Origin of the sequence: Janthinobacterium rivuli (assembly GCF_009208735.1) — a bacterium.
In the GTDB taxonomy this organism is placed as follows: domain Bacteria; phylum Pseudomonadota; class Gammaproteobacteria; order Burkholderiales; family Burkholderiaceae_D; genus Janthinobacterium.
Window position 1 is genome coordinate 1 of sequence record NZ_WFLJ01000031.1, and the last position, 45,467, is coordinate 45,467.

Annotated in this window: 44 protein-coding genes and 1 pseudogene; 30 read left to right on the top strand and 15 right to left on the bottom strand. The window is 62.4% G+C overall.

The features are described from left to right. The 7 genes and pseudogenes from GCN78_RS28015 to GCN78_RS28045 form a co-directional block, all read right to left on the bottom strand. On the bottom strand, nucleotides 1-1,840 hold a 1,840-nt coding region (locus tag GCN78_RS28015), incomplete at its 3' end, for a phospholipase effector Tle1 domain-containing protein (RefSeq protein WP_226939860.1). After that, on the bottom strand, nucleotides 1,788-2,336 hold the full coding sequence (locus GCN78_RS28020; RefSeq protein WP_152254627.1) for a DUF3304 domain-containing protein: 549 nt from the start codon (nucleotides 2,334-2,336) through the stop codon (nucleotides 1,788-1,790). The genes GCN78_RS28015 and GCN78_RS28020, both read right to left, overlap by 53 nt. Before the next feature lie 51 nt (nucleotides 2,337-2,387). Then, nucleotides 2,388-2,936 carry a DUF3304 domain-containing protein gene (locus GCN78_RS28025; protein WP_152254628.1) on the bottom strand — a complete coding sequence of 183 codons (549 nt, stop codon included), beginning with the start codon at nucleotides 2,934-2,936 and terminating at the stop codon, nucleotides 2,388-2,390. A gap of 51 nt (nucleotides 2,937-2,987) precedes the next feature. Then, nucleotides 2,988-3,440 carry a DUF3304 domain-containing protein gene (locus tag GCN78_RS28030; protein ID WP_152254629.1) on the bottom strand — a complete coding sequence of 151 codons (453 nt, stop codon included), beginning with the start codon at nucleotides 3,438-3,440 and terminating at the stop codon, nucleotides 2,988-2,990. A 148-nt stretch (nucleotides 3,441-3,588) separates the two neighbouring features. After that, nucleotides 3,589-4,044 (bottom strand): DUF3304 domain-containing protein, encoded by a 456-nt coding sequence (locus tag GCN78_RS28035; RefSeq protein ID WP_152254630.1) that lies wholly within the window; start codon nucleotides 4,042-4,044, stop codon nucleotides 3,589-3,591. A gap of 40 nt (nucleotides 4,045-4,084) precedes the next feature. Then, the gene (locus GCN78_RS28040; protein ID WP_152254631.1) at nucleotides 4,085-5,014 is read right to left on the bottom strand and encodes a DUF4123 domain-containing protein; all 930 of its coding nucleotides are present in this window, start codon (nucleotides 5,012-5,014) and stop codon (nucleotides 4,085-4,087) included. A 109-nt stretch (nucleotides 5,015-5,123) separates the two neighbouring features. After that, nucleotides 5,124-6,059: pseudogene (locus GCN78_RS28045) on the bottom strand (type VI secretion system Vgr family protein); the annotation flags it as partial. Between the two features lie 294 nt (nucleotides 6,060-6,353). Between GCN78_RS28045 and tal the strand changes: the two are divergent. Then, complete coding sequence (gene tal / locus GCN78_RS28050) at nucleotides 6,354-7,289, top strand: transaldolase (protein ID WP_152254633.1); 936 nt, start codon at nucleotides 6,354-6,356, stop codon at nucleotides 7,287-7,289. 75 nt (nucleotides 7,290-7,364) lie between these two features. On the opposite strand, the gene GCN78_RS28055 is transcribed toward tal, so the two are convergent. Next, nucleotides 7,365-8,213: a hypothetical protein gene (locus GCN78_RS28055; protein WP_152254634.1), complete on the bottom strand. Its 849-nt coding sequence runs from the start codon at nucleotides 8,211-8,213 to the stop codon at nucleotides 7,365-7,367. A gap of 203 nt (nucleotides 8,214-8,416) precedes the next feature. Between GCN78_RS28055 and GCN78_RS28060 the strand changes: the two genes are divergently transcribed. Further along, nucleotides 8,417-9,490, top strand: a complete 1,074-nt coding sequence (locus GCN78_RS28060; RefSeq protein ID WP_152254635.1) for a patatin-like phospholipase family protein — start codon at nucleotides 8,417-8,419, stop codon at nucleotides 9,488-9,490. A gap of 122 nt (nucleotides 9,491-9,612) precedes the next feature. Continuing rightward, nucleotides 9,613-11,367 (top strand): methyl-accepting chemotaxis protein, encoded by a 1,755-nt coding sequence (locus GCN78_RS28065; RefSeq protein ID WP_152254636.1) that lies wholly within the window; start codon nucleotides 9,613-9,615, stop codon nucleotides 11,365-11,367. Nucleotides 11,368-11,434: 67 nt separating this feature from the next. Here GCN78_RS28065 and GCN78_RS28070 read toward each other — a convergent pair whose 3' ends face one another. Beyond that, entirely contained in the window at nucleotides 11,435-12,403 is a 969-nt protein-coding gene (locus GCN78_RS28070) for an IS1595 family transposase (protein WP_152254637.1), read from the bottom strand. 191 nt (nucleotides 12,404-12,594) lie between these two features. Here GCN78_RS28070 and GCN78_RS28075 point away from each other — a divergent pair, with 191 nt between their 5' ends. Continuing rightward, nucleotides 12,595-13,770, top strand: a complete 1,176-nt coding sequence (locus tag GCN78_RS28075; RefSeq protein ID WP_152254638.1) for a tetratricopeptide repeat protein — start codon at nucleotides 12,595-12,597, stop codon at nucleotides 13,768-13,770. On the opposite strand, the gene hemW is transcribed toward GCN78_RS28075, so the two are convergent. The 3 genes from hemW to rph form a co-directional block, all read right to left on the bottom strand. After that, nucleotides 13,767-15,053, bottom strand: a complete 1,287-nt coding sequence (gene hemW, locus GCN78_RS28080; protein WP_152254639.1) for a radical SAM family heme chaperone HemW — start codon at nucleotides 15,051-15,053, stop codon at nucleotides 13,767-13,769. The genes GCN78_RS28075 and hemW overlap by 4 nt on opposite strands. Next, on the bottom strand, nucleotides 15,050-15,634 hold the full coding sequence (gene rdgB / locus GCN78_RS28085) for an RdgB/HAM1 family non-canonical purine NTP pyrophosphatase (RefSeq protein ID WP_034787064.1): 585 nt from the start codon (nucleotides 15,632-15,634) through the stop codon (nucleotides 15,050-15,052). The genes hemW and rdgB overlap by 4 nt, the downstream gene beginning before the upstream one ends. Before the next feature lie 138 nt (nucleotides 15,635-15,772). Beyond that, nucleotides 15,773-16,501 carry a ribonuclease PH gene (gene rph / locus GCN78_RS28090; protein ID WP_070259333.1) on the bottom strand — a complete coding sequence of 243 codons (729 nt, stop codon included), beginning with the start codon at nucleotides 16,499-16,501 and terminating at the stop codon, nucleotides 15,773-15,775. Between the two features lie 302 nt (nucleotides 16,502-16,803). On the opposite strand from rph, the gene GCN78_RS28095 reads away from it, so the two are divergent. The 5 genes from GCN78_RS28095 (at nucleotide 16,804) to GCN78_RS28115 (ending at nucleotide 21,431) form a co-directional block, all read left to right on the top strand. After that, nucleotides 16,804-17,694, top strand: coding sequence for a YicC/YloC family endoribonuclease (locus GCN78_RS28095; RefSeq protein WP_092795637.1), 891 nt, complete (start codon nucleotides 16,804-16,806; stop codon nucleotides 17,692-17,694). A 3-nt stretch (nucleotides 17,695-17,697) separates the two neighbouring features. Continuing rightward, the gene (locus GCN78_RS28100) at nucleotides 17,698-18,027 is read left to right on the top strand and encodes a hypothetical protein (protein ID WP_152254640.1); all 330 of its coding nucleotides are present in this window, start codon (nucleotides 17,698-17,700) and stop codon (nucleotides 18,025-18,027) included. A 137-nt stretch (nucleotides 18,028-18,164) separates the two neighbouring features. Next, entirely contained in the window at nucleotides 18,165-18,803 is a 639-nt protein-coding gene (gene gmk / locus GCN78_RS28105) for a guanylate kinase (protein WP_010400722.1), read from the top strand. Nucleotides 18,804-18,862: 59 nt separating this feature from the next. Next, complete coding sequence (gene rpoZ / locus GCN78_RS28110; protein ID WP_010400723.1) at nucleotides 18,863-19,066, top strand: DNA-directed RNA polymerase subunit omega; 204 nt, start codon at nucleotides 18,863-18,865, stop codon at nucleotides 19,064-19,066. An 82-nt stretch (nucleotides 19,067-19,148) separates the two neighbouring features. After that, nucleotides 19,149-21,431: a RelA/SpoT family protein gene (locus GCN78_RS28115; RefSeq protein WP_152254641.1), complete on the top strand. Its 2,283-nt coding sequence runs from the start codon at nucleotides 19,149-19,151 to the stop codon at nucleotides 21,429-21,431. An 87-nt stretch (nucleotides 21,432-21,518) separates the two neighbouring features. Here the strand turns inward: GCN78_RS28115 and GCN78_RS28120 are convergent, their stop codons facing one another. Both GCN78_RS28120 and greB read right to left on the bottom strand, forming a co-directional pair. Then, nucleotides 21,519-22,160, bottom strand: coding sequence for a transposase (locus tag GCN78_RS28120; RefSeq protein WP_152254642.1), 642 nt, complete (start codon nucleotides 22,158-22,160; stop codon nucleotides 21,519-21,521). 70 nt (nucleotides 22,161-22,230) lie between these two features. Then, the gene (greB, locus tag GCN78_RS28125; RefSeq protein ID WP_152254643.1) at nucleotides 22,231-22,797 is read right to left on the bottom strand and encodes a transcription elongation factor GreB; all 567 of its coding nucleotides are present in this window, start codon (nucleotides 22,795-22,797) and stop codon (nucleotides 22,231-22,233) included. Between the two features lie 115 nt (nucleotides 22,798-22,912). Here greB and GCN78_RS28130 point away from each other — a divergent pair, with 115 nt between their 5' ends. From GCN78_RS28130 to GCN78_RS28185, 12 genes are all read left to right on the top strand, one after another. Beyond that, nucleotides 22,913-23,500, top strand: coding sequence for a hypothetical protein (locus GCN78_RS28130; protein ID WP_152254644.1), 588 nt, complete (start codon nucleotides 22,913-22,915; stop codon nucleotides 23,498-23,500). 17 nt (nucleotides 23,501-23,517) lie between these two features. Beyond that, nucleotides 23,518-25,026 (top strand): sensor histidine kinase, encoded by a 1,509-nt coding sequence (locus GCN78_RS28135; protein WP_226939861.1) that lies wholly within the window; start codon nucleotides 23,518-23,520, stop codon nucleotides 25,024-25,026. 23 nt (nucleotides 25,027-25,049) lie between these two features. Beyond that, nucleotides 25,050-25,697 carry a response regulator gene (locus GCN78_RS28140; protein ID WP_034753998.1) on the top strand — a complete coding sequence of 216 codons (648 nt, stop codon included), beginning with the start codon at nucleotides 25,050-25,052 and terminating at the stop codon, nucleotides 25,695-25,697. Nucleotides 25,698-25,891: 194 nt separating this feature from the next. Then, the gene (locus tag GCN78_RS28145) at nucleotides 25,892-27,472 is read left to right on the top strand and encodes a GGDEF domain-containing protein (RefSeq protein ID WP_152254655.1); all 1,581 of its coding nucleotides are present in this window, start codon (nucleotides 25,892-25,894) and stop codon (nucleotides 27,470-27,472) included. Between the two features lie 340 nt (nucleotides 27,473-27,812). Continuing rightward, nucleotides 27,813-29,306 carry a flagellin N-terminal helical domain-containing protein gene (locus GCN78_RS28150; RefSeq protein ID WP_152254645.1) on the top strand — a complete coding sequence of 498 codons (1,494 nt, stop codon included), beginning with the start codon at nucleotides 27,813-27,815 and terminating at the stop codon, nucleotides 29,304-29,306. Nucleotides 29,307-29,390: 84 nt separating this feature from the next. Continuing rightward, complete coding sequence (locus GCN78_RS28155; RefSeq protein WP_152254646.1) at nucleotides 29,391-29,762, top strand: flagellar protein FlaG; 372 nt, start codon at nucleotides 29,391-29,393, stop codon at nucleotides 29,760-29,762. 230 nt (nucleotides 29,763-29,992) lie between these two features. Further along, nucleotides 29,993-32,674: a flagellar filament capping protein FliD gene (gene fliD / locus GCN78_RS28160; protein ID WP_226939862.1), complete on the top strand. Its 2,682-nt coding sequence runs from the start codon at nucleotides 29,993-29,995 to the stop codon at nucleotides 32,672-32,674. 22 nt (nucleotides 32,675-32,696) lie between these two features. Further along, entirely contained in the window at nucleotides 32,697-33,143 is a 447-nt protein-coding gene (gene fliS, locus GCN78_RS28165) for a flagellar export chaperone FliS (RefSeq protein ID WP_152254647.1), read from the top strand. A 3-nt stretch (nucleotides 33,144-33,146) separates the two neighbouring features. After that, entirely contained in the window at nucleotides 33,147-33,473 is a 327-nt protein-coding gene (locus GCN78_RS28170) for a flagellar protein FliT (RefSeq protein WP_152254648.1), read from the top strand. Nucleotides 33,474-33,490: 17 nt separating this feature from the next. Then, nucleotides 33,491-34,678, top strand: a complete 1,188-nt coding sequence (fliK, locus tag GCN78_RS28175) for a flagellar hook-length control protein FliK (RefSeq protein WP_152254649.1) — start codon at nucleotides 33,491-33,493, stop codon at nucleotides 34,676-34,678. Next, nucleotides 34,671-34,997 carry an EscU/YscU/HrcU family type III secretion system export apparatus switch protein gene (locus GCN78_RS28180; protein ID WP_152254657.1) on the top strand — a complete coding sequence of 109 codons (327 nt, stop codon included), beginning with the start codon at nucleotides 34,671-34,673 and terminating at the stop codon, nucleotides 34,995-34,997. The genes fliK and GCN78_RS28180 overlap by 8 nt, the downstream gene beginning before the upstream one ends. A 10-nt stretch (nucleotides 34,998-35,007) precedes the next feature. Beyond that, entirely contained in the window at nucleotides 35,008-35,769 is a 762-nt protein-coding gene (locus GCN78_RS28185; RefSeq protein ID WP_152254650.1) for a flagellar brake protein, read from the top strand. 94 nt (nucleotides 35,770-35,863) lie between these two features. On the opposite strand, the gene fliE is transcribed toward GCN78_RS28185, so the two are convergent. Next, entirely contained in the window at nucleotides 35,864-36,166 is a 303-nt protein-coding gene (fliE, locus tag GCN78_RS28190; protein ID WP_230539976.1) for a flagellar hook-basal body complex protein FliE, read from the bottom strand. Between the two features lie 337 nt (nucleotides 36,167-36,503). Between fliE and fliF the strand changes: the two genes are divergently transcribed. From fliF to fliN, 9 genes are all read left to right on the top strand, one after another. Next, nucleotides 36,504-38,219 carry a flagellar basal-body MS-ring/collar protein FliF gene (gene fliF / locus GCN78_RS28195; RefSeq protein ID WP_058049019.1) on the top strand — a complete coding sequence of 572 codons (1,716 nt, stop codon included), beginning with the start codon at nucleotides 36,504-36,506 and terminating at the stop codon, nucleotides 38,217-38,219. Next, nucleotides 38,212-39,210, top strand: coding sequence for a flagellar motor switch protein FliG (fliG, locus tag GCN78_RS28200; RefSeq protein ID WP_034787109.1), 999 nt, complete (start codon nucleotides 38,212-38,214; stop codon nucleotides 39,208-39,210). Before fliF ends, fliG begins: the two co-directional genes overlap by 8 nt. A gap of 43 nt (nucleotides 39,211-39,253) precedes the next feature. Next, a complete protein-coding gene (locus GCN78_RS28205) occupies nucleotides 39,254-39,955 on the top strand; it encodes a flagellar assembly protein FliH (protein ID WP_152254658.1) in 702 nt (233 codons plus the stop codon). A gap of 89 nt (nucleotides 39,956-40,044) precedes the next feature. Next, entirely contained in the window at nucleotides 40,045-41,361 is a 1,317-nt protein-coding gene (gene fliI, locus GCN78_RS28210; RefSeq protein ID WP_226939863.1) for a flagellar protein export ATPase FliI, read from the top strand. Between the two features lie 32 nt (nucleotides 41,362-41,393). Beyond that, the gene (fliJ, locus tag GCN78_RS28215) at nucleotides 41,394-41,834 is read left to right on the top strand and encodes a flagellar export protein FliJ (RefSeq protein ID WP_152254651.1); all 441 of its coding nucleotides are present in this window, start codon (nucleotides 41,394-41,396) and stop codon (nucleotides 41,832-41,834) included. Between the two features lie 19 nt (nucleotides 41,835-41,853). Beyond that, nucleotides 41,854-43,152: a flagellar hook-length control protein FliK gene (locus GCN78_RS29940; RefSeq protein WP_264372702.1), complete on the top strand. Its 1,299-nt coding sequence runs from the start codon at nucleotides 41,854-41,856 to the stop codon at nucleotides 43,150-43,152. Between the two features lie 186 nt (nucleotides 43,153-43,338). After that, nucleotides 43,339-43,851 carry a flagellar basal body-associated protein FliL gene (gene fliL, locus GCN78_RS28225; protein WP_152254652.1) on the top strand — a complete coding sequence of 171 codons (513 nt, stop codon included), beginning with the start codon at nucleotides 43,339-43,341 and terminating at the stop codon, nucleotides 43,849-43,851. A gap of 6 nt (nucleotides 43,852-43,857) precedes the next feature. Beyond that, nucleotides 43,858-44,844, top strand: coding sequence for a flagellar motor switch protein FliM (fliM, locus tag GCN78_RS28230; RefSeq protein WP_101482396.1), 987 nt, complete (start codon nucleotides 43,858-43,860; stop codon nucleotides 44,842-44,844). A gap of 48 nt (nucleotides 44,845-44,892) precedes the next feature. After that, entirely contained in the window at nucleotides 44,893-45,327 is a 435-nt protein-coding gene (gene fliN / locus GCN78_RS28235; protein WP_034754038.1) for a flagellar motor switch protein FliN, read from the top strand. The last annotated feature ends 140 nt before the right edge of the window (nucleotides 45,328-45,467 follow it).

Genomic DNA, 45,467 nt, shown 5'->3' on the forward strand with positions numbered 1-45,467 from the left:
GCGCGGCTTCCGTCTTCCGGCTGAGCTCATACGCGCGTTTATAAAAACCATCTTCAGGCGGTTTATTGGCGAACGAGGCGATCCTGGCCCGCTTGTCGTATTCCGTCACTTCGCCCGCCATATAAAAACCGGCCAGGGAATCGTGTACATAGTCGTCAAAAAAACGCATCACTTCGGGTGGCAGCGGTTTGGGGTGATCGAATATGTCGAGCGCCCAAGCCTCCCACTCATCCAGCGGTATATGATTTTGCGCGCGATAGTATTGCCAGTGGTTGATGCGCGCAATATCCCGGGCGCTGAATGGTTGCCCCTCATCGCCATGACGGAAGGCTTTGCGTGCGCGCAGCGCTTCCAGATCGCCTGCCAGCAAGCGGTTGTAGGACCCCAGATCCTCCCGCTCCTGCGCGTTGGCCGCCTTGAAGCTGGTCGTGGCTTCCAGTGTCTTGACGCGCACGGCGCGCCAGCGGTAATACAGCTCCATATGCTTGCTCAGCAAGGCGCCTTGCTTGTTAAGCTCGGCGGTATATGCTTCCCATGCCTTGGCAAGCTCTTGACTGACCTGGAAATCATCCTGATCGCGAAGTTCCAGTTCGCTGAACGGTATCAAGGGCACGCCCTTTAGACGCGCTTCCTTGAACATATGCGCCAGCGGGATTTGCGACAGCAAGGCCGCTTGTCCGCCACGCCCCTTTCCCTGCTCGCCCGGACCATAGCCGCCTCCGACGTCGGAGTGCACGCCAGGAAAATACACTTCCTCGATTTTCCCTGTCAGGCGCGTGACGGGAAAATTCATGCGCTGCTCATGCGTGGCAATGCAATGCAGGCCGGCCTGGACACAGGGCGGCAATGGCTTGAGCAATTCATTGGCCCAGGCCCAATGGCCATCGAACATCGCGCCGGGCGCGATCGTGGTTTTCGCGACAGACGCCGAACTGCCCACGGTTGCCACCGTGTCGAAGACGCCAAGAAAATCGATGCTGACGGGGATGCCGGCAAAGTTCTGCACCTCACCTTCGCGTGGCGTGAGCAAATCGGCAAACAGCTGGCAAAACGCCACCGCCTCCGCGGCGCCCCGCGAAAAACCGAATACGGACAGGGTCAGCGATGGAATATGCGGTTTCGGCTGTGCCGCGATCGCGGCTTTTAACTTTTCGACATGCTCAGCGAACCAGTCCGAGTGAGTCATGAAACGCTCCCTGCCGGTTAAGGGATGCGGCACCTTTTTGTGGCCGACGGCATTATCATAAGTACGGGCAAGTTCGCCAGCCTTATCTGTTTCATATAATGGCGTGTCACCCCCATATATTACTCGATGAATTGCATTTAAAACCTGCAACAATCCCCAGATAATGCGCGGCTGTCCCCCTTTAGCAAAAGCCTTCCCCTCGTCCGATTCAGTCAATTCGCTTATTTCCTTAAATGGCGTCCCAACACCAGGAATATAATATGAGAAATATCCATTTTTTGTTTTATCACCAGGGTATGCCGAAAATAAACGCGCCACATTACTATGACTGGCTTCATTGGCGTCTATCACAACATTATTTATAGGGGTAGGCTTCTTCGTTCTCAGATCAAGCACGCCTGTCCTAATCCCATTCCTATCGCGCTCCAGGTTATTATTGGTGCCATCAAAGAAAAGTCCAACCCTCACTGGAATACTGCACGGTGCGCCATCTTTATTAGCACATGCCTCCTTGGCAATTTCGGATTGTTCTTTCGTCGACGGTTTTAGAAAGAAATCGACTGGAAACGGCGCGGAATGGGGGGTTTCACTGATCATGATATCAAGGAATATTGGCAGGTTTTCCGGAGTGAAGAATAGGATGAGTTTTTGCACGCCCTCCGGCATTTGACACGACAACTCTCACCTCGTCATCGGGGAAGAAATGCATATAGATATCCCCTGGTTCATCGTATTTTTCCACTTCTATCATTTTTTCTTTAATAATATGTTTTAGTCCATCCGGCATATCCCACCGCACCATGACCATCATTCCCGGATACCACACTCGAGGAATGGATGTGCAGCAAATATTGGCAAGCCCCGCCCCCCATCTGGCCATATTCCCTCCTCCGGCCCCATCCACCGACGCGGAGTAAATAAATTCGTCCGTATGGTTCACGATGCCCACCTGCGCCGTCGCGGTAGGACTTGGGCCGACTTGCTCAACCTGCCTGGCCTTGAGGGCGCAACCGCTCAGCAGCAAGACAGTGCCAAGATACACAATCCATTTCATGATTTTCACCTTGCAAAAAATGCCATGTGTTTTTTCTACTTTACTGTCATATACGGCAATAGAAAATAAGGGACTGTCCACACGTGGATGCTTCAAGAAAAAGTGCTCGGAAGCGGTCCAGAAATGGAAATTTTATCGATCATCCTATCAAGGAAGATTGGCAGGTTTTCCGGAATGAAGAATGGGATGAATTTTGCTAGGCCCTCCAGCATTTGACACAACCACTCTCACCTCGTCATTCTCAAAAAAATGCATATAGATATCTCCGGGTCTATCATATTTTTCCACTTCTACCATTTTTTCTTTAATAATATGTTTTAGTCCATCCGGCATATCCCACCGCACCATGACCATCATTCCCGGATACCACACTCGAGGAATGGATGTGCAGCAAATATTGGCAAGCCCCGCCCCCCATCTGGCCATATTCCCTCCTCCAGCCCCATCCACCGACGCGGAGTAAATAAATTCGCCCGTATGGTTCACGATGCCCACCTGCGCCGTCGCGGTAGGACTTGGGCCGACTTGCTCAAGCTGCCTGGCCTTGAGGGCGCAACCGCTCAGCAGCAAGACAGTGCCAAGATACATAATCCATTTCATGATTTTCACCTTGCAAAAAAAGCTATGTGTTTTTTCTACTTTAATGCCATATACGGCAATAAAAAATAAGGGACTGTCCACACGTGGATGCTTCAAGAAAAAGTGCTCGGAAGCGGTCCAGAAATGGAAATTTTATCGATCATCCTATCAAGGAAGATTGGCAGGTTTTCCGGAATGAAGAATAGGATGAATTTTGCTGGGCCCTCCAGCATTTGACACAACCACTCTCACCTCGTCATTCTCAAAAAAATGCATATAAATATCTCCTGGTCTATCATATTTTTCCACTTCCACCATTTTTTCTTTGACAACATCGGTATGCCCTTCAGGCATATTCCACCGCACCAGGACTTTCATTCCCGGATACCACACTCTCGGAATGGATGTGCAGCAAATATTGGCAAGCCCCGCACCCCATCTGGCCATATTCCCCCCTCCGGCCCCATCTACCGATGCGGAATAAATATACTTCCCCGTATGATTGACAATACCCACCTGCGCCGTCGCGGTAGGACTTGGACCGGCTTGCTCAACCTGCCTGGCCTTGAGGGCGCAGCCGCTCAGCAGCAAGACAGTGCCAAGATACATAATCCATTTCATGATTTTCACCTTATAGAAAATGCCACGCCATTTTTCATTTTACTGCCACATATGGCAATAGAAAAGATAGAACTCCCACGCGTCGTAGATGGTTTAAAAAAACCAAGAAAAGGTGCAAGAGTGGAGTTTCATTGATCGCAATAAACCTCTAAGGATTGATATTTCCCGGTTTTCCATAGTGACGTATCGGATGAGCAGTGCTATATCCGGGATAAACTGAAACCACAACCCGAATTTCATCGTTTGGAAAAAAATGGATATAAATACTTCCTGTTTCATCGTATTTTTCCACTTCCACCATTTTTTCTTTGATAACGTCGGTATGCCCTTCAGGCATATTCCAACGCACCAGGACTTTCATTCCCGGATACCACACTCTCGGGATAGAGGCGCAACAGATTTCTGCCCCCCCCGCCCCCCACCTGGCCATGTTGGCGCCTCCGGCCCCATCCACCGATGCGGAATAAATATATTTCCCCGTATGGTTGACAATACCCACCTGCGCTGTCGCGGTAGGACTTGGGCCGGCTTGCTCAACCTGCCTGGCCTTGAGGGCGCAACCGCTCAGCAGCAAGGCCGTGCCAAGATACATAATCCATTTCATGATTTTCCTTTTATAAAAATAGGCAGTTGAAGGAACAAGGCTAGGCAGCCGAGCGCGCCTGCCAGAAATCGTCGGGCAGCGTGTCGAGCTCAGACAGGTAATTCGCACCTTGGCGCGTGCGCCGCAACAGGCTGGCCATCGCCGGGTGCGAGGTAAAATCGTCGGCCAGCATCAAGGCCAGGGCGCTGAAATGCTGACGCTGGCCCGCCGCCTCGATGCCGCTGGCGTTTGCCACAAGCAAATGACGCGCCACGCGCGCGTGGCACTCGGCCGGGGTGCCGGAATGAAACAGGTCCGGCTGCACATCATGCAGATTGGCCAGGATGGCGTCGGCTTCGGCGATATCCACCAAGGCGGCAAAGGCGGCGTCACTGAGCGGAAATTTGTCAAACTCCGCCGGGACGGGACTGGGCTGCGCCTCGCCCTGCCAACTGACCAGCGAACCATCGCGCTGCAGCGACCACCAGCGGTAGATGGGGCTCAGCAAATGCGCATATTGGGTTTGCGTCAAGGCCGCCAGCAAGGCCGGCAATGTGCGGCTATCGGCCCAGCGCACGGGCCATTCGACGGTATCTGGCGTAATGGCAATCAAATAGGGGCGCAGATGCTGCTCCAGCTGGCCGATATCGAGCGTGCTGGCGATGATGCTGAGCATGGGCTTGCCCGCGCACAGCGAAAACAGGCGCTGCAGCCACGCAACTTGCTCGTTGCTTGCCGATGGCGACGCCAGCAGATGCGGCGCGGCACCCTTGAAATTTTGCAGCGAGGTGTGCGCATACAGCGATTGGCGCCGCAGCCGGCTTGAGTAGCGCTTGGTGAAAAACTCCTCGTCGCAGGCGCCGTCGAGCAGCGCCAGCAGATACAGGGGCTGGCTGCCGTTCGCCACTGCCGCCTCCGCGCGCAAGGCCTGCAGTTGCTGCGCGATCAGCGCTGGAACTTCTGGGGCGTGAACATCGATGGCAAAGTACATCAGGATTCCTTTTCTAGGCCGCCGTGGGCGCGATAAACGGACTACCGCTACGCAATGCAGCCAGCAGACAAGCCTTGCACACGCTGGCAGGCAGCGCCGGCAATGGATAAGCATGGCTGCTTTTCAGTTGCACCCGGCCCTGGCTGTCGGTGTCGTCAAACAGCAACTGGTTGTAGCCGGCCATGCCGCCCGGGATGGGTAGCGTGCCGCCCTCGCCCTGGCCGTTGTACAGCGCGCCAATGATGACGGGCTGGTCGATATCGTTTTCCAGGAATTGCACCAGCACTTCCTGGCCGATGCGCGGCAGGAACTGGCTGCCCATGCCGCCGCCGGCCACGCGCACCCAGCAGGTCGCGCCCATCTCCCGCTGCCAGTGGAAGCGGATGCGCACCCGTCCCAGCTTGTCGCAATAAATTTCATCGGTGCCGCTGGCCACGTCGTTGCCGTCGGCGCCGACGACGATGGCGCTCTGGCTGCCCGGCGCGGTCGGCGTGGCATGCTGGCGCGCCTCGTTGTCATCGTGCACCGGACGCCACGGCGTGGCGGCGGTGATCATTTCGAGGCAGTTGGCGTAGCCGCTGGCTTGCGCCTGGACGATCGCGGCGGCGAAATCGGGAAACCCCGCGCCCCACTCCGCCACGGTTTCTTCCAGCAATTCCGGTATCGGGCCGAACAGTTCCGCCAATCCCTCCCGCGCCGGCGCCGGCAGGTTGTTGACGCCGATGCTGGCCACGCGCAACACGACATACTCGGGCGCGGCACCGTCGGCTGCCTGCAACGGTCCCTGCGTCAGGGTAAAGCGCGTGCCGGCGCGCAGGGTGCGCACGGTCGAGCGTGCCTGCCACAGCTGGGCGCGCGCTTCGTGGGCCTGCATCTGCAACTGCGCGTAGCGTTGCGCCTGGGCGCCATTCGCATACCAGTACTGGCCCGGCGTGTCGTAGCTTTCCAGCATGGGCGCGTTCTTGCCGCCGAGAACCATGTTCGTCGGCACGCTGGCGGCGACAGCCTTCTTCGCCTTGTAATCGTAGCTGAGCACGCTGCTCAAGTCCTGGCCCTTGTCGCCGATGGACAATGCATACAGGCGCGTCGCGCCATCGAAGGCGGCTACCGCGCTAACGATATCTTGTGTCAAAGGATGCTCTTCATCTGGAGTGTGGCATCGCACATTGCCTATCAAAACACTGTGCAAAATAAACAAGTCCTGACAATTATGCGCGAGTTCTCAAAAAAGCAAGATTCAATTGAGCAAGTAGTGCGCGGGAGAGACAATTGTCGCTGCTGCGGGCAAGGGATTCGGTACAATACCCCGGCAAGTCCCTTCACTCTTTCCCGTGCAGCCATGAACCAACTCGAACAACTGAAGCAATTTACTACCGTGGTGGCCGACACCGGCGACTTCCAATCGATCCAGGCTTACACGCCGCGCGATGCGACGACGAATCCGTCGCTGATCCTGAAGGCCGTGCAAAAGGATGAATACAAGCCGCTGCTGGAAAAGGCCGTACGCGACCATCCGAATGCCTCCACCGCCGAGATCATCGACCGCCTGCTGATCGCCTTTGGCGTGGAAATCCTGCAAACCATCCCCGGCCGCGTCTCCACCGAAGTCGATGCGCGCCTGTCGTTCGACACGGAAGGCACGGTCGCCAAGGGCCGCGACCTGATCGCCCTGTATTCGAACGCCGGCATTCCACGCGAGCGGGTGCTGATCAAGATCGCCTCCACCTGGGAAGGCATCCGCGCCGCCGCCATCCTGGAAAAGGAAGGCATCCGCTGCAACATGACCCTGCTGTTCTCGCTGGCCCAGGCCATCGCCTGCGCCGAAGCGGGCGCGCAGCTCATTTCGCCGTTCGTCGGCCGCATCTACGACTGGTACAAGAAATCGACGGGCATCGACTACGTGGGCGCGGAAGACCCGGGCGTGCAATCGGTACGCCGCATCTACAATTACTATCGCAAGTTCGGCTACAAGACCGAAGTGATGGGCGCGAGCTTCCGCAACACCTCGCAAATCCTCGAACTGGCCGGCTGCGACCTGCTCACCATCAGCCCCGACCTGCTGCAAAAGCTGGCCGACAGCGATGCGCCGGTGGAGCGCAAGCTGAGCGCCGAAGCGGCGCCATCGACCAACATCGTGCAAATGTCGCTGAACGAAGAAGCCTTCCGCTTCATGATGAATGAAGATGCGATGGCGACGGAAAAACTGGCCGAAGGCATCCGCGCCTTCTGCGTCGATTCCGGCAAGCTGAAACAGATGATCGCGGCACTGCGCTGATCGGTTCATTTCAACAGGCGTAAAAAAGCGGCGTCCGTGCAGTGCACGGCGCCGCTTTTTTTCATGCCGGGACGATCAGGAGCAACGGAAGGTCGCTACGCCCTGGTAATTGGCGCCATTGGCCAACTGCGCCTTGTAGGCTGCCAGCAGCAGATAGCGGCCGGTGCCGCCGTCGCCCAGCATCAGCTGCGCGCCCGTGCCGCTCGACAGATAGTTGCCGGTGATGCTGCTGGACCCCGCCGATGCGATGGTGGTGGAAGCCGATACTTTGCCCGTGCTGCCGCCGGCGCTGGCGTCGATGGTCAGTACGACCTTGGCGCCGGAGCCATCGAAGGACAGGCTGGCATTGCCGCTGGCCGTGCCGAAGTTGGCGCTCGACGAAACGCTGCTGCCGCCCGTATAGCTTGGCGCCGTGAATGTGCCCGCATCGCAGGTAAACGTGCCGCTCGCTGGCAGTGCGGCGAGCACGTTATAGGCGACGTAATGCGCGCTGGCATTGTTACCGGTCAAGGTCGTGGCGCCGGAACTATTGCTGAACGCGCCCTTGAACCAGCGGCCCTGCGCGAAGGCGGCATCGCCGCTGATGTCACGCGTCACGGACGGATTGCCCGTCAGGACGATGCTGCCGATAGTGCTCAAGGCGCCGGAGGTATCCTGCACCAGCGTGCTGGCCTTGCCATTGCTCTGCAAGCCGATCGAGGTAAAGACGAAACGGCTGTTGTCGCCATTGACGAAACGGGCGCTGATGGAGCCCGTGTTGTCGCCGGTGGCAGTCGGCGTGACGGGCACCACCGGCGGCGTAACGGGCGTCACGGGCGGGTTCACCGCAACGACCGGGTCGGCCGGGGAGGACGAGCCGCCACCGCCGCAGGCAACGAGAGAGCCGGCGATCAGAGTCAGAACAAAAGCGTGATTCAGTTGCATACAATTCCCAAAAAAAGGCAAGACATAAGCAATCCTTGGCACATGCCAAAAATTCAACGTCCAATATTATGCAACATTTCTCAAGAGAATGGTTGCCTTAAAGAAATTTATTAATACTAACAATGTGACTATTGCGAGCACGTCTGTGTCGCGGCGCGGCGCCGGCGGTAAAATACCTGGCTACAGGCCGCTCACGACTCTCCATGCAATCACCGATCACCATCCGCCTGGGCCGCCGCGCCCGCGCCCGCATCGCCGACAACGGCTTGCGCGCGCATGACATCGCCATCGTCCCTGCCGCCGCAGGCGGGCCGAAAGGCTTGATCCTGCACCAGCTCGATTGCTGGCTGTTCGGCGACTTCCTGGCACAGGCGCCGCGCCCGCGCCACTTTGTCGGCGCCTCGATCGGCGCCTGGCGCATGGCCGCCGCCGTGTTCCCCGACCCGGTGGCCGCGCAGCGCCGCCTGGTGCGCGAGTACGTGGGCCAGCGCTACCCGGACAAGCCCGCCGCCGCGCACGTCAGCCGCACCTGCCGCGCCCTGCTCGACGCCGTGCTCGATGGCCAGGATGCCCAGCTGCTGCGGCACGGCCAGCACAGCCTGTCGGTGCTGGCCGTGCGCGGCATCGGCGCGCTGGCGCGGCCGGGCAAATGGCGCGACCGGCGCGGCTTCCTGCTGGCGGCCGCCGGCAACGCTGTGGCGCGCGCACGGCTGGCCGCCTCGCTGGAACGCGCGGTGTTCCATACCGGACCGGATGGCGCCAGCTGGCTGCGCTCGCGCTTCGACGCCTTTCATGCGCATTTCGTGCCGCTGGCGCAGGACAACCTGCGCGACGCGCTGCTGGCCTCCGGCTCCATCCCGCTGGTGCTCGACGCCGTCACGGACATCGCCGGCGCGCCGCCCGGGCGCTACTGGGACGGCGGCCTGGTCGACTACCATCTGCACCTGCCCTACCAGCGCGAACCGGACCTGGTGCTGTACCCGCATTTTGCCGACCACATCGTGCCGGGCTGGCTGGACAAGGCCATGCCCTGGCGCCGCGCACGCAGCGGCGATAGCGCGCTCGACAACATGATCCTTGTGTCGCCCTCGCCCGCCTTCGTGGCCAGCCTGCCCAATGGAAAACTGCCGGACCGGCGCGACTTCCCCCATTACGGGCAAGACCACGCGGCGCGCATGCGCGACTGGCGCCGCGCCATCGCGGAAAGCGAGCGCATGGCGGCCGCCTTCGCCCGCTGGGCCGAGCAGCCGGACTTGCGCCAGGCGGGCGATCTGTAGCACGGGCGCGGCTGCAACAGGGGCAAAAACAGGCGCGTTTTCCCCTCGCCTGTTGGTCACTTATCAGTGCATACTATGTCGCACAGGCAACCTTAATCCCCTCTGCGACAGGAGTTCCGACCATGCACGCCCTCTCCCACCTTCGTATCGGCACGCGCCTGGCTGCAGGCTTCGCGCTGGTGCTGCTGCTGTCCGTGATCTCCACCTCGTATGCGCTGTACAGCGCCCGCGTGAATGCCGAAGCGACGCGGCAAATGATGGAAAAACCGCTGGCCAAGGAACGCCTCGTATCGGACTGGTACGTACTGATTTACTCGGCCATTGCGCGCACCTCGATGATCGCCAGGAGCACCGATGAAACCCTGTCGAACGTGTTCGCCGACACCATCGCCGACAGCACGAAACAGGGTAGCGAACTGCTGAAAAAGATCGAGACGCTGCTCGACAGCGATGAAGAAAAAGCCATCTTCAAGTCGTCCATTGCCGAGCGCGTCAAGTACCAGGATGCCAAGACCCTGGTGATGAATGCGCGCAAGGCCGGCAACGCGGCGCAGGCGGAAAGCACCTATCGCGACAGCTTCGCGCCGGCCGCCGCCAAATACCAGAATAACGTCAAGGCCCTGCTGTCGCAGCAGCGCCAGGCCATCGACGCCACGGCGCAAGCGATCGAGGCGGCCAATGAACGCAGCTTCACCCTGCTGCTGACCTTGTGCGCGCTGGTGGTGGCGCTGGGCAGCGTGTGCGCCTGGCTGATCACGCGTTCGATCACGCAACCGTTGAAGGCCGCCGTGAAGGTGGCCGAGACGGTGGCCGACGGCGACTTGCGCACGCATTTCGGCCCGCCTGCCAGCGATGAAATTGGCGACCTGATGCGCGCGCTGCAGGGCATGAACGAGGCACTGCGCAAGGTGGTGTCGGAGGTGCAGACGGGCACCAACGCGATTGCCACGGCGTCGGGTGAAATCGCGGCCGGCAACCAGGATTTGTCGGCGCGCACGGAACAGCAGGCCAGTTCGCTGGAAGAGACGGCGTCGTCGATGGAAGAACTGACCAGCACCGTCAAGCAGAATGCCGACAATGCGCGCCAGGCCAACCAGATGGCGGTGGCCGCCTCCGGCGTGGCAGAACGGGGCGGCAGCATCGTCAGCCAGGTGGTCGACACCATGGGCGCCATCGACACGGCATCGACGAAAATCGTCGACATCATCGGCGTCATCGACGGCATCGCCTTCCAGACGAACATCCTGGCCTTGAACGCGGCGGTCGAAGCGGCGCGCGCCGGCGAACAGGGGCGCGGCTTTGCCGTCGTCGCCACGGAAGTGCGCAGCCTGGCGCAGCGCTCGGCCGCGGCGGCGCGCGAAATCAAGACCCTGATCGGCGACTCGGTGGAACAGGTCAACAACGGCACGCGGCTGGTGCAGCAGGCCGGCAGCACCATGGGCGAAGTGGTCGACAGCGTGCGCAGGGTCACCGACATCATGGCCGAGATCACCGCCGCCAGCGCCGAGCAAAGCATGGGCATCGACCAGGTCAATCAGGCCATCGCGCAGATGGACCAGGTGACGCAGCAGAATGCGGCCCTGGTGGAAGAAGCGGCGGCGGCGGCCGAAAGCATGCAGGACCAGGCGGCGCGCCTGGCGCAGGTGGCGGCCGGCTTCCAGCTCGAATACGTGGCTGCGGCGGCGCCCGTGCGCGCCGCGCGGCAGACCAAGGTCGCCATTGCCACCACGCAAAAACTCGCGCCACGCCAGCCACAGGCCACGGCCAAGGCCAAGGCCAGCAAGCCGGCAATGCCCAGGGCTGCCGGTGCCGGCCATACCGCAGCGCACAAAACGCCATCGCACATCGCCGGCGACCAGGACTGGGAAGAGTTTTAAACCCCGTTTCAAGCGCCGCGCTCGCTGCCGTCGATACGCCCCCTGCGGGCCGGAAAGTATTTATTGGCTATGTCGCCGTCAGATGTGGGAACGCTCCCAGCGTTGCTTTCAATAACGTTTCGGGTGAGCGGATGCGTCTGGCGTCGAGTATCCAGCGCCAGCCCAGATAATTCGGCAGATAGCGCGTGGCCACGCCGTGAAACGGCCTTAACCATTCGCGCAGGCGGCTATGATATGCATTGACGTTCTGCACGTGGGCGGCACCGCGCACGCGGATGTCGGCGCGCAGGTTGACGGCCTGATGACTGAGGCCCGCTTCCATGGCAAACGCCCGGTAGGCGGCATGGCCATCCGTGACCAGCAGGATATCCTTGTCGATGACGGGCAACAAACAGCGGTGCAGCTGCGCCTTGGTCAGCGCGCCTCTGCCCATGACGAAATCGAGGGTCTGGCCCGTGCGGTCGCGCGCCACCAGGATGCAGACTTGCTCGTTGGATATGCCGCGCCGTTGCGCATGGCCACCCCGGCGGCGGGCCGGACGCGTCATCTGCCTCGATCCCTTTTCCGATTCCAGCACGTATAGCTCGTCGGCCTCGGCGATGCCATGCAGGCCATGCGGCCGGTCCGTTTTTGCCAACGATAAAAATCGGTGGCGCCAGCGAAACGTGGTGTTGCGGTGCACGCCCAGTTGTCGCGCCGCCTTGCGCACGGAATCCGATGCAAGCAGGCAATCGGCATAATCGAGCCACTGCGATTTATGGCGCAGGCGGGCCAGCGGCGTCCCCGTCAAGGCATTGAAGGTGCGCCCGCAGGGCACGCAGCGGTAGCGCTGCAAGCCGTGCGCATGGCCATGCCGATGCAGATGGGACGAGCGGCAGGCGGGACAGGCCAAGCGCGACTGCGCCACGTCCTCCAGCAGCGCGACGGTCGCGTCGAGTGGCGTGTTGCCACGCAGCAGGGCCATGCCTGTCTGCCGCTGGCGCCGGTTCAGGCGAGCAAACTGGGCGATAAAACGGATCCATTCGGCTGGCTGCATGATCTGCTCCCTGTGTGCTGGGTATGCAGAGTCAGACAGCACCGCCATGGGAAGATTCCGGCATTTCCCCTATTTTATGAGGACAGAGCCAAAGTATTTGACAGCGGCCTCCGGCGCGCCGATACTGGTTTCCGGTGGGACGGGCGCGCCACCATGCAGCCAATAAAGCCAGCGCCTCTCAGGGAGAGATCATGCGCCCCTATCTTTCTTGCGCCCGGCACCTCATGCGCCTGCTTGCCGCCCTGCTCTGCGCCACGCTGGCAGCCTGCGCCAGCACGGCGCCCGCCAGCCTGCCCCCCATCTTCAACGACAGCGATTTTGCGCCGGCCGCCGCCATCGACGCCAGCCAGGTCTTTGCCGTCGACGAGACCATGCGGCAGTATCTGCGCACGGAAGTGCGGCGCGAGGCGCACAACAAGAATGACCGCGCGGCCCTGTATGACGCCCTGTACGACAAGAGCCGGCTGAAACTCGAGTACGATGCGGCCATGACCCGCAATGCGCGCGAAACGTTCGCCGCGCGCCAGGGCAACTGCCTGTCGCTGGTGATCATGACGGCGGCGCTGGCGCATGAATTGGGCTTGCAGGTGCGCTACCAGGAAGTGCTGGGCGAGGAAAGCTGGAGCCGCAGCGGCGAGACGTATTTTGTCGCCGGCCACGTCAACCTGGTGCTGGGCCAGCGCCTGGGCGACAATCCGAATAACTACGACGCCAAGGGCTTGATGGTGATCGACTTCCTGCCGTCCGGCGACGTGGCGGGCTACCGCACGCGCGAAATCAGCGAAGCGACCGTGCTGGCCATGTACATGAACAACCGCGCCGCCGAAACCATGAGCGAGGGCCGGCTTGACCAGGCGTATTGGTGGGCCAGGGCGGCGCTGCTGCAGGATCCCTCGTTCAGCGGCGCCTACAACACCCTGGGCGTGATCCAGTTCCGCCATGGCGACCTGGCGCAAGCGCGACGCACGCTCGACCATGCGCTGCTGCGCGCGCCGGACAACACGGTGCTGCTGTCGAACCTGGCGCAGGCGCTTGAAGCGTCCGGCCTGCCGGATCAGGCGCTGCCGCTGCGCCGGCGCCTGCTGGCGCTGCAGCCGCAGCCGCCCTTCCACTACTTCAACCTGGGCAAGGCGGCCATGCAGCGAAACGATTACGTGCAGGCGACACAGCTGTTTTCACGTGAAATCGCGCGCGACCCGTACTACCACGAATTCCACTTCTGGCTGGCGCAAGCCTATGCGCGCCTGGGCCAGCTGGAGCAGGCGCGCAAACAACTGGAACTGGCGATGAGCAACAGCACCACGCGCAGCGACCATGGCCTGTATGCGGCCAAGCTGCAGCGCCTGCGCGCCGTCACCACGCATTAGTCTTCCAAAAACATTTGCTGCAAGTCATTCAGGAAGCACAATCCCCGTTCCGTCGGGCGGATGACCTGGTGGTCGCGATACAGCAAGCCTTTCGCTTCGGCCGCATTCAGCGGCTGCTCGATGGCGTTGAGGGGCACGCCCGTGCGCTCGGCGAACAGGTTCGGCGAAAAGCCCTGCGTCAGGCGCAGGGTATTGAGCATGAATTCAAAACCCATTTCCTCGCGCGCCAGTTCGCGCTCTTCCTGCACGGGATTGCCGGCCAATACCGCGTCCATGTAGGCGCGCGGCTGCTTGTAGCGGGCCTGGCGCAGCACGCGGTGCGGGAACGAGATCTTCGAGTGCGCGCCCGCGCCGATGCCCAGGTAGTCGCCGAATTCCCAGTAGTTGCGGTTGTGGCGCGCCTGGCGGCCCGGCTGTGCGTAGGCCGACACTTCATAGCGGCCATAGCCCGCCTGCGCCGCGCGCGCGGCCACCATGTCGGCGATGTCGGCGCTCTCGTCGTCGTCCGGCAGCACGGGCGGATACTTGGCGAACAGGGTGTTCGGCTCCAGAGTCAGGTGATACAGCGACAGGTGCGGCGGCGCGAACGACAGCGCCGTTTCCAGGTCCTGCCGCGCCTCGGCCAGCGTTTGCGTGGGCAGCGCGTACATCAGGTCGAGATTGAAGTTGTCGAAATGCGCGTGCGCGATGTCCACCGCGCGGCGCGCCTCGTTGTCGTCATGGATGCGCCCCAGCGCCTGCAGATGGCGGCCATTGAAACTCTGGATGCCGATCGACAGGCGGTTGATGCCGCTGGCCCGGTAGGACTTGAATTTTTCCGTTTCAAAGGTGCCCGGATTGGCTTCCATGGTGATTTCGCAATCGGGCTCCAGCGGCAGCAGGGTGCGCACGTCCGACATCAGCCGGTCCAGCCCCGCCGCCGACATCAGGCTGGGCGTGCCGCCGCCGATGAAGATGGTGTGGATCTTGCGGCCCCAGATCAGCGGCAGCGCCATTTCCAGGTCCAGGCGCAGGGCCGCCAGGTATTCGGCTTCCGGCAAGTCGCCGCGCACCTCGTGCGAATTGAAGTCGCAATACGGGCACTTCTTCACGCACCACGGGAAATGGATGTACAGCGACAGCGGCGGCAGGGCCGTCAGGTTCAGCGCGCCCGGCTGCAGGTACTTCAGGGCCGCGCCGGCCGCGCCGGAAATGCCTTCCTGCGGCGCGGGAGCGGCTCCCGCCCTGGCGCCGGGCTTGGCGGCCGATCTGGCAACGGCGCCCACCAGTTTGATCGGGATCATCGCAGCTTTTCCACCAGCGCGCGCAGGGCCTGGCCACGGTGCGACAGCGCGTTCTTTTCATCGGACGTCAGTTCGGCCGCGCACTTGCCCAGCGCGGGAATGAAGAAGTGCGGATCGTAGCCGAAGCCGCCGTTGCCGCGCGGTGTGGCGATCATTTCGCCATTCCAGCGGCCGTCGGCGATCACCGGCTGCGGGTCGTCCGCATGGCGCACGTACACCAGCACGCAGTAGTAATAGGCGGACTTGTCGGCATGCGCCTCGAGGTCGGCGATCAGCTTGGCGCTGTTGGCGGCATCCGATTTCGGCTCGCCCGCATAGCGGGCCGAATACACGCCCGGCGCGCCGCCGAGCGCATTGACGCACACGCCGGAATCGTCGGCCAGCGCCGGCAAGCCCGTCAGGCGCGACGCGTGGCGCGCCTTTTGCAGGGCGTTTTCAACGAAGGTGTGGAACGGTTCGTCGCTTTCCGGCACGGCGTACTCGCCCTGCGCATGGACGGAAAAACCGATGGTCGAGAGCAGCTCGTTGAATTCCTTGAGCTTGCCGGCGTTGTTCGAGGCGAGGATGAGGCGTTGGGTCATGTCAGTAGTCCGGTTGAAGTGCCGACATTGTAAACCTTTTGCGCCCCCCTCACCTCGCCCCGCCGCTGCCGCAAGATGCGGCAGGTGTGGGCTTTTTGCCCCGCGCGGCGGGCCAGCGGATGTAAATCTGTGTAAAGATCAGATCCCTAATGCCTGCTTCTGCATGGCGATCAGGTCGGCGATGCCGCCCTGCGCCAGGTCCAGCAAACGGTTCATGCCGGCGCGGTCAAACGCGGCGCCTTCGGCCGTGCCCTGCACTTCGATGAAGTGACCCGCTTCCGTCATCACGACGTTCATGTCCGTGTCGCAGCCCGAGTCTTCCACGTAGTCCAGGTCCAGCACCGGCATGCCCTGGTAGACGCCCACCGAGATGGCGGCGACAAAGCTTTTCACGGGAATGGCGGCGATCGCGCCGCGTGCCTGCAACTGGGAAAACGCGTCATACGCGGCCACCATGGCGCCCGTGATCGAGGCCGTGCGCGTGCCGCCGTCGGCCTGGATGACGTCGCAATCGAGGTGCAGCGTGCGTTCGCCGAACGCCTGCAGATCGAAGGCTGCGCGCAGCGAGCGGCCGATCAGGCGCTGGATTTCCTGCGTGCGGCCCGATTGCTTGCCGCGCGCCGCTTCGCGGTCCATGCGCGTGTGCGTCGAGCGCGGCAGCATGCCGTACTCGGCCGTCAACCAGCCCTGGCCCTTGCCTTTCAGGAAACCCGGCACCTTGTCTTCGATGCTGGCGGTGCAGATGACCTTGGTGTCGCCGCACTCGATCAGCACCGAGCCTTCGGCATGCTTGGTGTACTGGCGGGTGATGCGGATGGCGCGCAGCGCGTCGACGGCGCGGCCGCTCGGGCGGGATTCAAATGTCATGGGGTGTCCTGTGTGATTGGGGTTGCGGCAGCGATTTTACCACCGCGCGCCCGTCCATTTGCAGCCATGCAACAGCGCAGGACGCAACGGCGGGCGGCGCACACATGATCCCTACAATCCTGCCCCGCCAAACACAATTTTCTTTACAATGCCGTAAAACGCACACTATTCAGCAATTTTCAGGCCATCAGACCGAGCGGTTCTGTTTTTGCGGCGCGGGCGGTATTGCCTGCGCTGGCTGATTAAGTGTATAAGTGACTGTATACAAGACCAAATCGGGGAATCCTTTGAGCATTTCAAGCATGACAGGCTACGCGGTTGCCACCAGCGAAGGTGCTGCAGGCACACTGACAATTGAAATCAAGAGCGTCAACTCGCGCTTTCTCGACCTGCAATTCCGGATCAACGACGATCTGCGGGCGCTGGAGCCCGACTTGCGCGCCGCCGTCATGTCCGCCATCACGCGCGGCAAAGTCGAGGTACGCCTGAGCTTTGGCCGCAAGGCCGCTACTGCTGGCACGCAGGCGCTGAACCTGCCCCTGCTGACCGAGCTGGCGCGCCTGCAAAACGAAGTGGGCCAGCATTTTGTCTCCGCCCCCGTCATGACGGTGGCTGAACTGCTGCGCTGGCCTGGCGTCATCGAAGAGGCGCAAGTGGGGCAAGAGTCCTTGCAGGCGGACGTGGGCGCGCTGACCCGCCGCACCGTGGCCGCCTTCGTCGACAGCCGCAAGCGCGAAGGCGCGGCGCTCGAAGCGGTGCTGGTGTCGCGCATCGAAGCGATGGAAGCCATCGTCAAGCGCATCACGCCCTTGATTCCGCAAGTGGTGGCGGCCTTCCAGCAAAAAGCCATCGAGCGCATGCAGGATGCGCTGGGCCTGGCCAGCCAGGGCTCGAATTCGGCCCTGTCGCGCCAGGACGCCATGGAGCGCATCCGCCAGGAAGTCATCCTGTACGGCATCCGCATCGACGTCTCGGAAGAACTGGCGCGCCTGTCGGCCCACCTGGGCGAAACGCGCCACATCCTCACCAAGGGCGGGCAAGTGGGCAAGCGCCTCGACTTCATGATGCAGGAACTGAACCGCGAAGCCAACACGCTGGGCGCCAAGGCGTCCGTCAAGGAACTGGCCGACGCGTCGATGGACTTGAAGCTGCTGATCGAGCAGATGCGCGAACAAGTGCAAAACCTGGAATAAGCGATGGCCGCGCCACGTCCATGGATGCTCGGCGCCGCCGTGCTGGCCCTGCTGGCGGCCGGCGCGCAGGCGCAAACGGCGCCGCAGCAGCCGTCGCCGTATGCGATCGACAGTTGCGCGTCCGGCTGCTTCGTCCTCAAGGAACGGGGCGCCGCCATCTACACGGGCGCCGACGCGGCGTCCTACCGGATCTGCTCGCGCAGCAGCCTGGGCGCGGAAGTGTCGGTCGACAGCACGGTCGTACGCATCAACAACCGCGACTGCACCGACGTGAACGGGCGCGCCATCGTCCTCACCGCGGGCGAAATCGCGCTGGGACGGCTGCCCCGCTGAAACCTGACGGGCCAGTTTGCTTTTTGTCACGCCACGGACAGGGGTTGGCTCGACGCCTTGCCTCTTGGTAAAATACGTCTTTGGGCGATATTTGCCTGGGCAAAAACGCCACCCCTACAGAATATGGAAAACACCGCATGAGCCACCCTACCGCCTTCTCCGGCAGCCTGTTCGTGGTCGCCGCGCCCTCTGGCGCCGGCAAATCGACACTGGTCAATGCATTGCTGGCGCAAGAGCCCGGCATTAAATTGTCGATCTCGACCACCACGCGCGCCCCGCGTCCGGGCGAGCAGCATGGCCGCGAGTACTACTTCACGACGGCGGAAGACTTTATCGCGCGCGCCGACCAGGGCGAGTTCCTGGAATGGGCGGAAGTGCATGGCAATTACTACGGCACCTCGCGCATCATGGTGGAACAGCAAATGCTGGCCGGCACCGATATCCTGCTGGAAATCGACTGGCAAGGCGCGCGCCAGGTGCGCAAGCAATTCCCCCGCGCGGCCGGCATTTTCATCCTGCCGCCGTCGATCGACGCGCTGGAAGAACGCTTGAACAAGCGCGGCCAGGACGAGCCGCACGTGATCACGCGCCGCCTGCTGGCGGCCGGCGGCGAAATCGCACACGCTCCCGAGTTCGAGTATGTTATTATCAATGAAGAGTTTACGGTCGCTTTGTCCGAACTGAGCGCGATCGTGAGAGCGGCCCGTTGCCGGTTTGCGCAACAAGCGGCCCGCAACGCATCGCTATTCGCCCAGCTGGGCCTGCACGCAGAGTAATTCGTCTGCACGCCAGTTCACACAGCGCCACGCACCACGCATAAAATTTAGGAGTTACTATGGCCCGTATCACAATCGAAGATTGCCTGAAGCAGATCCCTAACCGTTTCCAGCTGACCCTGGCTGCGACTTATCGCGCACGCCAGTTGTTGCAAGGCCACACCCCTAAGGTGGAAGCCAAGGACAAGCCTACCGTTGTCGCACTGCGTGAAATCGCTGCCGGTAAAGTCGGCATCGAAATGCTGAAAAAGGTCCCGATGTAAGTGGGAACCCGCGTGCCGGAACAGTGCTGACCCCTGGTTCTACCGTATCCTTTATTCACACTGTGAAGCAACGCGACGTTTTATGAGTCTGACCCCAGCCGACACGACTTCCGCAGCACTGCCGCCCCTGGCCTCGCGCCAGGCGGCAAAATCGCAGGGCGCTTCCGCGTCCGGCGTCGGCACGTCCGGCAGCAACATCCCCGCAGCACCGCCAGCGCCCGCCCTCGGCGTGGCCTCCGTCAGCCACCTGGCCGAGAAGCTGGCCGAATACCTGTCTCCCGCCGACCTGAAGAAAGTCAAGGAAGCCTACCGCTTCTCCGACGAAATGCACCTGGGCCAGATGCGCCGCTCGGGCGAGCCCTACATCTCGCACCCGATCGCCGTCGCGGAAATCTGCGCCGACTGGAAGCTCGACGCGCAAGCCATCATGGCCGCCCTGCTGCACGACGTCATGGAAGACCAGGACGTCAAGAAGGAGGAGTTGATCGAGCGCTTCGGCGCGCCCGTGGCGCACCTGGTCGACGGCCTGTCGAAGCTGGAAAAGATCGAATTCCAGAGCCAGATCGAAGCGCAGGCGGAAAACTTCCGCAAGATGCTGCTGGCCATGGCGTCCGACGTGCGCGTGATCCTGATCAAGCTGGCCGACCGCCTGCACAATATGCGCACCCTGGACTTCATGACGGCGGCGAAAAAACGCCGCATCGCCAGCGAGACCATGGAAGTGTACGTGCCGATCGCGCACCGCCTCGGCCTGAACAACATCTACCACGAGCTGCAGGATCTGTCGTTCTCGCACCTGTACCCGATGCGCTACCGCACCCTGGCGAAAGCCGTCAAGGCGGCGCGCGGCAACCGGCGCGAAGTGGTCAACAAGATCATGGAAGCGGTGAAAAGCACCTTGTCCATGGCCGAACTCGAGGCCGACGTCACGGGCCGCGAAAAGACCCTGTACGACATCTATAAAAAGATGCGCAGCAAGCATTTGTCGTTCTCGCAAGTGCTGGACGTGTACGGTTTCCGCGTGGTGGTGGGCAGCTTTGCCGACTGTTACGTGACCCTGGGCACCCTGCACAGCCTGTACAAGCCCATGCCGGGCAAGTTCAAGGATTACATCGCGATCCGCAAGCTGAACGGCTACCAGTCACTGCACACGACCGTCATCGGCCCGTACGGCACGCCCGTCGAATTCCAGATCCGCACGCAGGAAATGCACCGCACGGCCGAATCGGGCGTGGCGGCGCACTGGCTGTACAAGAGCGGCGAATCGAACCCGTCCGACCTGCAGCAGCGCACGCATGCGTGGCTGCAATCCTTGCTCGACATCCAGCAGCAGACGGGCGACTCGGCCGAGTTCCTCGAACACGTCAAGGTCGACCTGTTCCCCGACTCCGTCTACGTGTTCACGCCGAAGTCGAAGATCATCGCCCTGCCGCGCGGCGCCACGGCCATCGACTTCGCCTACTCGATCCACACGGGCATCGGCGACCAGACCGTGGCCGTCAAGATCAACAACGAAACCTCGCCGCTGCGCACCGAGCTGCACAACGGCGACATCGTGGAAATCATCACCGATTCCTCGTCGCGCCCCAGCCCGACGTGGCTGTCGTTCGTACGCACCGGCAAGGCCCGTTCGGCCATCCGCCACCATTTGCGCACGATCAACCTGCCTGAATCGATCGCCCTGGGCCAGCAACTGCTGTCGCAGGCGCTGCATACCCTGAACATCGACGCCGACCTGCCGGCGCCCCTGGTGGAACGCCTGCTGAACGAGTCGAGCGCCAATTCCATGGACGAGCTGTACGCGGACATCGGCATCGGCAAGCGCATGGCCACCCTGGTGGCGCGCCACATCTTTGGCCTGATCGGCGGCGAAGCGGCCAGCATGCCGGTGGAGCACAATAGCGGCAGCGAGCTCGACCCCGTCACCATCTGCGGCAGCGAAGGCGTCTCGGTACAGCTGGCGCCATGCTGCCTGCCGATTCCCGGCGACCAGATCATCGGCCAGCTGCGCCGCGACCAGGGGCTGCTGGTGCACACGAGCGACTGCTCGCAAGCCAAGCGCCAGCGCGCCAAGGAACCGGACCGCTGGATCGCCGTGCGCTGGGGAACCGAACTGAACCGCCGCTTCGACTGCCGCATCAAGGTACTGATCAACAGCGAACGGGGCATCCTGGCGAGAGTCGCCGCCGAAATCGGCGAGTCCGACGCCAACATCATCTACGTGGGCATGGACGAAGACAAGGACAACGTCCTCGACCAGCTGCGCTTCACCGTGCAGGTGAAAGACCGCGTCCACCTGGCCGCCCTGCTGCGCAATGTGCGCCGCGTCGCCGGGGTCAATCGGATATTGCGCGAGCGCAACTAACCCCAAAACGAAGACTGGGGTCGGACCCTGAGGGGGAATACGTCCCAGTGGGACGTATTCCGATCGCGGCGCGACCGACCCCGGCCTTTACGCTTTACGGGTTTGCAGTTCCCTCACGAATTCGGCACTGCCAACCGCCGCATTGCCACGGCTGGCGACACGCAATGCCTGGAGCGCCGCTTCCTCATCAACATTAAATAAAGCAGCATAGGCCTGCTGCCGCTCACCTTGGTTGTTACCCATGCTTAAATAAAGTGGGTGTGGATGTACCAAGACATCATCCCGCCCTTCCGCATTGCAACGATAGCTGGACCACCGATAATGTCCCGGATAGCGCACCATGCCGGCACGCACGGGATTAAGCTCAATGTAACGCTGGCATACCAACAGATAGTTCACGTCCTGTACCACACAGGACTTATAGCGTCCATCCCACAGCGGTCCGCTGCGATGGCGACGCCAGTTAATATAATGTGCGTACTCCTGCCCTACAGCCTTCATCATGCGCGAGACGGATAAAACACTATCTGCGGACAGCAACAAATGCACATGATTCGTCATCAGCACATAGGCATGCAGCGCGCAGCCTTGCGTACGCGAGTGTCGTTGTAATTGTTGCAGATACCAGAGAAAATCGGCGGGTTCAAAGAAGCAGACTTGCCTGTCCGCCCCACGCTGAACCACATGCAAGGGCATACCCGGCAGAAAAAGGCGTTGGACGCGGGCCAAGGCCGCTCTCCCGTAAAGAAAAGTCCCAGCGTGACAGGCTTGCCTGGACTAACCCTGCGTCAACGCAAGCCTACCCCTCCCCCGGCGCCGGATACGTCACTTCCAGCAATTCCAGTTCCTGCTCGCCCAGCGGCGTGTTGAGGGTGATGACGTCGCCTTCGCGCGCCTTGGTGATGGTGCGGGCCATGGGCGAGACCCAGCTGATCTTGCCGTTCAAGGGGTCGAATTCATCGATGCCGACGATGGTGATGGTGTGCGTTTCGCCGTCGCCCGTGCGGTAGGTTACCGTGGCGCCGAAAAACACCTGGTCGTTGCCATGGTGCACGCTGGGGTCGACGATGGCGGCCAGATCCATGCGCTTGGTGAGGAAGCGGATGCGGCGGTCGATTTCGCGCAGGCGCCGCTTGCCGTAGATATAGTCGCCATTTTCCGAACGGTCGCCATTCGACGCCGCCCAATGCACGATGCGCACCACTTCCGGACGGTCGACGTCGATCAGCTGCAGCAGCTCCTCCTTGATGCGCTGGTAACCGGCCGGCGTGATGTAGTTCTTGGCGCCGGCGGGAATGGCCAGCGCCAGCGCGGCGGCCTCTTCATCGTCGTCGTTGTCGGATTCTTTTACAAAGGCTTTATTCATCCGCCTATTGTAGCCCCGCCACGGCGCCGCAGGCACACGGGAGGCGGGGGCAAACGGGCTTTTTTGACGTATCATCGTGGCAATCGCGGCAAACCTGCGCCGCACACGGAGACGGATGAAAAAATTCTACAGAGTCAGGCGCTGGCTGTTCGCGCCGCTGGTCTACCTGGCCGCCATCTTCCTGCTGATCGAGGAATGGCTGTGGGCGACCGGGGCGCGCATCATGCAGGTGGTGGCGCAATTTCCGCCCCTGCATGCGCTCGAAGCGTGGATCAAGCGCCTGCCGCCGTACTGGGCGCTGGCCATCTTCATGCTGCCGGCCGTGCTGCTGTTTCCCGTCAAGCTGCTGGCCCTGCTGGCGATCGCGCGCGGCCATGCATTTTCCGGCATCGGCGTGATCATCATCGCCAAGCTGGGCGGCGCGGCCGCCGTCGCGCGCCTGTATTCGCTGACGCGCCCCACCCTGCTCAGTTTGCCGTGGTTTGCGCGCTGGCATGGCTTGTTCATGGAAACCAAGGACCGCTGGATCGCCCGCCTGCGCGCCACGCGCCCATGGCGCCGCGTCAGCCGCCTGTCGGCCGCGCTGGGCCGCGCCCGCCGCGCCTGGTGGCAACGCTTGCGCAAGGGCACGCCAGGGCGCCATAATTCCCGTCCAGCAAGGGTGCTGCGCCGCTTCGCCGCCTTCTGGCGCGCCCGCCGCTGATGAAAAAAGGTTACTCCATGCACGACACTCCCCGGTTGGCGCCCGCCCTGCGCGCGGCGGCGCCGGAAATCTACCTGTACGACGCGGCCAGCTTGCAATTGCTCGATGCCAACGATGCCGCCTGCGACAACTTGCAATATGCACGCAAGCAATTGCTGGCGATGACGCCCTTCACCCTCGCGCCGCAGCTCGACGCGCAGCAACTGGCCGCCGTGCTGGCGACCCTGGACGACAGCATCGGCGCGCAAGCCCTGCTGCACGTGCAGCAGCGCCGTCGCGACGGCAGCCTGTATTCGCTCAGCCTGCACCTGTCGCGCGCCAGCCGCCAGGGGCGCGCCCTGCTGCTGGCCGAAGGCGAAGACTTGCGCACGCCGCAGGCGACGGCCGCCGCCCTGGCGCAGGTGCAGTCGCGCTTCAACGCCATCGTCTCGAATACGCCGGGCCTGGTGTACCAGTTCTGCCTGCATGCGGACGGACGCGCCGCCTTCCCCTACCTGAGCGACGGTTGCCAGGCCCTACTGGGCCTGAGCCCGGCACAGCTGCACGCGCGCCCGGAACTGTTTTACCAGTTGATCCTGGCCGACGACCGCGTCTCGTATCTGGAATCGATGCAGGCATCAAAAAGCGCCTTGTGGAGCTGGAACTGGGAAGGCCGCATCTGGATCGATGCCTGGAAGGACGTCAAATGGATCAACCTGCGCTCCACGCCGCGCGCGCTGGCCGACGGCACGGTGCAGTGGGAAGGCATCATGACGAATATCACGGAAAGCCGGCTCGAGCAGAGCGAAGTGCGCCAGTCGCGCGCCCGCCTGGCCGAGCTGACCGCGCACATCGACAAGGTCAAGGAACACGAACGCACGCGCCTGGCGCGCGAATTGCACGATGACCTGGGCGGCAATCTGACGGCCATCAAGATGGCGCTGGCCATGCTGGCGCGCCGCTTGCCACCGGAAGATACGCTGCTGCAGGAAAAGGCCGACTATGTCGATGCCCTGGTCGACCGCAGCATTGACGCCGTGCACCGCATTTCGCTGGACTTGCGCCCTTCCATGCTGGACCTGGGCCTGGTCGCCGCGCTGGACTGGCAAGTGAAGGAATTCGCGCGCCAGGCCGGCATCGCATGCCAGTTCGTCTCGAACCGCCAGCATATCGAACTGGAACTGGACCAGGCGACCAGCCTGTTCCGCATCGCCCAGGAAGCGCTGACGAACATCGCCAAGCATGCGCAGGCGAGCAAGGTCAGCGTGCGCCTGGCCCGCCAGCGCCAGCATCTGCGCCTGACCATCGCCGACAACGGCGTCGGCATGCGCCTGTCCGACCGCGCCAAGCCGCAATCGTTCGGCATCCGCGGCATGGCCGAACGGGCCAGCGCGCTGGGCGGCACCCTGAGCCTGATGGACGGGCCGGACGGCGGCACCATCCTCAGCATAAAAATCCGGCTGACCACGCCACGAGAGGCGATAATAGCGGCTGCAGCCAGTGCGCCCGCGCACAGCGGGCCGCCGCCAGAAGCGGCCAGTGGGTGAATTAGATAGGAAACAACGCAGTCATGAAAGAAAAAGCCACCATCCGGGTATTCATCGCCGACGATCACGCGATCGTGCGCGAGGGCTTGAAGCAAATCCTCGCCGATACGAAGGACATCATCGTGGCCGGCGAGGCCGAAAATGGCCACGACGCCATCAAGCTGTTCCGCGGCTCGAAATGCCAGGTGTTGCTGCTCGACATCTCCCTGCCCGACCGCAGCGGCATCGAAGTGCTCAAGCAGATCAAGAAGGAAAAGCCGGAACTGGCCGTGCTGATGCTGTCCATGCACCGCGAAGATCAGTACGCCATCCGCTCGCTCAAGGCGGGCGCGGCCGGCTACCTGACGAAACAGAGCGCGCCGCGCGAGCTGGTCACGGCCATCCGCCAGGTGGCGCAGGGATTGAAATACATCAGCGCTTCGCTGGCGCAGGAACTGGCCAACACGGTGGGCGAAGACCACGAAACGGCCTTGCACGACACCTTGTCGGACCGCGAATACCAGACCCTGGTGATGATCGCCTCGGGCAAGGCCGTGGGCGCCATCGCCGAAGAGCTGAAATTGTCCGTGAAAACCGTCAGCGAATACCGCGCCCGCCTGCTGGTCAAGATGAAACTCAAGAACAGCGCCGAACTGACGCATTACGCCATCCGCAACCAGCTGGTGGATTGACGCAAAGCGGCATGCGCGCTGGCATCGGGCGAATTGACAGGACTTCTCCTTGCTTCTCGCACAATAAGTTCTTTGCCAACTCGCATATCATGAGGATAATGAGAAATATCTGAAAAGGCTGTGCCTACATGTCCAGTAAATTGCCATCTTCACCAGCAAGCGCGCCCGCTGGCGCCACGCATGCCGCCGCCGCGATGAATCCCGCCGATATCGCCCGCGAAGCGTTTCGCCGCCTGGCCACGCGCCGCATCGCCCCCACGCCCAGCGCCTACCGCGAGATTTACAATGAAATCGCCGGCATCAGCGAACCGGCGGAGACGCCAGCTGCGCCTGCCGCGGTGCTGGCCGCCAGCGCCAATGTAGAAAAAGCAGAAAGTGGCGCAGAAAACGTCCTGACGCAGTTTGCCGCCAAGATGAGCGAATCGGCGGGCGAACTGGGCGACTTTGGCCGGCGCTTCCAGCGCGCCCTGAAAGCACGCGACTGGGACAGCTATGCGCGCACCCTGGCGCAACTGGCGGAAAAACAGGTCAAGAAAGGCGGCGGCATCGAATTGCCGCCCCTGCCGGACGGCGAACAGACGCGCACCCTGCGCGAATTGCTCAGCCGCACCCTGGGCTTTGCCGTCGCCACCTTGCTGACGGGCACGCCCGCGCTGGTGGAAGAGGCAGAGTCCTTGGGCGCGGCCATCAAGCTGGCCCACACGGAAGAAGCGCTGAACGAAGCGGCGCTGCGCCTGAAGCAACTGTGTTACCAGATCGAATTGAAAAGCGGCGACACGGCCGAGCAGCAGGAATTGCTGCTGCGCCTGTTCAAGTTGCTGCTCGATAACGTCAGCCAGTTGCTCGACGACGACAGCTGGCTGCGCGGCCAGGTTGATGCCGTGCAAAACCTGATCGCCGGCCCGCTCGACCAGCGCGCGCTGGAAGACGCCACGCGCAGCCTGAAGGAAGTCATCTACAAGCAAGGCCAGCTCAAGCACAGCCTGTCCGACGTCAAGCTGACGGTCAAGAACATGATGATGACCTTCATCGACCGCCTGGGACAAGTGGCGGCCAGCACGGGCGACTTCCATGAAAAGATCGGCGGCTATTCGGAAAAGATCAGCCAGGCGGAAAATATCAGCGAACTGAACAGCGTTCTCGACGAAGTCTTGCGCGAAACGCGCATGGTGCAGAACGAAGCCTTGCGCGCACGCGACAAGATGGTGCTGGCGCGCCAGGAAGTGCAGGATGCGGAACAGCGCATCCACACCCTGGAAGCGAAGCTCCAGCATATGAGCGAACTGGTGCGGGAAGACCAGCTGACGGGCAGCCTGAACCGACGCGGCCTGGACGACGTGTTTGAACGCGAGACGGCCCGTTCCGACCGCCGCGGCACGCCACTGTGCATCGCCATGCTGGACCTGGACGATTTCAAGCGCCTGAACGACACCTACGGCCACCTGGCCGGCGACGCCGCCTTGAAACACCTGGTGAAGATCGTCAAGGAAACGCTGCGCTCGATGGACGTCATCGCCCGCTTCGGCGGCGAGGAATTCCTCATCCTGCTGCCGGAAACGACGGTCGAGGCGGCGTCATCGACGATGACGCGCTTGCAGCGCGAGCTGACCCGGCACTTCTTCCTGCACGATAACGAAAAAGTCTTGATCACCTTTTCCGCCGGCGTGGCCCTGCGCCTGCCCAACGAAGACCAGGCCGAGCTGGTCAAGCGCGCCGACCGCGCCATGTACCAGGCCAAGCAGACGGGCAAGAACCGCGTGGTGGTGGCGGACTAAGCCCTGTCAGCTTCACGCCATGCCGTCCCGCCACCCGGCCGGACGGCATTTTTCATGGCAAAAACATAATATCTCTTCCCATTCCAGCGCTGCGCCGGCGTCCGCGCGATATGAAAATAAAACTATTTTTACCCTCAAGTTTCTTTAAATCATGTCGTCTAGCGCGCGGCCGGCGGCAAACTGAAGGGCTAAAAATTAAAATTTAAAGCACTTTTCGCCATAAATTTTCCCACAGAGCAACCGTTACCCTAAACAACAGCGGCTTGATTGTCCCGGAACAGCGGGGCAGGCCAAAGTGACTAGCACATAGCGCAATGTAGTACCTGTTTGGAGAATTATCATGGCTGCAGTAATTAATACCAACATCTCGTCCCTGAATTCGCAACGCAACCTGTCGACCTCGCAGTCGGCCTTGAGCACCTCGCTGCAACGCCTGTCCTCCGGCTTCCGCATCAACAGCGCCAAGGATGATGCTGCTGGTCTGGCGATTTCCGACCGTATGACGTCGCAAATCCGCGGCATGACCCAAGCCACCCGCAATGCAAACGACGGCGTCTCGCTGGCCCAGACGGCTGAAGGCGCACTGTCGAGCTCGGGCGACATCCTGCAACGCATCCGCGAACTGGCCGTGCAATCGTCGAACTCGACGAACTCGTCGAGCGACCGCCAGGCGCTGCAAACCGAGGTAGGCCAACTGGGTTCGGAATTGAACCGTATCGCCCAAACCACCTCATTCAACGGCCAGGCGCTGCTGGACGGCACCATGGGTACGGCCAACTTCCAGGTCGGCGCCGATGCCAATCAGCTCATTTCCGCCAGCGGTGCGAACTTCCTGACCAATACCTACGGTAACAACCGTATCGCCAACGATGCATCGGCTGTCAAGAAAGATGCGCTGGGTAATGCCGTCGTCGGCAAGCTGACGATTTCCGGCTCCATCGGCACCGCCACCGTCGACACGACGGCAGCCGCCGCCGGCGTCAAAGGCAGCACGGCCAAATCCGTCGCCGCCGACATCAACAGCCAAACGGCAAAAACGGGTGTGACCGCTTCGGCACAAACGGACGTGAACCTGAACCTGGGCGCCGAATCGTATTCGTTCGCCATCAGTTCGGACAACCCAAGCACGGCGCCTGTCACCGTGTCGTTCGCCGTCAGCGGCACGGCATCGACCGCAGCCGACTACGCGGCAGGCATCAACGCCATCAATGCCCAAACGGCAAAGACCGGCGTGACCGCCCAGTACGATAGCGTCAACAAGGGCATGAAGCTGACCAATGCATCGGGCGAGAACATCAACCTGACGCAAGGCACGACGGCCAACACCAAGTTCGACGTGGACGGCTACAAGGCCAGTGGCACGGTGCAAGGTGCGGCACAGTCGATCATCGCCGCAGCCGACGCCGCCACGGTCAACGGCCGCGTGACCTTCGACTCGCAAAACAGCTTCTCGGTCACGGAAAACACCACTACCGGCCTGGCAATTGGTAAAGCGACGGCACAAGGTTCGACCCTGAACTCCGTGTCGACCCTGGACGTGACGACGTTTGACGGCGCGCAGCTGGCAATTAAAATTGCCGATGCAGCACTGGCCACGGTCAACAGCCAACGCGCCCAGTATGGTGCTTTGCAATCGCGCTTCTCGTCGGCGATTTCCAACCTGCAATCGACCACGGAAAATCTGTCCGCATCGCGCAGCCGCATCGTCGATACCGACTTTGCATCGGAAACGGCCAACATGACCCGCGGCCAGATCCTGCAACAAGCTGGTACTGCCATGCTGGCGCAAGCGAACTCGCTGCCAAACGGCGTGCTGAGCCTGCTGCGCGGCTAATCTCCGATTGGCAAGGCAACAGCGTAGGTCTCTGATTCCCCTGCCGGATTTTTTCGGCAGGGGAATTTTCACTAGGAGAGCACCATGACTATCGACACGATAGCGGCCGCCTCCGCGGCCAGAATAGACAAGAGTTATGCGTCTGCGGACACGCCATCGGCCCGCCCGGCAGCGCCACGCGCGGCCACTGAAAACGGCACGGTTGCACCACAGCCAGCCAGCCGCGAGCCCAGCCGCGAACAGCTGGACAAGGCGGTATCGGAGTTGAACCAGTCGTCGCAGATGAAGACGCAAGGCCTGGAATTTTCCATCGATGAAGACAGCCAGCGCACGGTGGTCAAGGTTATCGACCAGGAAACCAAGGAAGTATTGCGCCAGATTCCCACCAAGGAAGCGCTGGAATTGGCCAAGACCTTTGACTCAGCCAAAGGCTCGCTGATCCGCCAAAGCGCCTGATGATGGCTTGGCACACGGACATGCGACATCGCGGCAGCAGGCATCAGCATGACCACGGGGTTCGGTAGCCTGGCTATCCGGCCCCGTTTTTCATTATAAATAAAGCAATATCCTCCCGCCTCTTCCCCGCTTTTTTGCTCCCGCTGAAAACAGCGCGGTAAATCCCCCTCTCAAGTCCTGATTGATTCTGTCGATAACAGCTTATATTAGCGTTTTCCTAGGAGTATTCAGTGGCCATCACCCCTACAGTATCATCCGTTGGCATCGGCGCCGGCGCCAGCGGCCTGGATGTGAATGCCCTCATCGACAAGCTGATGACGGCCGAAGCCGCGCCGCTGGGTACTTTTGACAAGAAAACGGCCTCTTACCAGTCCAAGCTCAGCGCGATGGGCACGCTCAGTGGCGCCGTCAGCACCTTCCAGAGTTCGCTGTCGGCCCTGTCCAACAGCAATAACTTTCGCGCCGTCAGCGCCACGCCTGCCGATCCCCTGGTGCTGACGGCCAGCGCCGGCGCCAAGGCCGTGGCCGGCAACTACAACATCAATGTCACGCAGCTGGCCCAGTCGCAGACCCTGATGTCGGGCGGCATGGCCAGCAAGCTGTCGACCATCGGACTGGGCAGCAAGACGACGATTTCCTTCCAGCTGGGCTCGCTCGCCGGCGGCACCTTCGGCCTGAGCGGCACGGCCCTGGGCGCCACCACGGCACAGACCGGCATCAGCAACGGCTCCCTGATACTCAACGGCACCGCCATCCCCACCGACGCCAGCACCAAGAGCGCGCGCGCCCTCGCGGACGCCATCAACGCCAAGAGCAGCACCACGGGCGTAACGGCCACAGCCCAGCCTACCTCGAGCAGCGCCACCATGTTCGCCGGCTTCGGCAATATCGAAACGGGCGCGGACGGCACCTACTCGCTGTCGGTGGGTGGCATCGAGATCGTCACCCAGGGTAACGGCGTCGCTGCAGGCACCGGCATCACGGCAGCCTCGCTCGACACGACGCTCGAAGGCCCGAACGCCGTCTCGAATGCGCTGGCCGCGGCCAACATCACCGTCACCGGCAAGGCCGCCGACGGCACCCTGAAATTTACGCGCGCCGACGGTTCCAACCTCAACATCGAAGAAGTGGTGACGGGCTCCGTCAAGGGCGGCATCGGCCATGCCTCGAACTCGGTCAATGACGGCTCGAACGTGACGCTGACCAGCACCATCAATCTGGCCTCAAGCAATGCCAGCCCGATCACCATCGCCGGCAGCAATCCGGCTGCCGCCGGACTGACGGCAGGCTCCGGTGGCGCCTACATGAACACCAACTTTACCCAGGACGGCACGCAGGCGACGGGCACGGTGGTGATCGACGCCACCAACAATACCTTGCAAGGCATCCGCGACGCCATCAATAACGCTGGCCTGGGCGTGATGGCCAGCATCGTCTCGGACGGCACGGACAAACCCTACCATCTGGTCTTGAGCTCGTCGAAGACGGGCGCCAACTCGGCCATGAAAATCTCGCTCAGCGGCAGCGACGGTCTGCCCCCCGACAGTGCCCTGAACGATTTATTATCGTACGATGCGGGCGGCACGCAGAACCTGAAGCAGAACAGCGCTGCGCAAAACACCAACTTCAGCGTCAACGGTATCGCCATCACCAGTGCGTCCAACAGCGTCGATACGGCCATTGAAGGCGTGACCCTGGGCATTGCCAAGGTCGGCAGCACCAGTTTGTCGGTGCAGAAAGATACGTCCACCGTCAAGACCAGCATCAATGCCTTCGTCAAGGCGTATAACGACCTGAATACGGCGATGGCCAAGATGACGGCCTATGATCCGGAAACCAAGAAGGGCGGCGTCCTGCTGGGCGACTCGACCGCACAATCGATCCAGAGCCAGCTGCGCAGGCAGCTGGGCGCGCCGATCACCGGCTTGAACAGCAATCTGAGCACCTTGAGCCAGGTCGGCATCTCCTTTCAAAAAGATGGCAGCCTGGCGCTGGACTCCAGCAAGCTCGACAAAGCCATCAGTGCCAACTTCACCGACATCGCCGGCCTGTTTTCCGCACTCGGCAAGGCCAGCGACAGCAACGTCACCTTTACCAGCTCGACCGCCGCGACCAAGCCAGGCAGCTATGAGCTGTCGATCACCACGATGGCCAGCCAGGGTTCCATCACTTCGGCCGCCGTCTTGCCCGCCAGCACGACGATTGCCAGCGACACCACGTGGAGCATCACACTGAACGATAGCGAGCCCAGCGCTGCCAAGAATACGGCCCAGGTCGTCATTCCGGCCGGGACGTACACGCCTGCCCAGATGGCGTCGCTGATCCAGTCGTCGATCAACGGCGTGAAATCCTTTTCCGACGCTGGCTCCACCGTGTCGGCTTCCATCGATGGCACGGGCAAGCTGGTGCTGGCATCGAGCCGCTACGGCTCCGTCTCGAATATTGCCGTCAGCAGCGGCACCGGCACGGCGCCAAGTGCCCTGTTCGGCGCCTCCGTGCCCGTCAAGGGTGCGGACGTAGCCGGCACCTTGGGCGGACAACCGGTGATCGGTTCGGGCCAGACCCTGACGGGCGCCGCCGGTTCGCCGGCCGAGGGCCTGAAGATTGAAGTCACGGGCGGCACCACCGGTTCGCGCGGCACAGTCAGCTTCTCGCAGGGCTATGCATATCAGTTGAATAACCTGGCGACCTCCTTCCTCGGCACGGACGGCATGATCACCAACCGTTCCAAGGGTCTCAATGAAACGATCAAGAACATCGCGACGCAGCGCGACAAGTTCAGCGAGAAACTGACGGACATCGAAGCGCGCTACCGCGCGCAGTATTCGCGCCTCGACGTGACGCTGAGCAAAATGACCTCCACGCAAAACTATTTGACCCAGCAGCTGGCCGCCATCGCCGCCAACCGTTAAGCCCAATCATCAGGAGAATTACATGTTTGGAACCCAACAACGTGGCGTCAACGCCTATGCCAAGGTCGGCCTGGAAACGGGCATAGGCTCGGCCTCGCCGCACAAGCTGATCGTGATGCTGTACGACGGCGCCCTGGTGGCCGTGCTGAGCGCGCAAGTGCACATGAAATCGGGCAATGTGCCGGAAAAAGGCAAGTCGATCTCGAAAGCCATCCAGATCATCGACAATGGCTTGCGCGCCAGCCTGGACAAGGAAGCGGGCGGCCAGATCGCCGAAGGCCTCGACGCCCTGTATGAATATATGAGCGCGCGCCTGCTGACGGCCAACATCCACAACGATCTTGGCATGCTGGAAGAAGTGCAGCGCCTGCTCACCGACCTGCGCGAAACCTGGAATGCCATCGGAGCCACCCCCGCCGCCATGCCTGGCGCCGATTTGAAACGTATGCCCAGCCTTGCGAGCGCCTGACCCATGATGACCAATCAAGAAGTCCTGACCACCTACGAAGCCATGCAGACCCTGACGGGCCAGATGGTCACCGCCGCCACCAACGCCGACTGGGACGAACTGGAAGCGCTGGAGCAGCGCATCAGCGCGCACGTGGAAGCGCTGAAGGCGAACGAGGCAAAAGTCGTGCTGGAAAGCGCAGGCCGCCAGCGCAAGGTCGCCATGATCAAGCAGATCCTGGAAGATGATCGCAAGATCCGCGACCTGACCATGCCATGGATGGCGCAATTGTCCAAGCTGATCAACAGCACCGGCACCGAACGGCGCCTGGCCAACGCCTACGGCGCGTAAGCGCATACGGGGGCGCCATGTTGCCGAAGATGGATGCGATCGGCATGACGCCCCTGACCCCGGTCAAGGCCACGCGGGCGGCCGATGCCGTCGCCGACCCGCGCCAGGCCGAGTTCCAGCGCTCGCTGCAGGGACTGATCGGCAAATCCATGCAGGGACAGGTGCTGGCCCGCATGGGCGACGGCAGCTTCCTCGTGCGCGTGGCCGGCACGCCGGCCCGCATGCAACTGCCCGCCGGCGCGCAACCGGGCACGGAAATCCCGCTGACCTTGATCGGCATCAATCCCCGTCCCTCTTTTCAAATCGGCAATAACCGCGACCAGCCCGCCAGCGCCCTGCTGACGTATGCGGACGCGGAAGCCGAGCCGGATGCGGCCGAAACACGCGGCCCCCAGGCCGGCGCCGCCCAGGCGGGCACGCGCGCCAGCAGCACGGCCGCCACCCTGCTCAGCCGCGCCCCCCTCACGCCCGCCAATCTGCTGCCCGCCCTGGCCGGCGACACGCCAGCGCCCGAGCTCAGCTCCACCGCGCGCGCCATCAGCACTGTGCTCAGCCAGGCGGAAAGCGTGCCCGGCGCGCCCCTGTTCCTGGTCGGCAAGACGCCGCTGATGACGACGCCGGGCGCCGCTCCGGCCCAGGTGGCCCAGAAACTGCAGGAGGCGGTCGGCAGCAGCGGCCTGTTCTATGAGTCGCATGTGGCCGAATGGGCGGAAGGCAAGCGGCCGCTGGCGTCGCTGCTGCTGGAACCGCAAATGCAGAAGGCGGCACAGGGCGACATGGCCAAAACGGGTACCGACCTGGCTTCGGCGCAACTGATCAATTTGCAGCTGCATACGCACGAACAGGCGCGCGTGCAGTGGCAGGGGGAGGCGTGGCCCGGCCAGAAGATGCAGTGGGATATCAGCAAGGATGCGCCGGAAAGCCAGCAGCACGAAGGGCGCGACGGCGACGGGGAAGCGACGGCCTGGCGCAGCAATGTGCGCTTCCAGTTTCCCCTGCTGGGCGACCTGGCCGCGCACGTGGTCTTGCAGGGCGGCCGCGTGGCCATCCAGCTGCAGGCGGGCAGCGAAGGCAGCGCCGACACCTTGCGCCAGCATGCGGCGCGGCTGGAAGCGTCGCTGGACGCGGCCGGATGGCCCTTGTCGTCGCTGACGATCGCCGGCAAGCCGGACGCCGCCGAAGCAGCGGAAGCAGATGATGCTTGACGACGCCAAGCGCAAGGTGCCGCAGACGGCCGTCGCGCTGGCCTACCAGAGCGGCACGCCGGCGCCCAAGGTGGTGGCCAAGGGCAGCGGCCTGATCGCGGACCAGATCATCAGCACGGCGCGCGAACACGGCGTCTTCGTGCATGAATCGAAGGAATTGGTGGCGCTGCTGATGGATGTCGACCTGGACCGCCAGATTCCGCCCGGCCTGTATCGGGCGATTGCGGAACTGCTGGCCTGGTTATATCATATTGAATCTGCGAATGGCGGGCCCATCCCTCCCCCGCCCGACACCAGCGTCCACCTCACCGATACATAGACAGGCATCAATGCAAGCACATATTCTGGATTCCGGCCTCGAAAACTGGCATGATTTTGAAGTGGAATCACGGCGGGAAATCATCGCCTTGCTGCGCAGCATAGGCGAAAAGAACCAGCTGATCCGCATGTTGATCCACGGTGAATCCGATGTGTGCGTCACTTCCATCCTGGACGTCGATGCCGAGCACGATACCGTCATTCTCGACCGTTCCGTGAACACCGACCAGAACCGGCGCATGGTGGCCGCCAAGGGCATCTCGTTTGAAACCTCGCTCGACAAGATCCGCATCCTGTTTGCCAGCGCGCTGGTGGAAGAGTGCAATTACGGCGGCACGCCAGCCCTGAAAATTGCCATTCCAGAAACATTGATCCGCTTGCAGCGGCGCGAGTATTACCGCATGACGACGCCCGTGAGCAATCCCGTGCGCGTGTCGATTCCCCTGCCGCCCTCGCTGGGCGGCGCCGACACCCTGTTCCCGCTGGCCGACATCAGCTGCGGCGGCATCGCCATCCTCGACAATAAACTGATGCTGGGCGAGACCATCGGCCGGGACTATCCCGGCTGCCGCATCGACTTGCCCGAGGTCGGCATCGTCACGGCGACTTTGCAGATTCGCAATTCGCTGGACATGACCTTGCTGAACAACAAGCTGAACCGCCGCCTCGGCTGCCAGTTCGTCGACCTGCCGCGCAGCATGCTGGCGCACGTGCAGCGCTATATCACGCGGCTGGAGCGCGAGAGAAATGCGCGCATGGCTGGGTTAGGCTAAGCGTCAGTTGACCCAAAACGCAAGGGCCGGGGTCGGACGGGGACGCCGAGTCCCTGAGGGTCCGACCCCAGTCTTCGTTTTGGGTTCTCAACAGTTACACCTGCATATTCATGATCTCATGATATGCCGAGACTAACTTATTGCGCACCTGCACCGTCGCCTGGAATTCGATGCTCGACTTTTGCATCGACACCATCACGTCCGACAGGCTGACCTTTTCATCGCCCATGGTAAAGCGCTGGCCCAGCGCCGACGAGGCTTTTTGCGCGCCGCTCACGGAGTCCAGCGCGCTCTTGAAGGCATCGGCGAAATTCACCTTCGCCGCCGGCATCTCGGTCTGGATCGCCGGTATTTTCGCCTCCGGCCGCGTGGCCGCCGACTTCAGTTGCGCGATCATCGCCTCGATCCTGCTGCTATCGATACCGCCTGTTTTCACTTTGCCTCCCGATTCTGGTCTGCTTCATATCTGTTCCATGCCTGTTGCACCCAGAGAACAAAACCCTGGCTTGCCAGGCAACGACGGGTACAATAACTTCCGTCACATGTTGCCAGGGTTCCACAATACCAGCGCCAACGCCAGCCGCTCGGCCGAGCAGGCGGCAAAAGCGCCTTCTATTTGGACGATTGAAGCGCGTGACAGTGGCGGATAATTCTGCATATCGCCCCCTCCTCCCGAGGATGCGGCCCCCACGCATCACCCAATACACGTAAATACACCGCCCTGGAAGGCAATCATGGCTGTAGCCGAAGAAATCGATGTGAACCGCATACCGCCTGAACCGGCGCCTGCCCGCTCGCCCGTGGAGTCCGTGCAAGCCTTCGCCAAGACGCCGATGGGCAAGAATTTCCTGCGCGGCCTGGGCGTGGCGGCACTGATCGCCATCGGCGTGGCCCTGTACATGTGGAACCAGCCGCCCGAATACAAAGTCCTGTTTTCCAACTACACGGACCGCGACGGCGGCGCCATCACGGCGTCGCTGGACCAGCTGGGCATCAAGCACAAGTTTTCCGAAGGCGGCGGCGCCATTCTCGTGCCGTCCGAGCAAGTCCATGACGCGCGCCTGAAACTGGCCGCGCAAGGCTTGCCGAAGGGCGGCAACGTGGGTTTCGAGCTGATGGAAAACCAGAAGCTGGGCGTGTCGCAATTCCTGGAACAGGTCAATTTCCAGCGCGCGCTGGAAGGCGAACTGGCCAAATCGATCGAATCGGTGTCCGCCGTCGACACGGCGCGCGTCCACCTGGCCCTGCCCAAACCGTCCGTCTTCGTGCGCGAGCAGCAAAAACCGACGGCGTCCGTGCTGCTGAACCTGCACCCGGGCCGCGGCCTGGACCAGCTGCAGGTGAGCGCCATCGTGCACCTGGTGGCGTCCAGCGTGCCGGAGTTGCTGCCGATCAATGTCACCGTGGTCGATCAGGCCGGCACCTTGCTGTCGAACCAGGAAAAGGACAAGGACCGCGCCAACGGCATCAAGAGCCTGGACCCGAACCAATTAAAGTACGTGCAGCAATTGCAGCAAAGCGTGATCAAGCAAGTCGAATCGATCCTGCTGCCCATCGTTGGCGAAGGCAATGTGCGCGCCGAAGCGACGGCCGACGTGGATTTCTCGCAAAGCGAGCAGGCCGCCGAAACCTACAAGCCGAATTCGCCGCCGGAAGCGTCCACCATCCGCAGCCAGCAAACGAGCGAATCGACGGGCGCCGGCAATGCCAACCCGTCCGGCGTGCCGGGCGCGCTGTCGAACCAGCCGCCAGGCGTGGCGACGGCGCCATTGACGGCCGAGGCGCCTGGCGCCCCGGGCGGCGCGCCGACGGCGCCGACCCAGAAGGAATCGACGACGAATTATGAAGTTGACAAGACCGTGCGTTACGAGCAGAAATCCATGGGCGGCCTGCGCCGCCTGTCGGTGGCCGTCGTCGTCAACTACCGCCGCAGCTTCGACAAGGATGGCAAGGTCACGGTCAAGCCGATTTCCCCTGCCGAAATGGTCCAGATCAATAATCTGGTCAAGGAAGCGATGGGCTACAACAAGGAGCGAGGCGACAGCTTCAGCGTGGCCAACTCGCCCTTCGACGGCATCGACCGCGCGCCGGAAGGCAAGCTGGAGTGGTGGCGCGACCCGGCCAACTTGCCGCTGGCCAAGGAACTGGCGAAATTCCTCATCACGGCCCTGATCTTGCTGTATATCTTCATCAAGATCGTGCGTCCGATGCTGCGCCCCGTGATGCGCAAGATCGACGATTTCGGCGCCCCGCCGCCCGTCATCGAGCCGGAACTGGCCAAGGATGGCGAAGAAAACGAAGTCCTGCTCAGCGAAGCGGAACTGGAAGAACTGGAAGAAGACACTGCCCGCGGTTATCGCGAAAACCTGGCGATGGCCAGAAAACTGGCGCAGGAAGACCCGCGCGTGGTGGCCAACGTAATCAAAGCATGGATAGGCAATAATGACTGAGACAACGGGACTGCAAAAAGCATCGATCCTGATGCTGGCACTGGGCGAGAGCGAAGCGGCCGAGGTCATGAAATTCCTCGGCCCGCGCGAAGTGCTGAAACTGGGCGCCGCCATGGCCACCATGAAGGGCATCGCGCACGAGCAGGTGGTCGAGGTGCTCGACGACTTCCGCGCGCAGACGGAACTCAATTCCACCGTCGGCCTCGATTCGGACGAATACATCCGCCAAGTGCTCACCAAGGCGCTGGGCGACGACAAGGCGTCCGTGCTGCTGTCGCGCATCCTGGGCGGCAAGGATGCGTCCGGCATCGAATCGCTGAAATGGATGGATTCGCAATCCGTGTCCGAGCTGATCCGCAACGAACACCCGCAGATCATCGCCACCATCCTGGTCCACCTGGAACGCGACCAGGCCTGCGAAATCCTCGGCCACTTCACGGACCGCCTGCGCAACGACGTGGTCTTGCGCATCGCCACCCTGGACGGCGTGCAGCCGGCCGCCTTGCGCGAACTCAACGACGTGCTGACGAAACTGCTGTCGGGTAACGAAAACATCAAGAAATCGTCGCTGGGCGGCGTGCGCGCGGCGGCCGAGATCCTGAACTTCATGAGCGGCGAGCAGGAAGGCTCCGTCATGGACAATATCAAGAATTACGACAACGACATGGCGCAAAAGATCATGGACGAAATGTTCGTGTTCGACAACGTGATCGATATCGACGACCGCGGCATCCAGCTGCTGCTGCGCGAAGTACAGTCGGAAATGCTGATCATCGCCCTGAAAGGCGCCTCGCAGGAACTGCGCGACAAGATCTTCAAGAACATGTCGCAGCGCGCCGGCGAGATGATGCGCGAAGACCTGGAATCGAAGGGCCCCGTGCGCCTGTCGGAAGTGGAATCGCAGCAGAAACAGATCCTGCAGATCGTGCGCCGCCTGGCGGACGAGGGGCAGATTGTCTTAGGCGGAAAAGGCGAGGATTCGTTTGTCTAATTTGATTCCCAAAGAGCAGCAAACGGCTTACCAGCGCTGGGAAATGACCTCGTTTGGCGACGAGCGCCCCAGCGTGGTGGCGGCGCGCAAGCTGCTCGAACCGGAGCCCGAACCCGAATTCGACCCCTTTGCCGAGTTGCCGGAAGAAGAGCCGGCCCCGCCGCTCGAATACCCGACGCAGGAAGAACTCGACGCCATCCGCGAGGAAGCGCGCGCCACGGCCTTCGACGAAGGCCGCGCGGCCGGCTACGCGGAAGGCCACGCGGCCGGGCATGCCGATGGCCACGCCCAGTCGTATGCGGAAGGCAAGGCGGCGTCCGCCGTGGAACTGGCGCATTTGCAAACCATCGCCGTCGACTTCGGCACGGCCGTGCAGCAGGCCGATGAACTGATCGCCAACGACGTGATGGAACTGGCCCTGCAACTGGCCAAGGGCATGCTGAAGACGGCCTTGCCCGTGCGCCCCGAGCTGATGTTGCCGATGGTGCGCGACGCCATCGAATACTTGCCGGTGCTGCAACAGCCGGCCTTGCTGATGCTCAACCCGGAAGACGCGCAAGTGGTGCGCGACGGCATCGGTGACGAACTCGACAAGGGTGGCTGGCGCATCATCGAAGACCCCAGCGTGGAACGCGGCGGTTGCAAGATCGACACGGCCAGCAACCAGATCGACGCGCAGACGTCCACCCGCTGGCACCGCCTGACGCACGCGCTGGGCAAGGACCTGGACTGGCTGGCGCCGTGAACGAGCCCGTCAAAGGCCCCACGGCCCATGCGGCGCGCTGGCGCGCCTACCTGAGCGATTGTTCGGCCGTGGTCGGCTTTGTGGAACCGATGCAGATTTCGGGCCGCGTCACGCGCGTGGCCGGCCTGGTGATGGAAGCCGTGGGCTTGCGCCTGGCCGTCGGCGCCGCTTGCACCGTGCCGCTGCCGAATGGCGGCCGGGTCGAGGCGGAAGTCGTGGGTTTTGAAGGCGAACGCCTGTTTTTGATGCCGCAAAGCGACGTCGAGGGCATCGTGCCCGGCACGCGCGTGTTTTCCGTCGAACCGGCCATCCCCCGCCCGGGCAGCGTGGCGCACCCGCGCCGCCGCCCCAGCGACCGCGCGCGCCACTTGCCCGTCGGGCCGCAACTGCTGGGCCGCGTGCTGGACGGCGCGGGACGGCCGCTCGACCAGCTCGGTCCGCTGCACACGACCGACAGCGCCCCCATCAACGTACGCCCCGCCAATCCCCTGGGCCGCGCGCCCATCGTCGACACGCTCGACGTGGGCGTGCGCTCGATCAATGCCATGCTGACCGTGGGCCGTGGCCAGCGCATGGGCCTGTTCGCCGGTTCCGGCGTGGGCAAGAGCGTGCTGCTGGGCATGATGGCCCGCTACACGGAGGCGGACGTGATCGTCGTCGGCCTGATCGGCGAACGGGGACGCGAAGTCAAGGAATTCATCGAGCAGATCCTCGGCGCCGAAGGCCTGGCCCGTTCCGTCGTCGTGGCCGCGCCGGCCGACACGCCGCCGCTGATGCGCCTGCAAGGGGCCGCGTACGCGACGGCCATTGCCGAGTATTTCCGCGACCAGGGGCAAAACGTGCTCTTGATCATGGATTCGCTGACCCGCTACGCCATGGCGCAGCGCGAAATCGCCCTGGCCATCGGCGAACCGCCCGCCACCAAGGGCTATCCGCCGTCCGTCTTCGCCAAGCTGCCCGTGCTGGTGGAGCGGGCCGGCAATGGCGAGGAAGGCGGCGGCTCGATCACGGCCTTCTATACCGTGCTGACCGAGGGCGACGACCAGCAAGACCCGATCGCCGACTCGGCGCGCGCCATCCTGGACGGGCATATCGTGCTGAACCGCCGCCTGGCCGAAGCGGGCCATTATCCCGCCATCGACATCGAGCAATCGATCTCGCGCGCCGCCCACTCGATCACCACGCATGAACACCAGCAACAGGCGCGCAAGCTGAAACAGCTGTATTCGCGCTATGAGCGCAGCCGCGACCTGATCAGCGTGGGCGCCTACAGCGCCGGCACGGACCCCGTGCTGGACCAGGCCATCGCCCTGCATGAAAAGATCGAAGCGTTTTTGCAACAGCAAATCACGGAGCGGGTCAGCATGGACGAGAGCTTGGGGCAACTTACCGCTCTATTCGACTGATTAGGGCTTGCATAGCGGGAATATAATCAGCCATGGCTTCTCCTTCCCAACTTGCAACCCTGATCGACCTCGCCCAGCGCGAAACGGACGACTGCGCCAAGCGCCTGGGCGCGGCCTTGAAAGCGCTCGACGATTGCCGCGAAAAGCTCGACATGCTGTCCGGCTACCGCGACGACTATGCCAAGCGCTTCGAGACGAGCATGAGCAGCGGCATCACGCCCATGGCTTACCGTAATTTCCAGGCCTTCATGGTCAAGCTTGACAGCGCCATCCTGGGCCAGCAGCAAGTGGTCGAGCATGCGCAGGCGCGCAGCGAGAATGAAAAGATGCGCTGGCAACTGGCCGAACGCAAGCGCATGTCGTACACCACCCTGAACAACCGGGCACAGGAACAGGCGCTGAAACTGGAAAACAAGCGCGACCAGAAAGCAATGGATGAGCACGCGGCGCGACAAGCCTATTACAAACGCTAAGCAACACTGAGGCAGCATCATGCAAACCCAGCCAACCCCGATTTCCCAGATTATCTCGCCGAACGCCACGCCGGGCGGCGCCAACCGCAGCCAGCCGTCCACCAACGGCACGGCGGGCGACTTCCAGCGCACCTTGAACCGGCAGATCGAGCAACGCCAGGCCAGCCGCAATATGGCACAGACGCAAGCGCAAATACCGGCGCCTGCGGCGGCGCCCCGCCCCGCCAGCCATGCCGCCACCGCGGCGCCGACCCAGGCGCCAGCGAGCGAAGCGAAGCCGGCGCAAGCGGGCGCCGAACAGGCGGCCAGCAGCGAACAGCCGCCGGCACCAGCTGCCGAGGCAGCCGCGCCCGCCAGCGCCGACAATGCCACGGCCGAGGCCAGCGTGCCCGCCGTCCCCGCCGAACCAGTCACGCCGCCGGCCGACCCGGCCGCCGAGATGCTGGCCCTGGTGGGCAGCATCCAGCTGGCCATCCAGCCACCGGCGGCAGCCGCCAAGGCCGTGCCGGAACTGCCCGCGCGCGCCGGCGTCAAGGCCGACGGCAAGAACCTGGCAACAGGACCCTTGCTGGCCGCCGGCCAGGGCAGCGGCAAGGCCGCCGCCAGCGTCATCACACAGGCCGACAGCGGCGACTTTGCCGACAGCCTGGGCCAGGCCCAGGGCAAGGCGGCCGCCACAGCAGGCAGCGGCGTGCCGGCAGGCAAGGCCGAGCCTGGCAAGCTGGCCATCGACGCGCAACTGGCGGCGACCGCCAAGGCCGGCACCGCCGTGGCCGAACCGTTCCTCAAGGAAACGCCTGCCGACCTGAGCCGCCTGGCGGCCCAGTTGCAGCCAGGCGCGCTGCAGCAGGCAGCGGCCGCCGTGGCCGTGCCGGCCGACAAGCTGACGAGCCGGGTCGGCTCGCCGGCCTGGGACCAGCAACTGGGACAGAAAGTCGTGTGGATGGCGGCCGGCGGCGACCAGAGCGCCACCCTCACGCTGAACCCGCCCGACCTGGGACCGGTGCAAGTGGTACTGACGGTCACCAATGACCAGGCCGATGCCGCCTTCATGTCGGCCCAGCCGGAAGTGCGCCAGGCGCTGGAAGCGGCCATGCCGCGCCTGCGCGAGATGATGAGCGAAGCGGGCATCGCCTTTGGCAGCGCCACCGTCTCGGCCGGTACGCCGGAACAGCAGGACCAGGGCAACCGGGAAGCCTCGGGCGGACGCCGTGGCAGTGGCCAGGGCGGCGGCGCGGCCGGTGGCGAGATCGCCATCGCGCCGGCGGCGGGCGGACGCAGCCGGCCCAGCCTGAGTGCCGTGGATACCTTTGCCTGAGGCCAATTCGTCGTCCACAGGCCACCGGCGCGCCCCACCGCGTAACTTTTCGTCTAAAAACAGCGAGTTGAGGGCGCTTCCGCCCTCTTTTCACTGCATCCTTCTGCGCAGAATTTGCCGATAATGACATAATGGCGTCGTGATCCACTTCCATGCACTCGAGTACCATTGAAAGCAAATCCAAAAATGAAAGCAGATCCGAAAGCAGATGCAGGCCTGGCTCCCGCCGGCGCCTCGAAAAAGAAGCTTCTGATCATCGTGCTGGCCTCGGTGCTGGTGGCTGGCGGTATCGGTGGCGGCGCCGCCTGGTACTTCCTGCATGGCAAGGCCGATAAAGAAGAATCGGCACCCAGCAAGAAAAAACATGCCGCTTCCAAAGCAGGTCCGCCCGTCTTCGTGCCCATCGACGCCTTCACCGTCAACCTGCAGCCGGAAAATGGCGAGCAATACCTGCAAATCGCGTTTACCTTGCAGGCCAGCAGCCCGGAAGAAATGGACTTGATCAAGGTCAACATGCCGAAAGTGCGCAGCCGCTTGCTGCTGCTGCTGTCCGGCAAAAGGGCATCCGAACTCAATACCGTGGAAGGCAAGCAGCAACTGGCGGCCGAAATCATCAATCAGGTGAACCAGCCGTTCGAGGACAAAGGGCCGGAGCAGGACGTGACGGACGTATTATTTACCGCATTCATCATTCAATAAGCAGCCATGGCCGATAATTTCCTCTCCCAGGAAGAAGTCGATGCCCTTTTGAAGGGCGTCAACGGAGACCAGGACGACGCGCAGGCGCCGGAAGATGTCACGGGAGTTCGTACCTACAACCTGGCAACCCAGGAGCGCATCGTGCGCGGCCGGATGCCAACGTTGGAAATTATCAACGAGCGTTTCGCCCGGCTGCTGCGCGTGGGCCTGTTCAACTTCCTGCGCCGCAGCGCCGAAGTGTCCGTCGGTTCCGTGCGCGTATCGAAATACAGCGAGTTCATCCGTAACCTGGTGGTGCCGACCAACCTGAATTTGGTGCACATGAAGCCGCTGCGCGGCACGGCCCTGATGGTCTTCGATCCGGGCCTGGTCTTCCTGCTGGTCGACAATCTGTTCGGCGGCGACGGACGTTTCCATACGCGCGTCGAAGGACGCGACTTTACGCAGACGGAGCAGCGCATCATCCTGCGCATCCTCGACATCGTCTTCGAAGCCTACACCAAGTCGTGGGAGCCGGTCTTCCCCGTCGAGTTCGAATACATCCGTTCAGAAATGAACACGCAGTTCGCCAACATCGCCACGCCGAACGAGGTGGTGGTGGCGTCCACGTTTACGGTGGAACTGGGCTCCGTTTCCGGACAGATCCACTTCTGCATGCCGTACTCGATGATCGAACCGATCCGCGATTCGCTGACCTCGAGCCTGCAGGGCGAGGCGCTGGAAGTGGACAAGCGCTGGATCCGCCTGATGACGCAGCAGATCCAGATCGCCGAAGTCGAGCTGGTCGCTTCGCTGGGCACGGCGCGCGTGTCGTTCGACGAGATCTTGAACATGAAGGTGGGCGACATCATCCCGCTGAATATTCCCGAACTGATCGCCGCCACCGTCGACGGCGTGCCCGTGATGGATTGCACCTACGGCGTGTTGAACGGACAATATGCGCTGAAGGTTGAAAAGTTGCTGGCAAACACCGACAACATGAACAATCATTAAAAAATACCTGGGCCACTGCGGCCCGCATCTGTACAACAGGAGAAACACATGTCTGACAACCAAGACGACCAAAGCGCGGAAGACGATTGGGGCGCGGCCATTGCCGAGCAGGCCAAGGCGGAAGCCGAAGCGCTGCAGAACCAGGCCGCCAATACGGCCAGCGCGGCCAGCGCCGCCGTGTTCAAGGACTTTTCCAAGCAGGCCTCGAAGTCGGAAACGCACAACGATATCGATTTCATCCTCGATATCCCCGTGCAGCTGACGGTCGAACTGGGCCGCACCAAGATCGCCATCAAGAACCTGCTGCAACTGGCACAGGGTTCCGTGGTCGAGCTTGACGGCCTGGCCGGCGAACCGATGGACGTGCTGGTCAACGGCTGCCTGATCGCCCAGGGCGAAGTGGTGGTGGTGAATGACAAGTTCGGCATCCGCCTGACCGACATCATCACGCCTTCCGAACGTATCCGAAAATTGAATAAATGAAGCCTGGCCTGTTGATTTCCACCATGCTGCCGCTCCTGGCGGCATGCAGCATCGCGCGCGCCGAACCGGCAACCGCATCGGCGCCGGCGGCCAGCGCCGCCAGCGCTTCGGTCGCGCTGGCCAGCGAGCCGCCGCCGGCT

Bases quoted from the DNA above. Each gene is read 5' to 3' on its own strand.
- GCN78_RS28030 (WP_152254629.1), bottom strand. From the start codon at position 3,440: ATGAAATGGATTATGTATCTTGGCACTGTCTTGCTGCTGAGCGGCTGC.
- GCN78_RS28035 (WP_152254630.1), bottom strand. From the start codon at position 4,044: ATGAAATGGATTATGTATCTTGGCACGGCCTTGCTGCTGAGCGGTTGC.
- GCN78_RS28040 (WP_152254631.1), bottom strand. From the start codon at position 5,014: ATGTACTTTGCCATCGATGTTCACGCCCCAGAAGTTCCAGCGCTGATC.
- tal (WP_152254633.1), top strand. From the start codon at position 6,354: ATGAACCAACTCGAACAACTGAAGCAATTTACTACCGTGGTGGCCGAC.
- GCN78_RS28055 (WP_152254634.1), bottom strand. From the start codon at position 8,213: ATGCAACTGAATCACGCTTTTGTTCTGACTCTGATCGCCGGCTCTCTC.
- GCN78_RS28060 (WP_152254635.1), top strand. From the start codon at position 8,417: ATGCAATCACCGATCACCATCCGCCTGGGCCGCCGCGCCCGCGCCCGC.
- GCN78_RS28065 (WP_152254636.1), top strand. From the start codon at position 9,613: ATGCACGCCCTCTCCCACCTTCGTATCGGCACGCGCCTGGCTGCAGGC.
- GCN78_RS28070 (WP_152254637.1), bottom strand. From the start codon at position 12,403: ATGCAGCCAGCCGAATGGATCCGTTTTATCGCCCAGTTTGCTCGCCTG.
- GCN78_RS28075 (WP_152254638.1), top strand. From the start codon at position 12,595: ATGCGCCCCTATCTTTCTTGCGCCCGGCACCTCATGCGCCTGCTTGCC.
- hemW (WP_152254639.1), bottom strand. From the start codon at position 15,053: ATGATCCCGATCAAACTGGTGGGCGCCGTTGCCAGATCGGCCGCCAAG.
- rdgB (WP_034787064.1), bottom strand. From the start codon at position 15,634: ATGACCCAACGCCTCATCCTCGCCTCGAACAACGCCGGCAAGCTCAAG.
- rph (WP_070259333.1), bottom strand. From the start codon at position 16,501: ATGACATTTGAATCCCGCCCGAGCGGCCGCGCCGTCGACGCGCTGCGC.
- GCN78_RS28095 (WP_092795637.1), top strand. From the start codon at position 16,804: ATGACAGGCTACGCGGTTGCCACCAGCGAAGGTGCTGCAGGCACACTG.
- GCN78_RS28100 (WP_152254640.1), top strand. From the start codon at position 17,698: ATGGCCGCGCCACGTCCATGGATGCTCGGCGCCGCCGTGCTGGCCCTG.
- gmk (WP_010400722.1), top strand. From the start codon at position 18,165: ATGAGCCACCCTACCGCCTTCTCCGGCAGCCTGTTCGTGGTCGCCGCG.
- rpoZ (WP_010400723.1), top strand. From the start codon at position 18,863: ATGGCCCGTATCACAATCGAAGATTGCCTGAAGCAGATCCCTAACCGT.
- GCN78_RS28115 (WP_152254641.1), top strand. From the start codon at position 19,149: ATGAGTCTGACCCCAGCCGACACGACTTCCGCAGCACTGCCGCCCCTG.
- greB (WP_152254643.1), bottom strand. From the start codon at position 22,797: ATGAATAAAGCCTTTGTAAAAGAATCCGACAACGACGACGATGAAGAG.
- GCN78_RS28130 (WP_152254644.1), top strand. From the start codon at position 22,913: ATGAAAAAATTCTACAGAGTCAGGCGCTGGCTGTTCGCGCCGCTGGTC.
- GCN78_RS28135 (WP_226939861.1), top strand. From the start codon at position 23,518: ATGCACGACACTCCCCGGTTGGCGCCCGCCCTGCGCGCGGCGGCGCCG.
- GCN78_RS28140 (WP_034753998.1), top strand. From the start codon at position 25,050: ATGAAAGAAAAAGCCACCATCCGGGTATTCATCGCCGACGATCACGCG.
- GCN78_RS28145 (WP_152254655.1), top strand. From the start codon at position 25,892: ATGAATCCCGCCGATATCGCCCGCGAAGCGTTTCGCCGCCTGGCCACG.
- GCN78_RS28150 (WP_152254645.1), top strand. From the start codon at position 27,813: ATGGCTGCAGTAATTAATACCAACATCTCGTCCCTGAATTCGCAACGC.
- GCN78_RS28155 (WP_152254646.1), top strand. From the start codon at position 29,391: ATGACTATCGACACGATAGCGGCCGCCTCCGCGGCCAGAATAGACAAG.
- fliS (WP_152254647.1), top strand. From the start codon at position 32,697: ATGTTTGGAACCCAACAACGTGGCGTCAACGCCTATGCCAAGGTCGGC.
- GCN78_RS28170 (WP_152254648.1), top strand. From the start codon at position 33,147: ATGATGACCAATCAAGAAGTCCTGACCACCTACGAAGCCATGCAGACC.
- fliK (WP_152254649.1), top strand. From the start codon at position 33,491: ATGTTGCCGAAGATGGATGCGATCGGCATGACGCCCCTGACCCCGGTC.
- GCN78_RS28180 (WP_152254657.1), top strand. From the start codon at position 34,671: ATGCTTGACGACGCCAAGCGCAAGGTGCCGCAGACGGCCGTCGCGCTG.
- GCN78_RS28185 (WP_152254650.1), top strand. From the start codon at position 35,008: ATGCAAGCACATATTCTGGATTCCGGCCTCGAAAACTGGCATGATTTT.
- fliE (WP_230539976.1), bottom strand. From the start codon at position 36,166: ATGATCGCGCAACTGAAGTCGGCGGCCACGCGGCCGGAGGCGAAAATA.
- fliF (WP_058049019.1), top strand. From the start codon at position 36,504: ATGGCTGTAGCCGAAGAAATCGATGTGAACCGCATACCGCCTGAACCG.
- fliG (WP_034787109.1), top strand. From the start codon at position 38,212: ATGACTGAGACAACGGGACTGCAAAAAGCATCGATCCTGATGCTGGCA.
- GCN78_RS28205 (WP_152254658.1), top strand. From the start codon at position 39,254: ATGACCTCGTTTGGCGACGAGCGCCCCAGCGTGGTGGCGGCGCGCAAG.
- fliI (WP_226939863.1), top strand. From the start codon at position 40,045: ATGCAGATTTCGGGCCGCGTCACGCGCGTGGCCGGCCTGGTGATGGAA.
- fliJ (WP_152254651.1), top strand. From the start codon at position 41,394: ATGGCTTCTCCTTCCCAACTTGCAACCCTGATCGACCTCGCCCAGCGC.
- GCN78_RS29940 (WP_264372702.1), top strand. From the start codon at position 41,854: ATGCAAACCCAGCCAACCCCGATTTCCCAGATTATCTCGCCGAACGCC.
- fliL (WP_152254652.1), top strand. From the start codon at position 43,339: ATGAAAGCAGATCCGAAAGCAGATGCAGGCCTGGCTCCCGCCGGCGCC.
- fliM (WP_101482396.1), top strand. From the start codon at position 43,858: ATGGCCGATAATTTCCTCTCCCAGGAAGAAGTCGATGCCCTTTTGAAG.
- fliN (WP_034754038.1), top strand. From the start codon at position 44,893: ATGTCTGACAACCAAGACGACCAAAGCGCGGAAGACGATTGGGGCGCG.